General features: G+C 59.8%; 54 protein-coding genes and 1 tRNA gene (2 of these 55 only partly in view). 24 read left to right on the top strand and 31 right to left on the bottom strand.

Translation table 11 applies throughout. The annotated features are described in order from the left end of the window. Positions 1 to 1,163 carry the 3' portion of a DUF2075 domain-containing protein gene (locus IRY30_RS03505; protein WP_194555984.1) on the top strand. 652 nt of this gene lie to the left of the window's left edge, so only the last 1,163 of its 1,815 coding nucleotides appear in the window; its start codon lies beyond the left edge, outside the window; its stop codon occupies positions 1,161 to 1,163. Positions 1,164 to 1,298: 135 nt separating this feature from the next. Continuing rightward, positions 1,299 to 1,709, top strand: a complete 411-nt coding sequence (locus IRY30_RS03500; protein ID WP_194555983.1) for a thioesterase family protein — start codon at positions 1,299 to 1,301, stop codon at positions 1,707 to 1,709. A 3-nt stretch (positions 1,710 to 1,712) separates the two neighbouring features. Here the strand turns inward: IRY30_RS03500 and IRY30_RS03495 are convergent, their stop codons facing one another. After that, entirely contained in the window at positions 1,713 to 2,390 is a 678-nt protein-coding gene (locus IRY30_RS03495; protein ID WP_374708552.1) for a DUF6928 family protein, read from the bottom strand. 74 nt (positions 2,391 to 2,464) lie between these two features. Then, positions 2,465 to 3,427, bottom strand: coding sequence for a Sir2 family NAD-dependent protein deacetylase (locus tag IRY30_RS03490; protein WP_194555981.1), 963 nt, complete (start codon positions 3,425 to 3,427; stop codon positions 2,465 to 2,467). Between the two features lie 26 nt (positions 3,428 to 3,453). Here IRY30_RS03490 and IRY30_RS03485 point away from each other — a divergent pair, with 26 nt between their 5' ends. Together IRY30_RS03485 and IRY30_RS03480 are read left to right on the top strand one after the other, a co-directional pair. Then, a complete protein-coding gene (locus tag IRY30_RS03485; protein WP_194555980.1) occupies positions 3,454 to 4,047 on the top strand; it encodes a GNAT family N-acetyltransferase in 594 nt (197 codons plus the stop codon). 157 nt (positions 4,048 to 4,204) lie between these two features. Continuing rightward, positions 4,205 to 5,239, top strand: coding sequence for an Abi family protein (locus IRY30_RS03480; protein ID WP_194555979.1), 1,035 nt, complete (start codon positions 4,205 to 4,207; stop codon positions 5,237 to 5,239). Between the two features lie 18 nt (positions 5,240 to 5,257). Here the strand turns inward: IRY30_RS03480 and IRY30_RS03475 are convergent. The 7 genes from IRY30_RS03475 to IRY30_RS03445 all read right to left on the bottom strand — a co-directional run bounded on the left by IRY30_RS03475 (position 5,258) and on the right by IRY30_RS03445 (position 10,735). Continuing rightward, positions 5,258 to 5,331, bottom strand: a tRNA-Leu gene (locus IRY30_RS03475). Between the two features lie 95 nt (positions 5,332 to 5,426). Beyond that, complete coding sequence (locus tag IRY30_RS03470; protein ID WP_194555978.1) at positions 5,427 to 6,410, bottom strand: Ppx/GppA phosphatase family protein; 984 nt, start codon at positions 6,408 to 6,410, stop codon at positions 5,427 to 5,429. 3 nt (positions 6,411 to 6,413) lie between these two features. Further along, positions 6,414 to 6,959: a DUF501 domain-containing protein gene (locus tag IRY30_RS03465; protein ID WP_194555977.1), complete on the bottom strand. Its 546-nt coding sequence runs from the start codon at positions 6,957 to 6,959 to the stop codon at positions 6,414 to 6,416. 51 nt (positions 6,960 to 7,010) lie between these two features. After that, positions 7,011 to 7,601, bottom strand: a complete 591-nt coding sequence (locus IRY30_RS03460; protein ID WP_194555976.1) for an FtsB family cell division protein — start codon at positions 7,599 to 7,601, stop codon at positions 7,011 to 7,013. Positions 7,602 to 7,688: 87 nt separating this feature from the next. Further along, entirely contained in the window at positions 7,689 to 8,966 is a 1,278-nt protein-coding gene (gene eno, locus IRY30_RS03455; RefSeq protein ID WP_194555975.1) for a phosphopyruvate hydratase, read from the bottom strand. 151 nt (positions 8,967 to 9,117) lie between these two features. Further along, positions 9,118 to 10,053: a lytic transglycosylase domain-containing protein gene (locus tag IRY30_RS03450; RefSeq protein WP_194555974.1), complete on the bottom strand. Its 936-nt coding sequence runs from the start codon at positions 10,051 to 10,053 to the stop codon at positions 9,118 to 9,120. Further along, positions 10,043 to 10,735 carry a metal-dependent transcriptional regulator gene (locus tag IRY30_RS03445; protein WP_194555973.1) on the bottom strand — a complete coding sequence of 231 codons (693 nt, stop codon included), beginning with the start codon at positions 10,733 to 10,735 and terminating at the stop codon, positions 10,043 to 10,045. The genes IRY30_RS03450 and IRY30_RS03445 overlap by 11 nt, the downstream gene beginning before the upstream one ends. Positions 10,736 to 10,901: 166 nt before the next feature. On the opposite strand from IRY30_RS03445, the gene IRY30_RS03440 reads away from it, so the two are divergent. From IRY30_RS03440 to IRY30_RS03430, 3 genes are read left to right on the top strand one after another with little or no spacing between them, the layout of a single operon-like run. After that, positions 10,902 to 11,792, top strand: coding sequence for a metal ABC transporter substrate-binding protein (locus tag IRY30_RS03440; protein WP_194555972.1), 891 nt, complete (start codon positions 10,902 to 10,904; stop codon positions 11,790 to 11,792). Then, positions 11,789 to 12,526 (top strand): metal ABC transporter ATP-binding protein, encoded by a 738-nt coding sequence (locus tag IRY30_RS03435; RefSeq protein ID WP_194555971.1) that lies wholly within the window; start codon positions 11,789 to 11,791, stop codon positions 12,524 to 12,526. The genes IRY30_RS03440 and IRY30_RS03435 overlap by 4 nt, the downstream gene beginning before the upstream one ends. Further along, positions 12,523 to 13,389 (top strand): metal ABC transporter permease, encoded by an 867-nt coding sequence (locus IRY30_RS03430; RefSeq protein WP_194555970.1) that lies wholly within the window; start codon positions 12,523 to 12,525, stop codon positions 13,387 to 13,389. The genes IRY30_RS03435 and IRY30_RS03430 overlap by 4 nt, the downstream gene beginning before the upstream one ends. Before the next feature lie 4 nt (positions 13,390 to 13,393). Here IRY30_RS03430 and IRY30_RS03425 read toward each other — a convergent pair whose 3' ends face one another. Then, on the bottom strand, positions 13,394 to 14,659 hold the full coding sequence (locus IRY30_RS03425; protein ID WP_194555969.1) for a MazG nucleotide pyrophosphohydrolase domain-containing protein: 1,266 nt from the start codon (positions 14,657 to 14,659) through the stop codon (positions 13,394 to 13,396). Positions 14,660 to 14,678: 19 nt separating this feature from the next. Continuing rightward, complete coding sequence (mfd, locus tag IRY30_RS03420; protein WP_194555968.1) at positions 14,679 to 18,410, bottom strand: transcription-repair coupling factor; 3,732 nt, start codon at positions 18,408 to 18,410, stop codon at positions 14,679 to 14,681. Positions 18,411 to 18,778: 368 nt separating this feature from the next. Between mfd and IRY30_RS03415 the strand changes: the two genes are divergently transcribed. From IRY30_RS03415 to IRY30_RS03355, 13 genes are all read left to right on the top strand, one after another. After that, complete coding sequence (locus IRY30_RS03415; protein WP_194555967.1) at positions 18,779 to 19,234, top strand: excalibur calcium-binding domain-containing protein; 456 nt, start codon at positions 18,779 to 18,781, stop codon at positions 19,232 to 19,234. Positions 19,235 to 19,433: 199 nt separating this feature from the next. Further along, complete coding sequence (glmU, locus tag IRY30_RS03410) at positions 19,434 to 20,948, top strand: bifunctional UDP-N-acetylglucosamine diphosphorylase/glucosamine-1-phosphate N-acetyltransferase GlmU (RefSeq protein ID WP_194555966.1); 1,515 nt, start codon at positions 19,434 to 19,436, stop codon at positions 20,946 to 20,948. Between the two features lie 94 nt (positions 20,949 to 21,042). Continuing rightward, positions 21,043 to 22,014 carry a ribose-phosphate diphosphokinase gene (locus IRY30_RS03405; RefSeq protein ID WP_194555965.1) on the top strand — a complete coding sequence of 324 codons (972 nt, stop codon included), beginning with the start codon at positions 21,043 to 21,045 and terminating at the stop codon, positions 22,012 to 22,014. Between the two features lie 358 nt (positions 22,015 to 22,372). Next, positions 22,373 to 23,059, top strand: a complete 687-nt coding sequence (locus IRY30_RS03400) for a 50S ribosomal protein L25/general stress protein Ctc (RefSeq protein ID WP_194555964.1) — start codon at positions 22,373 to 22,375, stop codon at positions 23,057 to 23,059. A gap of 98 nt (positions 23,060 to 23,157) precedes the next feature. Further along, on the top strand, positions 23,158 to 23,724 hold the full coding sequence (pth, locus tag IRY30_RS03395) for an aminoacyl-tRNA hydrolase (RefSeq protein WP_194186842.1): 567 nt from the start codon (positions 23,158 to 23,160) through the stop codon (positions 23,722 to 23,724). A 51-nt stretch (positions 23,725 to 23,775) separates the two neighbouring features. After that, positions 23,776 to 24,447, top strand: coding sequence for an aminoacyl-tRNA hydrolase (pth, locus tag IRY30_RS03390; protein WP_234990717.1), 672 nt, complete (start codon positions 23,776 to 23,778; stop codon positions 24,445 to 24,447). A 48-nt stretch (positions 24,448 to 24,495) separates the two neighbouring features. Next, positions 24,496 to 25,920: a TrkH family potassium uptake protein gene (locus IRY30_RS03385; RefSeq protein ID WP_309825318.1), complete on the top strand. Its 1,425-nt coding sequence runs from the start codon at positions 24,496 to 24,498 to the stop codon at positions 25,918 to 25,920. After that, a complete protein-coding gene (locus tag IRY30_RS03380; RefSeq protein ID WP_228073274.1) occupies positions 25,913 to 26,608 on the top strand; it encodes a potassium channel family protein in 696 nt (231 codons plus the stop codon). The genes IRY30_RS03385 and IRY30_RS03380 overlap by 8 nt, the downstream gene beginning before the upstream one ends. A 35-nt stretch (positions 26,609 to 26,643) precedes the next feature. Next, positions 26,644 to 28,293, top strand: coding sequence for a peptide chain release factor 3 (locus IRY30_RS03375; RefSeq protein ID WP_194555963.1), 1,650 nt, complete (start codon positions 26,644 to 26,646; stop codon positions 28,291 to 28,293). A 127-nt stretch (positions 28,294 to 28,420) separates the two neighbouring features. Beyond that, on the top strand, positions 28,421 to 30,871 hold the full coding sequence (locus IRY30_RS03370) for an MMPL family transporter (RefSeq protein ID WP_194555962.1): 2,451 nt from the start codon (positions 28,421 to 28,423) through the stop codon (positions 30,869 to 30,871). Between the two features lies 1 nt (position 30,872). Beyond that, entirely contained in the window at positions 30,873 to 31,505 is a 633-nt protein-coding gene (locus tag IRY30_RS03365; protein ID WP_194555961.1) for a TetR/AcrR family transcriptional regulator, read from the top strand. Between the two features lie 172 nt (positions 31,506 to 31,677). Further along, positions 31,678 to 32,322 carry a TetR/AcrR family transcriptional regulator gene (locus IRY30_RS03360; protein WP_228502537.1) on the top strand — a complete coding sequence of 215 codons (645 nt, stop codon included), beginning with the start codon at positions 31,678 to 31,680 and terminating at the stop codon, positions 32,320 to 32,322. Between the two features lie 91 nt (positions 32,323 to 32,413). Continuing rightward, positions 32,414 to 33,124: a nicotinamide mononucleotide transporter family protein gene (locus tag IRY30_RS03355; protein WP_194555960.1), complete on the top strand. Its 711-nt coding sequence runs from the start codon at positions 32,414 to 32,416 to the stop codon at positions 33,122 to 33,124. Here IRY30_RS03355 and IRY30_RS03350 read toward each other — a convergent pair. The 11 genes from IRY30_RS03350 to metG all read right to left on the bottom strand — a co-directional run bounded on the left by IRY30_RS03350 (position 33,075) and on the right by metG (position 44,956). Continuing rightward, a complete protein-coding gene (locus tag IRY30_RS03350; protein WP_228502535.1) occupies positions 33,075 to 34,106 on the bottom strand; it encodes an enoyl-CoA hydratase/isomerase family protein in 1,032 nt (343 codons plus the stop codon). The genes IRY30_RS03355 and IRY30_RS03350 overlap by 50 nt on opposite strands. Before the next feature lie 30 nt (positions 34,107 to 34,136). Continuing rightward, entirely contained in the window at positions 34,137 to 35,168 is a 1,032-nt protein-coding gene (ppk2, locus tag IRY30_RS03345) for a polyphosphate kinase 2 (protein ID WP_194555958.1), read from the bottom strand. Positions 35,169 to 35,228: 60 nt separating this feature from the next. Continuing rightward, entirely contained in the window at positions 35,229 to 35,552 is a 324-nt protein-coding gene (locus IRY30_RS03340; protein ID WP_194555957.1) for a putative quinol monooxygenase, read from the bottom strand. 71 nt (positions 35,553 to 35,623) lie between these two features. Then, entirely contained in the window at positions 35,624 to 36,244 is a 621-nt protein-coding gene (locus tag IRY30_RS03335; RefSeq protein WP_228502533.1) for a YdhK family protein, read from the bottom strand. A gap of 54 nt (positions 36,245 to 36,298) precedes the next feature. Next, positions 36,299 to 36,511 (bottom strand): heavy-metal-associated domain-containing protein, encoded by a 213-nt coding sequence (locus tag IRY30_RS03330; protein WP_194555956.1) that lies wholly within the window; start codon positions 36,509 to 36,511, stop codon positions 36,299 to 36,301. Between the two features lie 113 nt (positions 36,512 to 36,624). After that, positions 36,625 to 38,478 (bottom strand): ABC-F family ATP-binding cassette domain-containing protein, encoded by a 1,854-nt coding sequence (locus IRY30_RS03325; protein ID WP_194555955.1) that lies wholly within the window; start codon positions 38,476 to 38,478, stop codon positions 36,625 to 36,627. Between the two features lies 1 nt (position 38,479). Then, positions 38,480 to 39,454: a 4-(cytidine 5'-diphospho)-2-C-methyl-D-erythritol kinase gene (locus tag IRY30_RS03320; RefSeq protein ID WP_194555954.1), complete on the bottom strand. Its 975-nt coding sequence runs from the start codon at positions 39,452 to 39,454 to the stop codon at positions 38,480 to 38,482. Positions 39,455 to 39,457: 3 nt separating this feature from the next. Then, complete coding sequence (gene rsmA / locus IRY30_RS03315) at positions 39,458 to 40,519, bottom strand: 16S rRNA (adenine(1518)-N(6)/adenine(1519)-N(6))-dimethyltransferase RsmA (protein ID WP_194555953.1); 1,062 nt, start codon at positions 40,517 to 40,519, stop codon at positions 39,458 to 39,460. Between the two features lie 138 nt (positions 40,520 to 40,657). Next, positions 40,658 to 41,824, bottom strand: coding sequence for a transglycosylase family protein (locus tag IRY30_RS03310; RefSeq protein WP_309825333.1), 1,167 nt, complete (start codon positions 41,822 to 41,824; stop codon positions 40,658 to 40,660). Positions 41,825 to 42,182: 358 nt separating this feature from the next. Beyond that, positions 42,183 to 43,097, bottom strand: a complete 915-nt coding sequence (locus IRY30_RS03305) for a TatD family hydrolase (protein WP_194555952.1) — start codon at positions 43,095 to 43,097, stop codon at positions 42,183 to 42,185. A 17-nt stretch (positions 43,098 to 43,114) separates the two neighbouring features. Continuing rightward, a complete protein-coding gene (gene metG / locus IRY30_RS03300; RefSeq protein WP_194555951.1) occupies positions 43,115 to 44,956 on the bottom strand; it encodes a methionine--tRNA ligase in 1,842 nt (613 codons plus the stop codon). 388 nt (positions 44,957 to 45,344) lie between these two features. On the opposite strand from metG, the gene IRY30_RS03295 reads away from it, so the two are divergent. Next, positions 45,345 to 45,800 (top strand): RrF2 family transcriptional regulator, encoded by a 456-nt coding sequence (locus tag IRY30_RS03295; protein WP_194555950.1) that lies wholly within the window; start codon positions 45,345 to 45,347, stop codon positions 45,798 to 45,800. Here IRY30_RS03295 and IRY30_RS03290 read toward each other — a convergent pair. Together IRY30_RS03290 and rsmI are read right to left on the bottom strand one after the other, a co-directional pair. Then, the gene (locus IRY30_RS03290; protein ID WP_194555949.1) at positions 45,797 to 47,671 is read right to left on the bottom strand and encodes a BCCT family transporter; all 1,875 of its coding nucleotides are present in this window, start codon (positions 47,669 to 47,671) and stop codon (positions 45,797 to 45,799) included. The two genes, IRY30_RS03295 and IRY30_RS03290, sit on opposite strands and share 4 nt — an antisense overlap. 170 nt (positions 47,672 to 47,841) lie before the next feature. Beyond that, positions 47,842 to 48,720, bottom strand: a complete 879-nt coding sequence (rsmI, locus tag IRY30_RS03285) for a 16S rRNA (cytidine(1402)-2'-O)-methyltransferase (RefSeq protein WP_194555948.1) — start codon at positions 48,718 to 48,720, stop codon at positions 47,842 to 47,844. Between the two features lie 49 nt (positions 48,721 to 48,769). Between rsmI and IRY30_RS03280 the strand changes: the two genes are divergently transcribed. Continuing rightward, positions 48,770 to 50,377, top strand: coding sequence for a dolichyl-phosphate-mannose--protein mannosyltransferase (locus IRY30_RS03280; protein WP_374708553.1), 1,608 nt, complete (start codon positions 48,770 to 48,772; stop codon positions 50,375 to 50,377). A 37-nt stretch (positions 50,378 to 50,414) separates the two neighbouring features. Here IRY30_RS03280 and IRY30_RS03275 read toward each other — a convergent pair whose 3' ends face one another. The 6 genes from IRY30_RS03275 to IRY30_RS03250 form a co-directional block, all read right to left on the bottom strand. Then, on the bottom strand, positions 50,415 to 51,194 hold the full coding sequence (locus IRY30_RS03275; RefSeq protein ID WP_194555947.1) for a zf-HC2 domain-containing protein: 780 nt from the start codon (positions 51,192 to 51,194) through the stop codon (positions 50,415 to 50,417). A gap of 21 nt (positions 51,195 to 51,215) precedes the next feature. Continuing rightward, entirely contained in the window at positions 51,216 to 51,635 is a 420-nt protein-coding gene (locus tag IRY30_RS03270) for a DoxX family protein (RefSeq protein WP_194555946.1), read from the bottom strand. A 16-nt stretch (positions 51,636 to 51,651) separates the two neighbouring features. Beyond that, positions 51,652 to 52,980, bottom strand: coding sequence for a divisome protein SepX/GlpR (gene sepX / locus IRY30_RS03265; protein WP_194555945.1), 1,329 nt, complete (start codon positions 52,978 to 52,980; stop codon positions 51,652 to 51,654). A gap of 122 nt (positions 52,981 to 53,102) precedes the next feature. Continuing rightward, complete coding sequence (locus IRY30_RS03260; protein ID WP_228502528.1) at positions 53,103 to 53,792, bottom strand: GNAT family N-acetyltransferase; 690 nt, start codon at positions 53,790 to 53,792, stop codon at positions 53,103 to 53,105. Between the two features lie 98 nt (positions 53,793 to 53,890). Continuing rightward, complete coding sequence (glp, locus tag IRY30_RS03255) at positions 53,891 to 55,195, bottom strand: molybdotransferase-like divisome protein Glp (protein ID WP_194555944.1); 1,305 nt, start codon at positions 55,193 to 55,195, stop codon at positions 53,891 to 53,893. Between the two features lie 66 nt (positions 55,196 to 55,261). Next, positions 55,262 to 56,203, bottom strand: a complete 942-nt coding sequence (locus tag IRY30_RS03250; protein ID WP_194555943.1) for a UTP--glucose-1-phosphate uridylyltransferase — start codon at positions 56,201 to 56,203, stop codon at positions 55,262 to 55,264. Positions 56,204 to 56,338: 135 nt separating this feature from the next. On the opposite strand from IRY30_RS03250, the gene IRY30_RS03245 reads away from it, so the two are divergent. Further along, positions 56,339 to 56,944: a 5-formyltetrahydrofolate cyclo-ligase gene (locus IRY30_RS03245; RefSeq protein ID WP_194555942.1), complete on the top strand. Its 606-nt coding sequence runs from the start codon at positions 56,339 to 56,341 to the stop codon at positions 56,942 to 56,944. A gap of 69 nt (positions 56,945 to 57,013) precedes the next feature. Further along, a complete protein-coding gene (gene mscL, locus IRY30_RS03240) occupies positions 57,014 to 57,502 on the top strand; it encodes a large conductance mechanosensitive channel protein MscL (RefSeq protein ID WP_194555941.1) in 489 nt (162 codons plus the stop codon). A 3-nt stretch (positions 57,503 to 57,505) separates the two neighbouring features. Here the strand turns inward: mscL and IRY30_RS03235 are convergent, their stop codons facing one another. Continuing rightward, positions 57,506 to 57,671: the 3' portion of a hypothetical protein gene (locus IRY30_RS03235; protein ID WP_194555940.1), read on the bottom strand. Its footprint extends 38 nt past the window's final position; only the last 166 of its 204 coding nucleotides appear in the window; the start codon falls outside the window, past its right edge — the gene reads right to left on this strand; its stop codon occupies positions 57,506 to 57,508.

The raw sequence follows: 57,671 nt of genomic DNA, 5'->3' as shown, positions 1-57,671 counted from the left end.
TCGTCGTCTCTGGCGATGCTGGCGCTGGCAAGACTGTCCTTCTCAGCAGCTTGTTCTTCGAGCTCTTCCAGAACGAAAACAACGAGGATGATCCATCAGCCTTCCAGGATCTGGACGCATACATGCTGATCAACCACGATGAACAAGCAACTATCTATCAGAACATCGCGAAGCGTTTGGGTGTCCTCGACAAAGGTAAAACTAGGGTCAGTAAACCCACCAAATTCATCAATGACCGGGATGTTAGCAATGATAACGACAAGCTTGCTGATGTGGTCCTGGTCGATGAAGCTCACCTTTTATGGACGCAAGGCAAGCAAAGTTACCGAGGCAAGAACCAACTAAATGACCTGTTGGATCGGGCACGCGTAGTTGTAGTGGTCTTCGATAAGAACCAAATTATGGCTGCGAACCAATATTGGGAAGAGCATGAGTTCGAGCAACTCAAGGCCAATGCTGCAGCCTCGATCCAACTGACCAATCAGATGCGAATGGACGCTGAACCCGAAACCGTTCGCTGGGTACGCTCTCTCGTCGATCTAGGCAATATCGACCCGATTCCTGTGGACGAAAAATACGACCTCCAAGTCTTTGATGACCCGACCAAGATGTGGAAATCCGTCAAACAAGCCAGCACCAAGATGGATCTCGGACTATCCCGTGTTTTGGCAACTTTCGACTGGGCATATTCCAGCACGCCAAAAGGCAACAACGGGGAAACTTGGGACGTAGAGATTGGCGATTTTAGACTTCCCTGGAATCGAGAGATTCCACTTAGCCCAGCCGAAAGACGCAGGACCAAGAACCTTTCCTGGGCTGAACAAGAACACACCATTAATGAGGTGGGTTCAACCTTCACAATCCAAGGTTCAGATCTCAACTATGCGGGAGTTATCCTAGGACCTTCGGTGAAGTGGCGAGATGGCCATGTTGTCGTTGATCCGTCAGCGAGCAAGAACAAAGCTGCAACTAACAAACGCACGTTGTTTGATGGGAGCAAAGTGACCGTTTCGGAGGATCTACTCAAGAATGAGATCAACGTTCTCCTCACCCGCGGTGTCCATGGTCTCTACATCTACGCTGTCGATGAACCGCTGCGCGCTGAATTGCTGCGCGCGCAAGAAGTACGCAACCGGAAGAAGGAAGCGCTGGAGAAGAAATAGGCGTCTATTCCGCCTAATTTTCCAAACTTCATAACACCACTACCCGGCCGGAATACACTCCAATTAGCGGCCCAGCACCCACGTTTCACCCCACCTCACCCACGCTGACCCGCCGCTCAAGCAAAGGAGAATCCCGTGAAGGACTCACTCACCACCGGCGTTGAACACACTCTGACCTATGAACTGCCAGGAAACCGCACCGTGCCGAACCTGCTCCCCGAGGCGTCGGACTTCACCACCATGCCGGAGGTTCTAGCCACCGGGTACATGGTCGGCATCATCGAATGGGCTTGCATGGAAGCGATCCGGGATCACCTCGATGAGGGTGAGATCTCGCTGGGCACCCACGTGAACTTCTCCCACCAGGCACCCACCGTCCCGGGCAATACCGTCACCGTGGACGTGAAGGTCATCGCCGTGGAAAAGCGGACCGTGACGTTTGAGATCAGTGCCCGCGATACGCACAACGTCATTAGCAATGGCACCCATCAGCGTGGCGTGATCAGCAAGGAAAAGTTCGAATCACGCTTGCCATCGATGGGTTAAGTCTTACTTCGAACCCCAGAAGCTCAACCGCTTGCGCTCAGGGGTTTTAACCAGCGCAAACTCATGCATCACGATTGGCTCACGGAAGTGTGGATCCTGCATGAGAGGATCCACCACGTCGTCGTTAGGCGGAGTCTCCGCTTCGATCCCGAAGGCCCACAGCAAAGCCGCATTACCCAGGTCGAGCGGGTGGAACGGCAGCGGGTACTGATCCTCGGGATCCTCATCCTCGTCATACATGGAGTGGTCACCTCGGAAGTAGGGCTCTTCAAACGGCAGGGATTTGCCCTTCATCGTCGATTCGAAGTCCGTTCCCGTGTCCGGATCCATCTCGAGCTCACGATCTCCCCACGGGCCGCCCTTCACGAAGTACCCAAATGCATCCACGCTGGACTCAATGATGAGCTCCCAAGTGCCAAAGCCCTCTGACAGATCCACGGGCGGTGTGGAATTACCCCAGTCACCAGCCACAATCGTGGTGCTCCCCCAATTGCCGATCCACAAACGATCCCCCGAGCGGGTCACGTCGTAGACATCACTCTCCTTGGAATAAGCGTACGTATCGCCGAAGAGATGCTGCATCATTTCTTCCGCTCGACCTCGCCCACCTTCAGGCTGCGACCACACGTCTTCACGCGGAGTCTTATCTGAGATCGCAAAGAATCTGCCACTGAAACCCATTTTTTGAGCTTAAATCAGGACGAATACTTTCGCAGCGCAAAGCTTCACCCAGTGCAGAAATCCCTCACATCCCATCACAACTCCAGCTCATCCAGCAGCGCATCAAACGCGCTAGCCACGTCGGTCCGCCACAGCACGTCCACGCGCGCATCCGCCCGGCCCGGTCCCCCGTTGATCACCACTACGGGCTTGCCGCCACGTTGGGCGTCCAGCACAAACTTGAAGCCGCTCATCACAGCCAACGAGGATCCAGCGACGATGAGGAAAGAGCTGGCGTCGAGCAAAGAACAAGCCTGCTGCCTACGCGCGGGAGGCACCGACTCACCGAAATACACCACGTCCGGCTTCAACAACGGCGAGCCGCAACGCACGCACCCGGGCATCACGAATCGAGCGACCACGGACTCGGGCAGGGTGACATCGCCATCCGGATTGACCATGGAATCATCGACCAGGATGGAGTCGATGTAACCGGGGTTGGCGGCCTCGAGTCGACGGTCGAGTTCGCGTCGGTCCTCCTTGTAGCCGCAGGTCAGGCAGGCTACGGTGGCAAGGTCGCCATGAAGGTCGACGCAACTTCTGGCGCCCGCAGCAGTATGCAGACCATCTACGTTTTGGGTGACTATGCCCGTGATGAGCCCCGCGCGCTCCAGCTCCACGAGGGCGAAATGGGTGCGATTCGGATCCGCCTCGCGCATGGTCCGCCAACCGACGAAACTACGCGCCCAGTAGCGGTGGGAGGCGGCGGGATCGTGGCGAAACTCCTGGTAGGTCATGGGGCGATGGCGTTTGAGCGAACCGTGTGGGCCGCGGTAATCGGGGATGCCGGAATCAGTGGACACGCCCGCGCCGGTGAGGACGAGGGCGGGACCCTGTTTGAACAGTTCAGTGGTGGTCTTGAGGGCCTGAGCAGGCGGCATGGGCTCAGCGGTTTCCGCGACGACGCGCTCGATGGAGCGGATGGCCGCGCGATGAGTCATCTCCACGGCTTTGGTGAAGCGAGAGTTGTGGGTGTTGCGGGGATTCGGTGTCGACATCGCCATCCATTGTGCATGATGGGGGTATGACTGCTTCTGCTTACACCACGCCGGTTCGCCTCAAAGGTGAGCGAGTGACACTGGAGCGGCTGACCCCAGAACACCACGATGAGCTGGTGGACGCGGTGAAGGACGGCGAACTGTGGAAACTGTGGTTCACGCAGGTGCCCACGCCAGAAAAGATGAGCGAGGAGATTGCGCATCGTTTGCGTCGGCAAGATGAGGGCACGATGATCCCGCTAGTGCTGCGCGCGGCTGCAGACGGCCAGGTTTTGGGGATGACTACGTATTACGATCCCGATGCGGAAAACCGAAATATTTTGATTGGCTACACCTGGATGCGCGCCTCCGTGCAGGGCACGGGCGTGAATGCCGAAGCGAAGTTGCTGATGCTCCGCCACGCTTTTGAGGTGATTGGGTGCGAGCGGGTGGAACTGCGTGCGCACCACATGAACCTGCCTTCGCGGAGGGCAATTGAGCGGCTGGGGGCGCATTTGGATGGGATTTTGCGACGCCACACTCTCATGGAAAACGGAACCTGGCGTGATTCCTGCGTGTATTCCATTCTGAAATTCGAATGGCCTGCCGTAGAGATGGGTTTGCAGGCGCGGCTTGAGTAAGAGTTGATGAAGACATCAGTTGGCAAAGGTTCAGAACTCGGTTGCGAGTGGCGTTGCTAATCTTGGCAGATCCGAGCTACAGTTACATACATAAGCCACCTCCCCCCTCTGCCACTTTGGCAAGGGGGAGGTTTTCTATTGGGATAATGTGAACCCCATGCGTCCGCCAAAACCTCATCAGACTCATGACCAACTGATCATGGGTCTCGAGGCGAATGGTCTCCGGATCAAGGACAAGGTCGCTGCTCGGCAGGCCTTGCGGAAACATGGATACCACCGACTATCTGGCTACAGATACTTGTTCCGTGAGCTTCTTCCCATACCGGATCAAAACCAAAGCCTCCGCACTTTTCGCGGCAAGAAACACATCCCAGGAACTAGTTTCGAACAAGTTATAGCCTTAGCCGAGTTTGACCGTGATCTGAGAATGATGGTTCTCCGTGCAACAGAAGATTTTGAAGTGCGATTACGTACTGCTGTCGCACATCTCCTTGCTGCCTATGATCCCTACGCATATGCGTTTGTCGACTACTTAGATAAACAAACAACCTCTAAACCCGTGAAGCGCGTGAACTGCAAAACCAGCCACGAAGCTTTCATGAAAGAGGTAGAGAAGGCTAAAAAGGCTGCTCTGAATGAGGGTGACAACTACGTCAAACACCACACGCAGAAATACGGAGATCTATTGCCCGTTTGGGCCATCGTCGAATACCTCTCCTTCGGTTCGCTCGTGTTCCTTCTCACCTATCTCAAGGCAGAAGACCAACGAACAATAGCGGCTCAGTTTGGAATGAAGCATCCGAAAATCTTCGTAACAATTGTCCGAGCAATGGCTGAATTACGGAACAAAGCTGCGCACGGTACCCGCTTGTTCAATAAGGTGTTGAAGATTGAACTCAAACCCAGGCGAACTGACTTCCCCGCGGGAAGTTATTACTTGGACACATGGGATCTCTTGGAAAAAGCCCCCGCTGGACACATCGCTGAAGGAAAACGCGTCTTCGTCCACGCTTCCCTCCTTGCATATATGTTGAAGTCGCACGAATCTCAAAGCACATGGCCATGTGAGTTTTCAGGCCTAATGTCTGAATTTCCTCCAATTTTCAAGCCCGGAGAAACTGAACCGTTCATCTCTCCAGAGCATCAAATGGGGTTTCCAACTAACTGGCAATCAGCATTGCTCTGGGCATAAAGCACTCACAAAAAAATGTGCCCCCAGTCGGACTCGAACCGACACTGAATGGATTTTAAGTCCACTGCCTCTGCCAATTGGGCTATAGGGGCGTTGATCCTGCATCACCGCAAGCAGCGAACACCGAACCAGCAGTAAATCACCGCTGACCGCAGCAACAGCTCACAAGCAGGCCAGCCACCAAAAACTAGCTGTTTCGGCGCACAACCTCAGCCAGGATCCCATCTAGAATATCCTTTTCACTCACCGTGATCTCCTTCAGCCCCTGTTCTAAGAACAGCGTGGTGAAGGCATCCACAATGACCGCGCCGCCGCCGATCACATCAGCGCGGCCCGGGTGCATCGGGCCCAGTTCCATGCGCTGCTCGGTGGTGCGGGACAGCAGGTCACGCGCGGTGGCGCGGAAGTCCTCCAGGGAATGCACGGACATGTGGTTGCGCTCGGAATCGTATTCGGAAAGCCCCAGCGCGATCGAGCTGATGGTGGTCATCGTGCCAGCCACGCCCACCACACGGTCAACTGCAGATAGATCCACCACATTCTGCACCTCGGCCAGCAGTTCCTGTACGAACACAGAAGCCGCAGCGATCTCCGTAGAAGCAGGCGGCTGCGAGTGCAGGTAGCGCTCAGTCAGCCGCACACAACCCATGTTCGCGGAATGCGCTTCGTTCACAGACCCGGAAGCAGTCCGCACCACGAACTCAGTGGATCCGCCGCCGAGGTCAATTACGCACACGCGCTCCTCGGCGCCCAGCTCACCCAGGTCGGTCACGGCGCCGTTGAAGGACAGCTCGGCCTCCCGCTCGCCAGTGATCACCTCGGCAGAAATACCATCGCGGATGCGCCCGAGGTGGCGTCGGGAAAGATCAAAGAACACCTCACGATTCTCGGCATCGCGGGTGGCTGAGGTCGCACCCATCATCACGTCCTGCACACCGAACTCAACCATGCGGTCGGCGTAGGTGGAAAGCGCGGCATCCACGCGCTCCAAGGCCTCTTCGGCGAAGCGACCGTTCGCATCCACGCCTTGACCCAGGCGCACGATGATGTTGTCGCGGTTCAGCTCGTTGAGGCTGCCATCAGGCAAAACCTCGGCGATGAGCAGGCGAATTGAATTGGTACCGCAATCAATCGCGGCGAAACGTGGCGCTGTGGCGTGCGCAGTGGTCATCGTTTATTCCTCCGTGCTGGCTTTCTCCATGGACGTTCCCAGGGTTTCCGACGCCGGCCAATCGCTCGGCAACGCAGTCCCCACCAACTTAGGGTTATTCTCCGCAGCAAGTGCCACGGCTTCCGTGCCCAGACGGAAGTGATCCGGCCCTTCGGCCAGGGCGTAGGCAATGAGCACGTGCAGGCACTTCACGCGATCCGGCATGCCGCCGCCGGAGAAGTCCGTGCCCAGATCCTCCATCGCGTTGCGCTCCCTGAGGAAGTGCTCGTGGGCGGCTTGGTAATCGGCTGCCAGCTCGGGGTCTTCGGAAAGACGCGCCTGCATGGTCTTCATCACGCCGGCCACTTCCAGGCGGGAAGCCTCGGCGGTGAGGCGAGGATCAGTCAAGTAGTACAGCGTGGGGAAAGGCGTGCCATCTTCCAAGCGCGGCACGGTCTTGACCACCGCAGGCTTGCCATCAGGGGTGCGGTAGGACACCTCCACGGCTCCGCGCGGGCGGCGACCCAATTGGGTTTCCATGATGTCCATATCGGCATCGCTGACTGCCATAAATGCTCCTCGATTAATGTGTTGCGGCGCTCTAGTTACCGCGCTGAAAAGTTACTGTGCAGGCGCGGCAGGTGCGGCGGGCTCTTCCACGGTGGGTAGATGATGTTGGTCGACTGAAGGGTCCCCCAGAGCAGCCTCATCCGGGATGGAAATGGAATCCCACAGCTGCTGGTACCACGCGCTGCGTTCCGGAGTGGTCTCATCGGCGCCCGGGGTGGATTCCGGCGCGGTAGCACTGATGTTCGGGCTGATGATGCGGAATGCAGATTCACCTGGCTCGATGAGTCCCAGACGGGTGCGCGCTTGCTCGCGCACGTAATCATCGTTCTGATAGCGGTTCAGCTCTGCTGTGAGGCGATCCCGTTCCTGCTCCTGCTGAGCAATCTTGGCGTCGAGTTCTGCCAGCTCCGCGCGCTGCTCGAAATAGTTGCGTAGCGGTTGGGCAATGGTGACTCCCAAGATGATCACCACGGCTGCAGCTACCGCCAGCACCATGGGGTTGATCTGCTGCGGGAGCTGCACAAACCGGCGCGCTGCCCGCTTCGGCGCGGCCTGGGCACGCTCGCGCAGGCGTTCCTGCCGCTCAACACTGCGAGCGCGCGGAATGCCTCCACGGTTTGGTGCGCCTTTGGTTTCAGTCATACTCCCTCAAACCATACTCGCCCGCGCTCCGGCCACAGCGCTTTGACCCGCTGCGTTCAACACAACTCAGCGGGGCCCAGAAAGCTGTTAGCCCTGGAAGCGTGGGAACGCGTCGCGACCAGCGTATTCCGCAGCATCGCCCAGGATCTGCTCGATGCGCAGCAGCTGGTTGTACTTGGCCACGCGCTCAGAGCGGGCAGGTGCGCCGGTCTTGATCTGGCCACAGTTCAGAGCCACTGCCAGGTCAGCGATGGTCACGTCCTCGGTTTCACCGGAACGGTGGGACATCATGGTGCGGTAACCATTGCGGTGTGCCAGCTCCACGGCGTCGAAAGTCTCGGTGAGGGTGCCGATCTGGTTGACCTTCACCAGCAGCGCGTTGGCTGCCTTCTTCTCGATGCCCTCGCGCAGACGCTCTGGGTTGGTGACGAAGAAGTCGTCTCCAACGATCTGCACCTTGTCGCCGATGGCAGCGGTGAGCGCGGTGTAACCCTCCCAGTCGTCTTCCTGCAGAGGATCCTCGATGGAGACGATGGGGTACTGCTCCACGAGCTTCTCGTAGACCTTGATCATCTCATCAGCGGTACGCTCGCCGCCTTCGAAGTGGTACTTGCCGTCCTTGTAGAACTCGGAGGATGCCACGTCCAGAGCCAGAGCGACGTCGTCACCCAGCTCATAACCGGAAGCCTTCACGGCCTCCACGATGAGGTCCAGGGCTGCCTCGGTGGATTCCACGGAAGGCGCGAATCCGCCCTCATCGCCCAAGCCGGTGGACAGTCCCTTGTCCTTGATGACCTTCTTCAGCGCGTGGTACACCTCGGTGCCCATGCGCAAAGCCTCGTGGAACGTCATGGCGCCGATGGGGGCGATCATGAATTCCTGCACGTCCACACCGGAATCCGCGTGCGCGCCACCGTTGAGGATGTTCATCATTGGCACGGGCAGCAGGTGTGCGTTTGGTCCGCCGATGTAGCGGAACAGTGGCAGTCCAGCGGACTGTGCAGCGGCGTGAGCCACGGCCATGGAGACACCCAGGATGGCGTTTGCACCGAGGCGGGACTTGTTTTCGGTATCGTCCAGCTCCAGCATGGCGATATCGATGGCGCGCTGATCATCGGCTTCGAATCCGGCCAGCTTGTCGTCGATCTCATCCATGATGTTGGCTACGGCCTGCTGCACGCCCTTGCCCAAGTAACGGTGGTCTTCATCGCGCAATTCGTGTGCTTCGTGGATGCCGGTAGAGGCGCCGGAGGGGACTGCTGCGCGGCCGATGATGCCGTCGTCCAAACCAACCTCAACCTCCACGGTGGGGTTACCACGGGAATCGAGAATTTCGCGGGCAATGATCTGCATAATTTCGGCCATTGTGGAAGCCTCCTCAGGCTTGGGGAACATTCAAACTGGGACAATGCCCCCTATTGTTCCATTTCTTGTGGCCTGTTCCCGCGACTTCGCCCCCGATGCGGGGTCTTTTTCTTTTTCGACGCCACCCCTGCCCCGCTTCTCCCCCGAATTTCTAGTATCCCTCCGGGGGCTGATTCAGCGCGTAATGCGCGGCCGCATCGCGCACGTTGAGTACGTATTCCTGGCTCATGTTGTACGAGCTGATGGCCTGGGTCCAGCCTTCGGGAGTCTTGAGATCACGCTCGTGATCACAGAGCAGACGCACCGCGGAGGCGGCTGCATCGTCAATGTTCTGCGGGGAGTTCTCGCCATCACCGTTGGCGTCCACCCCGTAGCGACCCCAGGATTCCGGGATGAACTGCAGGGGTCCCATGGCGCGGTCGAAGTCTGGATCGCCGTCCATCTCTCCCTTGTCCGTGTCCTTCACCACGGCGAACTGGCCGCCATTGAGCTGCGGGCCGAAGATCTCCGGATCCACAAATCCCTCGTCATTGAGCGAAGCTGCGCCGTGCTTCTTGCCGTCATAAGTGCCGTGCATGGTTTCCACATAACCCAGACCAGCCAAGGTGTTCCACGTCATCCCGCATTCCGGGCGGGATTGGCGGGCGATTACCTCTGCGTTTCCATAGGCCATGACTGCCTGCAGGGGAATCCCGGTGGCCCCGGAAATGGGGCGAGCCCAATCCATGAGCAGCAGCGCAGTGCGGCCATCCCCGTGGATGTTGATATCTGGGGCGGGCTGGGCTGCCGCCGGCGGAACATCAGCCGGGATAGGCACGCGTTCCTGCTCTGGGGCGGGGCGATTTGCCCACCCGGAAACCAGGAAACCGACCAGCGCGATGATCGTGAGCAGCGCGGCAATCACCACGATGATTCCGCAGCCTCCCAGCAACCCCTTGTTCGGTCGGGGTGAGCGCTGCGGCGGTGGTAGCGGTGAGACCTTACGCTGCGGTGCGGGGTGCCGGGTGCTGGGCTTGCGATGGCTGGTGCTTTTGCCGCTCTGATTTCGACCAGCTGGATTTCTATTGCCTGGATTTTTATTGCTCATTGGATGCCTCCCTGCACAACACAGAATCAAGGGAGGTCAGTGGCAGCTGTACCAGCGTGCCTTCCCCGGAAGAATGGAGAATGCGGAGCTCGGCGAGATCTGGGTATGGGCGTTCCAGAACCTCCACGGTGGCTTCTGGCATCGCTCCCTTGGACTGCAGATAGCGCAACAACTCGGGGTCGCGATCACTGATCCGATCGATAGTGAAGTTTTGGCCAGGGGTGGCGTCGACCAAAGAAAAAACCTGGGGAACGTGGAACTCCCCGGAGGCATCGGGGATCGGGTCGCCGTGCGGGTCGCGGGTGGGATGACCCAGGCGGGCGGCGATGCGCTCGATGAACTTGTCCGAGACGGCATGCTCGAGGATTTCGGCTTCTTCATGCAGCTCATCCAGCTGGTAACCGAGGTCCTGGAAGAGGTAGGTCTCGATGAGCCGGTGCCGGCGAACCATCTGGAGGGCGAGTTCGCGGCCGGGCTCGGTGAGGCGAATGGCTGCATACGGAGAGTGATCCACCAGGCCTTTTGCCGCCAGGCGCTTGATGGCCTCGGAGGTGGTGGAGTTGCGCTGGCCGAGGCGAGCGGCGATGCGGCCCAGGCTGATGGCGGCCTCTCCCCACTCCTGGAGATCGAAGATGGCCTTGAGATAGTCCTGCGACTTATCCGGCAAATCTGTCACATGCATGCGGGCAAGTGTACGGGAGTTCGCACGTCACGCAGATGATTGCCATGAGTGCGGAGTTTCTTCTTCACTCCGATGAGGGGCAACACGAAGGATGCTGTGTTGACATTTATCTTGGTTCTGATCTTTAGTGTTCAACGTATTGAACTCTAGCCATTGGAGAAGGACTATGGAAAGAAAACTTGCGGCGGTTCTCGCCTCTGCCGCGCTACTGTTTGGGCTCGCTGCCTGCGCTAATGAAGTATCAGCGGGAGATAAGCCGATGGTGCTGAGCACGTTCACCATCATCGAAGACATCGCGAAGAACATCGCTGGAGATGCGGTAGAGGTGCGCAGCATCACCGATCCCGGTGCGGAGATCCACGGGTACGAGCCCACTCCCTCAGACATCGCCGCGGCCTCTGATGCGGATATGATCCTGGCCAACGGTCTGAATCTGGAGCATTGGATAGACAAGCTCCTCACGCACTCGACTGCCAAGCGCGTCACGGTGACCGAGGGCATTGAACCCATCAACATCGAGCATTCTGAAACCCCCAACCCGCACGCGTGGATGAGCCCAGCTCTGGCGAAAATTTACGTGGACAACATCGTCTCTGCTCTGAGCGAGCTGGTCCCGGATGCCGCTGGCACCTTCCGCAGCAATGGGGATGCGTACAAGGCGGAGCTGGATGGGGTGGATCGCGAGCTCACCGAGGGTCTGCGATCTCTGCCGGAAAACAGGCGCACGCTGGTTTCCTGCGAGGGCGCGTTTTCCTACCTCGCCCGCGAAGCCCACATGAAAGAGGGTTACATCTGGCCCGTGAACTCCAACGGTGAAATCACCTCCGGGGAAATCAGCAAGGCAGCCAGCTTCGTGCGCGAAAACCAGGTACCCGCGGTGTTCTGCGAGTCCACCGTGGGTAAAGGACCGCACGAACAGCTCAGACAAGAAACCGGGGCGAAGAATGGCGGCACGCTCTTCGTGGACTCCCTTTCCCCCGCTGATGGGCCCGTGCCTACCTACCTGGATCTGATCTCCTATGACGTGAAAACTATCGTCTCGGGGTTGAGCCAATGAGCAAACAATCACCAACTGAAGCCATGGCCGCCGTATCCCTCAGCGTGAACTACGGCCACGTCCACGCGCTGGACAACGTGAGCATCACGCTCACCCACGGCCGGATCCGCGCCCTGATCGGCACCAACGGTTCCGGTAAATCCACGCTCTTCAAAGCGCTGATGGGCCTGGAAAAACCCAGCTCTGGAACCATCCGCTCCGCGCATTCGGAACCTGGGGCGATCGCCTATGTTCCCCAATCCGAGGCGGTTGACTGGAACTTCCCGCTCAACGTGCGTGACGTCGTATCCAGCGGGCGCAGGGCTAGCAAGCACGGGCAATTCTTTCGCCGCTTGGATAGCTCAGACAAGCGCATCGTCTCCACTGCCTTGGAGCGCACCGAACTCACGGAATTTCAACACCGCCAGATCGGGCAGCTCTCCGGAGGTCAGAAGAAGCGCGCTTTCATCGCCCGGGGGTTGGCCCAGCAGGCACGGGTGATGTTGCTGGATGAGCCGTTTGCTGGCGTCGATACGAAGAATCAGACACAGATCACCGCACTGCTGCGCGATCTCGCCGCGCACGGGACCGCCCTGTTGGTGAGCACGCATGACCTGGACCGGTTGGGGGAATTGACCGATGATGTGACGCTGCTCGGTCGTCGCGTGATCGCCGAGGGTTCAGTGGACGAGGTGCTGCGCCCGGAGAATCTACGCGCGGCCTTTGGCGGCGGATTGGAGGCAGGTGCGCGATGAGTGGCATTCTCGGCTGGGCTTTGGAGCCCTTTCATTATTCGTTTATCCAGCAAGCCCTGCTGGTGGTGTCCGTGGTGGCAATTTCTGCAGGTCTGCTGAGTTGCTGGTTGGTCTTGGTGGGATGGTCTTTGTTGGGCGACGCCGTGTCCCACGCCGTGCTTCCCGGTGTAGTTCTGGCATTCATCCTGGGTCTGCCCTTCGCAGTGGGTGCCTTAGTTGCGGCTCTGCTTGCCGTGGGGTTGGTGCACGCGGTGGGTTCCGGCTCGACGCTGAAGGAGGACACGAGCATTGGAATCGTGTTCACTACGTTGTTCGCCGTGGGTTTGGTGATGGTGTCGCTGACTCCGGCCTCGGGGCACGTGCAGGAGCTGCTGTTCGGAAACTTGCTGGGGGTCTCGCATTCCGCGCTGCTGCAGGTGCTGATCTGCGGCGCGGCTGCGGTGGTGCTGGTGGCGATTTTCGGGCGGGCGTTCACCTTGTGGGCGTTCGATCCGATTCATACCCGCACGCTGGGCTTTCCCGTGCACGTGATTCGCAGCGCATTGCTGGTGGCCATGGCCCTGGTGGTGGTGGCCGGGGTGCAGGCGGTGGGTGTGATCCTGGTGGTCTCGCTGCTGATCACCCCGGGTGCGACTGCATATCTGCTCACCACCCGGATTCAGCGGATGCTGCTGATTGCCCCCGTGGTGGCGTGGATCAGCGGGGTGGGCGGGATTTTGCTGAGCTACTACCTGGATATTTCCAGCGGTGGCACCATCGTGACGGTGCAATCCAGCATCTTTGCGTGCGCTTACCTTTTCGGGGCGCGCGAAGGACTAGTTACCCGGGTGTTGATGCGGCGTGCCGAGGGTTCGCGGGCGTGAGCTGCTACTTCTGTGGCTGCTGCTGGCGGATCTTCGTGCGGAACGCGGTGACTGCATCGCGGAGGCGACGATCCGCCTCACCGGGCTTGTCCATCTCTAGGCCGACCATGGGGTAGCGGATATCCATGGGAATCTCGCTGTCCTTGAGCCCGAGCTCCCGGGCCTCCGCGATGACCAGCTCAGCTTCATGCAAGCCGGAGGTGCTGGTCTGCTGGGCTGGAGCGGGGTTCGAGGTTGCAGCTGGGACTGAGCTTGGCGCCTGAGTCGGAGCTGGGTCGGTGACTGCAGCAGTTTGCGCGGGCTGAGAAGCAGTAGACGCAGCACGCTGTGGCTCTTCGGCAGCCTGGCCTGCGTTGTCTTTCATCGCGACGAGCTTTGCGTAGTCCTCACCCAGCGTCTTCTTCCGCTCGGCGCGCTCGCGCTCCTTACCTTCAGCCCACAGGCGATCCTGCTCGTTCTTCGGCACCACGCGCTCCACCGATTCAAAAAGGTAAGGCGCGCGGGACTGCAGTTTGACCACAAAGGCCCCAGCCACGTGCCCGATATCGAAAGAGCCGCGGCGGTTGGCGATCTCCGCGTGGAAGAGAACCTGCAGCAACACGTCTGCCAGCTCCTTGCAAAGCTCCTGCTCCATCCACTTCGGAGTATCGGAATCCGCGAGCTTCTCCATCGCGCTGACAACTTCTGCCAACTCTTCGGTTTCCTGGCGCAGGTAAGGCAGGAGGCTCTGATGAGTCATCTCCTGCTCCCACTCGCCTTGGCGCAAAGCGCGCGCCATGAGTGCCACGGCATCTTCGATTTCGTCCATCACGGACGCAGGAACCTCGGTGCGCGTGGTGCGGCGCAGGCCTGCCACGGCAACGGTGTGCTCGTCGGTACCGACAATCTCCCCGTCCACAATCTGCCCGCCGGAGATCTCTACCTTCTGCGGGTTGGAGAAATCTCCCTTGATGGCGCTTTCGCTGGGCATTCCGGATTGCCGGGGCGCTTCGCTGCTCTCCAGCTGACGCTGCGGTTCCATCTCCACCAGCAACGATGGAGCGCTGATGAGGTCATCCCCACCCTGCAACTGGGTTTGCACCTCGGGGTTTTGCAGATCCGTTGTCACCAGCACATCGGACGTATCCACCGTGTGTCCACCGAGGTCAGCGATGACCCACCGGATGCGCACGGGGACTTCCTCCGTGTAAGAGACATCACCGGAAAGCAGGGTGACGGCCTCCACGGGGATCATCGCGGGGAAACGGGGATCGAGCAAAACCACAGACATGAAACTACATTCTACCCGCTCAACCCTTGACCACTGCAGGTTCGCCCCTCATATCCCTCTCTGGCAATCCCGCAAGTTGGGTCAATACGTTTGCACACCACTGCACTAAGTCTGCATCGCGCAGCGGTACCGCACGCATTCCTGCCCCCTCCTTGGGCGAAGGAATGAGCACCACCTTGGTGGTCGCACGGTAATTCGCGGATGGGTAGAGCCGCTTGAGCCGGACCTGGCCAGAATCTGGCAGATCAATGGGGCTAAAGCTGATCCGCGTGCCCACCTGCACCACTTCTCCCACGTTCAGATCGCGGCACAGCATGCGCAATCGGGAAACCACGGCCAGGCGGGTGACTTCTACAGGTGGCTCGCCATAGCGATCCTGCAGCTCCTCCAGCACGCGCTGAATATCTTCTTCTGTGTGCACTTCCGCGAACTTGCGATAAGCCTCCAGGCGCAGGCGCTCGCTGGCCACATACTCGGGAGGGATGTGCGCATCCAACGGGAGATCCACGCGGATCTCCTTCTTTTCTTCCTCGCGTCCGCTCACCGGCTGGCCGTCCGCCATCGCGCGGAAAGCTTCCACTGCCTCGCCCACCAGACGGACGTAGAGGTCAAAGCCCACGCCCGCGATGTGACCGGATTGTTCGCCACCCAGCACGTTGCCCGCACCGCGCATTTCCAAGTCCTTCATGGCCACTGCCATGCCGGCACCCAGATCGTTGTTCGCGGCAATGGTTGTCAGGCGGTCATAAGAAGTCTCAGTCAGCACCTCTCCGCGTGGGTAGAGGAAGTAGGCATAACCGCGATCGCGGGAGCGCCCTACTCGCCCGCGCAGCTGATGCAGCTGGGAAAGACCCATGTGGTGCGCGTTTTCCACGATCAGCGTGTTGGCATTGGAGATATCCAGGCCAGTTTCCACGATGGTGGTACACACCAGCACGTCGAATTCCCGATTCCAGAATCCGCGCACGGTGGTTTCCAGCTGCTCTTCCGACATCTGTCCGTGCGCCACCACCACGCGCGCTTCCGGCACTGAGGCACGGATTTCCATCGCGGTCTTCTCGATATCCCGCACCCGGTTATGCACGTAGAACACCTGGCCATCGCGCAAAAGCTCTCGGCGGATCGCAGCCGCCACGTGCTTTTCCTCCTGCGGCCCCACGTAAGTCAACACTGGATGACGATCCTCCGGCGGGGTGAGGATCGTAGACATCTCGCGGATCCCGGCCATGGACATTTCCAAGGTACGAGGGATCGGCGTAGCACTCATGGTCAGCACATCCACGTGCGTGCGCAGTGCCTTGATGTGTTCTTTGTGTTCGACGCCAAAGCGCTGTTCCTCATCCACCACAATCAGTCCGAGGTCTTTCCACTGCACACCGGTTTGCAACAGGCGGTGGGTGCCGACGACGATGTCCACCGTGCCATCGGCCATCCCCTTCAAGGTCTGCTTGGATTCCTTGGCGCTGGTGAAGCGGGAAAGCTCAGCAATATTGGTGGGGAAATCCTGCATGCGTTCGCGGAAAGTATTGAGGTGCTGCTGCGCCAATAGCGTGGTGGGCACCAACACGGCCACCTGCTTGCCGGATTGCACGGCCTTGAACGCAGCGCGGATTGCCACTTCGGTCTTGCCGTAACCCACATCGCCAATGATCACGCGGTCCATGGGCACCGCGCTTTCCATGTCTGCCTTCACCGCTTCGATTGCGGCGTACTGATCCTCAGTCTCAGTGAAGGGGAAAGCTTCTTCCATCTCGCGCTGCCATGGGCTATCCGGGGCGAAAGCAAATCCCGGTGCTGCCTGTCGCTGGGCATAGAGTTGCACCAGCTCAGCAGCAATTTCCCGCACAGCACCGCGGGCTTTGCGCTTGGTGTTCTTCCAATCCGCGCCACCCATCTTGGAAAGAGATGGCTTTTCCCCGCCCACGTAACGGCTGAGCATATCCAGCTGATCCATCGGCACGTAGAGCTGATCGCCTGGGCCGCCGCGCTTGGACGGGGCGTATTCCAGCACCAGGTATTCCCGGCGCGATGCTTCCGCTCCGCGTCCAATGGTGCGCTCGGTCATCTTGATGAACTTGCCGATGCCGTGGGAATCGTGCACCACCAGATCGCCTTGTTCCAGCGCCAACGGATCCACGCGATTGCGCTTCTTGGCAGGTTTCCGCTTACCGGTGGCTGCCGTGTCCACGCGGTTACCCGTGAGATCCGTCTCGGTGAGGAAGAGCATTGGCTCTTGGGAATCATCCCCGGCGAACGGGAAATCCACGCCGGAATGCGCGAGCGCGTGGTAAATGCTCACGGTTCCGGCCGGAGGCTCGTCCGTGGTGCTGAACTTCGAGGCCTTGATCCGACCCAGCCCGTGCTGACCCTGCAAATTCACCCCGATCGCCTCGCCGTGAATGCCCGCTTCTTGCATGCGACGAAGCATTCTTCCGGCCACTGCTGGCGTCGGCGCCGCAAAGGCCACCCGACCACCGGCTTCCACGCGCCGACGAACCTCGGCCATCAACGAACCGATCGCGTCCAAATCTCCGTGCGGGGCGGGCGCGGCCTGGTAGGAAAGCTCCAGCATATCGGCCGAAAAGCCCTCATCTGCATCCGCGATTCCCAAAGGAGAAATGGTCCACCACGGGCGTTCGCCCTGGGCGGTGCGGACATCATCGATCTCCAGGTAGGCCACGCCCTGCATGGGAGCAGATCCGCCCATCGCTGCGGTATCCCAGCTGGCATCCATGAACTGCTGACCGGTCTCGATGAGGTCCTGCGCGCGGCGATACACCGTGGCCGGCGCGGTGATCAGCGTGTGGGTGTTGGCTGGCATGAGCTCTGGGAGGGTCTTGAGGGGACTCTCGTGGAGCACCGGGATGAGCGATTCCATGCCAGGGGCCGCGATTTTCTGACTCAGCTTGTCCAACAGATCCGCCAGCTCCGGGTTCCCGGCGCGTTCCACGGAAAGGCTGCCGGCCTTCTTGGCCACGCCATCCGTCAGCAGCAGCTCCCGGCACGGGTAAACCTCCACCGCACGCTCAATCTGCCCGGAAATGGTGCGCTGGTCGCCCACGGAGAACGCACGAACCTCGCTAATCTCATCGCCCCAGAATTCCACGCGCACGGGCAATTCTTCGGTGGCCGGGAAGATATCCACGATTCCGCCACGCACCGCGAAATGCCCGCGCTTGCCCACCACATCAACATGGGAATAACCCAGCAACACCAGGCGCTGCTGCAGCTGCTCAAAGTCCAGCTCCACGCCCTCCTGCAAACGGATGGGTTCCACCTCACCCAGTTGAGATTGGATGGGCTGTACCAAGGCGCGCGTGGGTGCCACAACCAACTTCAGCGGAGGCTGAGTGCTCTCTGTTTTCTTCTCCAGCAGGGACAATCGGTGCAGCACGCGCATGCGCTGCGAGACCGTTTCCACACCTGGCGAAAGCTTTTCATGCGGCAAGGTTTCCCAAGCGGGGAACACCTCCACCACATCCCCCAGCATGTGCTTCAGCACTGCGCCCATATCCTGCGCCTGCCTGCCCGAGGCAGTCACCAACAACACGGGCACCTGCTGCGCCATCGTCCCCGCCACGAACGGCCACACTGCATCCAAAGCCTGCATGTGCAGAGACTTCTCCCCCAGATGCGTGACTACACCGCGCAGTTTCGAATCGCGCGAAGCCGCACGCAACACCCCGGCCAAGCTGGGCTGGGAGTTGATTGTGCGCGCGGAATCGGTGGCAGTTGATGCGTTGGAACTCATAACCTCACAGTGTAACGAGCGCCAAGACAACACTTCCCGCGCCAGCGCCTACTTCCCTGCCGAGACCGTTCGGGGGTCACAGTTTCTTATGCACAACCCGGCTGCTGTATTGTGACCCGTGCACGTCAAAGCGCGCATTCTCCCATGGTGTAATCGGCAACACTACGGTTTTTGGTACCGTCATTCTAGGTTCGAGTCCTGGTGGGAGAGCATTTTTTTGCCCTTTTTTTCGACGCCCACTCTCCGTGTTTCCGCGAGATTTTCGATTTACACTGCCCCTGCATAGCGCAGTCGTTAGACTCACTCTGGTCAATAACCTGCACTCGCAGTGAAACGCGCTTAGGGCGCTCGAAGAAAGTCTCACACACATGAACCCCCGCAAATCCCTGTTAGTTCTCGCTGCCGTTTCGGTGTGTGGAATTTCCGCCTGTAGCGCCCCTGCTGAAGAAGAAACCTCAGTGACGCAGACTGTCACCGCCACCACTACGGCAACGAGCACTTCCTCGACCCCGACCTCTTCTTCCGCAACTCCAACCTCTTCCAGCCCAGAGCCAGCGCCCTCCACTCCTCCTCCCGCCGAAGAACCAGCACCTGTAGAAAACGCGCCGCAGAACTTCTTCGCTCCCGCGCCCGCACCAGAGCCTGCGCCAGCGCCTGCTCCCGCTTATGAGCCCGCTCCAGCGCCTGCGGCCCCAGACATGAAATTTTCCAGCTGTAAGGAAGCTCTAGCTGCCGGTTATTCACACATGACCACTGGTTCCCCTGGCTACAGCACTAATTTGGATCGCGATGGCGATGGAGTGGCCTGTGACAAGGTCGGTTAATTAGGTCACGCAATACAAAACTGAGATCAAGCTAGGCGTTTGATGAGTGCCAGTTGCGGGGTCAAGAGCCGGAAACAAAGGGACAGCTGAGAACCCAGCAGCATCCCCAACCTGTCCCGCCCACCCGTTAGAGTGGTGGCAATACATTTGCCCCAACCACGGATCGCGTCTCTCGGCGATCACAAAGGACTTGCTCTCCATGACTACTTCCCCCGTAGCCGTCGTTGTCCTGGCCGCCGGTGCCGGAACCCGCATGAAGTCAGCCACGCAGAAGACCCTGCATGCGATCGGCGGGCGCACGCTTTTGTCGCACTCTCTCCACGCCGCGGCTGGTATCAACCCGGAACGGATCGTCGCTGTGGTGGGTCATGGGCGCGAACAGGTAGCACCAGCAGTTGATGAGGTGGCTAAGGAGCTGGGTCGCGATATCGATAAGGCCGTGCAGGCCGAGCAGAACGGCACCGGACATGCCGTGCAGTGTGCGCTCCCCGCACTCGAAGGCTTCGAGGGCACGGTCATCGTCACCAATGCAGACGTTCCCCTCCTGCAGGCAGAAACGCTAGCCAACCTGCACAAAGCTCACACCGAGGTACCCACCGCGGTCACCGTGCTCTCCGTCCGCCAGGAAAACCCCACCGGTTACGGTCGCATCATTCGCGCGGTAGATGGGGACGTCACGGGCATCGTCGAGGAGAAGGACGCGACCGCCGAGCAGCGCCTCATCACCGAAGTGAACTCTGGTGTTTTTGCTTTCGACGCCCACAATCTCCGTTCCGCTCTCAGCCAGCTGAACACCGATAATGCGCAAGGTGAGCTGTACCTCACGGATGTATTGGGAATCGCGCGTACCGAAGGCCACCCAGTGCGTGCCTTCATCGCCTCTGATGCCAACGAACTAGCTGGTGTGAATGACCGCGTACAACTCGCCGCCGCGGGTGCTGCGTTGAACCACCGCAATCTGGAGGCGGCAATGCGAGGGGGCGCAACCATCGTGGATCCGCACACCACGATGATCGATTCTGATGTGACCATCGGCCAGGATGTCACCATCCTGCCTGGCGTGCAGCTCAAGGGCCATACCCGGATTGCCGATCGTGCTTGCGTCGGGCCGGATAGCACCCTGGAAAACGTCACTGTTGGCGAAGGTGCCACGGTGGTTCGCACGCACGGCATCGATTCTTTTATCGGTAAGAACGCCAGCGTCGGGCCTTTCACTTACCTCCGCCCAGGCACGCACCTGGCTGAAGATGGCAAGCTCGGAGGATTCGTGGAGACCAAGAACGCCACCATCGGCCGCGGATCTAAGGTGCCACATCTGACCTATGTGGGAGATGCCACCATCGGCGAGTGCTCCAACATCGGCGCCTCCTCAGTGTTCGTGAACTACGACGGGGTGAACAAGCACCACACCACCATCGGTTCCCACGTGCGCACGGGTTCAGACACCATGTTCATTGCCCCAGTGACCGTCGGCGATGGCGCATACTCGGGAGCGGGCACTGTGATCAAGGACGATGTCGCCCCCGGTGCACTGGCCATTCGTGAAGGTCACCAGCGCAATATCGAGGGTTGGGTTGCGCGCAAGCGCCCCGGCACAGCCGCCGCTGAAGCTGCCGAAGCTGCAAGCCAGCGGATCGCTAATGGTGGCTCCCCCACCTCCGCACCAGTGGCCGGGGAAGAGCGCACCGCGGATCAGAACATTAACAAGGGCTAAGAACCACCGGGCGAGTATTTGTCCATCGTTTCCAACACAACTATCGTTGGGGGCGCTAAGAGGTATTCATCGCAAAGTCTGGAAGGGCTGACACTTGTCCACCACCAATTGGATCGACAATCAAAAAAACTTGATGCTCTTTAGTGGTCGCGCTCATCCAGAACTGGGTGAAGCAGTGGCTCGCGAGCTGGGAGTTGAACTGACCCCCACCACCGCCCGAGATTTCGCCAACGGTGAGATCTTCATCCGCTTCGATGAATCCGTCCGCGGCTCCGATGCCTTCGTGCTCCAGGCCCACCCATTGCCACTGAACAACTGGCTCATGGAACAGCTCATCATGATTGATGCGCTCAAGCGCGGATCCGCCAAGCGCATCACCGCAATCCTGCCTTTCTACCCTTATGCACGTCAGGACAAGAAGCACCGCGGACGCGAGCCCATCTCCGCTCGCTTGATCGCTGACCTGCTGAAGACCGCTGGTGCGGATCGCATCGTCTCCGTGGACCTGCACACCGATCAGATCCAGGGCTTCTTCGACGGCCCAGTTGATCACATGCACGCGATGCCGATCCTCACCGATTACATCCAGAAGAACTACAACCTGGACAACATCTGCGTGGTCTCCCCTGACTCCGGTCGAGTCAAGGTAGCCGAGAAGTGGGCAAACGTGCTGGGCGATGCCCCATTGGCGTTCATCCACAAGACCCGCGATATTGATGTGGCCAACAAGGTCACCGCTAACCGCGTGGTTGGCGATGTCAAGGGTCGCACTTGTGTGCTGCTGGACGACATGATCGATACCGGTGGAACCATCGCCGGTGCTGTGGGCGTGCTGCGCGAAGCTGGCGCTGGTGACGTGATCATTGCCACCACCCATGGTGTGTTCTCCGGACCTGCCCGTGAGCGCTTGAGCTCCTGTGGTGCGCGCGAGATCATCACCACGGACACTCTGCCGCAGAACACCGAGGGCTGGGAAAACCTCACGGTGCTCTCCATTGCTCCACTGGTTGCCAAGACCATTCACGAGATCTTCGAGAACGGCTCAGTCACCACCCTGTTCGAGTAGTTCCTGTTCGAGTAGTCCTTCTTCAGACAGTCGCAGCTCGAGCAATCGCAGCTCGCTCATCTGAGCCAGCGCCATAGCCCCGCCAAACAGCCCAGAAGTGGCTGCAGGCGGGGCATTTTTCGAATAGCCACCGCGATGCTAAGGTAAGGGACTGAATCTCTCGGCGAGGGCTGGAACCGTGTCTCACATGGAACTGGCCGTTATCGGCGCGAACCCCACTCCCAGCCACTGCTTGTGTGCTGCGGGAGGTTTTACGCCGCGAGGAGTCGCGGCGTTTTTTATGCCGCGATTCACGCGATTCTTAAAACACGATCCGCAGCTGGAATCCCAGCTCACACAATATTTCTAGGAGTGACACATGGCTAACAAGCAAACTGTTCTCGCAGCACAGCCACGTAACGAGTTCGGCAAGGGCGCTGCCCGCCGTCTGCGTCGCGATTTCCGCGTTCCCGTGGTTGTCTACGGCTTGGACTTGGCCCCACTGCACGCACACGTGGACATCCTCGAGTTCCACGCAATCCTGCGTAACGAGGGCACCAACGCCGTTATCGAGCTGGATCTCGAAGGCGAGCGCCACCTGGTCATGGTTAAGGCCGTGGATCAGAACATCCTGACCCTGGACGTTGACCACGCTGACCTGCAGAACGTGAAGCGCGGCGAAAAGGTTGAGGTTGACATCCCAGTCGTCAACACCGGTGAGGCCGCTCCTGGCGCCCTGATCACCCAGGACGCTGACGTTCTGACCGTCCTGGCTGACGTTCTGAACATCCCAGAAGAGATCTCCATCGACGTTGAAGGCCTGGAGATCGGCACCCAGGTCACCGCTGCAGACATCCAGATGCCTGCAAACTGTGAGCTGGTTTCCGAGCCAGAGACCTTGGTCATCAACATCGTTGAGCCTGAGGAAGAAGAGCTTCCTGAGCCAGGCGAAGAGGGCGAGGATGACACCACCGAACCTGAGGCTGAGAACGACGGCGACGCTGCCGACGGCTCCGCTGACGAGCCTGAGAACTCCCCACGTGGCAACGCCGAGGGCGACGAGTAAGTCTCTCTCCGTCGTCACGGCGGGTAAGTTGAGGACAAAGATCCTGGCTTGCCCGCCGTTTTTCTGTATCTACGGTTCTGTCCCCACCGTGTGGGACAATGGCAGGCGTGGATACAGTACAGCGTTCCCCGTGGCTCGTCGTGGGACTCGGCAACCCCGGCCCGAAGTACGCCTTTACCCGCCACAACCTGGGCGTGATGGTGATTGAAGAGCTCGCCAGCCGTCAGGTACCCACGCCGAACCTCAGCGCGCACAAGCGTTCAAACGCCAACATCGCCGAGTTCTCACTGGGTGGTGCCAAGGTCATCCTCGCCACCCCGCGCACGTATATGAATGTCTCTGGCGGCCCGGTTAGGGCACTCGCGGATTTCTTCAAGGTTCCAGCCGAGCACATTATCGTTGCCCACGATGAGCTCGAGCTAGACCCCGGCCAGGTGCGACTGAAAAGTGGTGGCGGGGACAAGGGACACAACGGCCTGAAGTCCATCACCAAGGCCCTGGGCACCAAGGACTACTACCGTTTGTCCTGCGGAATCGGCCGCCCACCTGGCCGCATGGATCCGGCCGCCTACGTCCTCAAGCCGTTTGCCTCCTCGGCCGCCGCGGATGTTGCGATTCTTTGTGCCGACGCAAGCGACGCCGCAGAACAGCTCATCCAGTCCTAAAACACGCTTGCCTTTTCCTGGGCGAAGCAGGCCTGTGCCACACTAGAGCTCGTGGCTACACTCAAGGATTTCATCTCCCGCATTTTCGGCGCTGGTTCTACTTCTACTCCGGCTTCCGAGTCTGCGAATGCCATGCCTACTTTCCCCGCAGGAGTGACTCCATGGCTGGTCATCGGCTTAGGTAATCCCGGCGCGGAGTACGAGGCCACGCCACACAACGTGGGCTACATGGCTATCGATGCACTGCTGGTTCGCACGGGTTCCCACCTGGCTCCGCTTAAGGGTTTGCACGCCCACGCGGCGGCAACGGAGCTCGCGGGAAAGCCGGTTCTGCTGGTGCGCTCCACCACGTTCATGAATGAGTCTGGCATCGCGGTCAAAGACATCGCGGAGCACTACAGCATTAGCTTGGATCAAGTGATCGTGGTGCATGACGAGCTCGACCTCCCTCTAGGCAAGGTGCGTGTCAAACAGGGCGGCAATGAAAACGGACACAACGGACTGAAATCCACCACCGAGTACATGGGATCTCGGGACTATGTGCGTGTGCGCATGGGTATCTCCCGTCCTCCGCAAGGCGTGACTGTCATTGATCACGTTCTCGGCCCCATCGAGGCAGGTCCAGAGCTGGATTCCATGATCGATGTAGCAGCGGATGCAGTCACGGAGATCGTGAACAACGGCCTAGCCGCGGCCCAGCAGAAGATCCACTCCCGCAAATAGGAGCGCGAACACTTCCCCCTTGTCCCCAGAGGGAGTAATATTTCGTGGGTGATTGAAGAGAAAGACTCTCAACAAGCGCCGTCGACAGCCTCCAAGGGGCGAAAACGCACGGCCTCCCCCAGCTTGCAGGCAGCTCGATTAACTGCAGGCTCGTTTTTGCTATTGATCGTTATAGGTGCGGTTCTTCTCTCCCTGCCCATTTCCACTCGCGGCGAGGGCTCGGTTCCTCCCCTCGAAGGAATCTTCACCGCCACCTCCGCGGTATGCCTGACCGGACTGGTGGTGGTGGACACCGCCACCTTCTGGACTCCTTTTGGGCAGGCCGTGATCCTGGGACTCATCCAGGTCGGCGGTCTGGGCATCATGACCCTAGCCTCCCTGACGGGCATGCTCCTGGTGCGCAAGGTTTCCATCCGCTCTCGCCGCTTAGCTCAAGCAGAGAGTCGCCCGTTCAGCATGGGTGGCGCCAAGCGCACAATTCTGGCCACCGTTTTGCTGACCGTGGTCACCGAAGCGGTCATGGCTCTCATCCTGGCTTGGCGGTTCATCACGGAATACCAATTACCCGTGGCATATTCCCTGTGGTCTGGCACGTTCCACTCCATTTCCGCGTTCAACAACGCAGGTTTCGCACTTCGCTCGGCAAACATGATCGACTTCCAGGACGATTGGTTCATCCTCTCGCCAATCATGATCGCCGTGGTGCTGGGCGGCCTGGGCTACTCCGTGCTGGCGGAAATTGTCCGCCGAGCACGGCACCGCTGGCGGATGCGGCACTCGCGCAGCACCACCGCAGTCGGTCATTTGTCTGTCACTTCGCGCATCACGCTGATTGGCACGGCCGTGCTCCTCATCGCCGGCTTCGCCATCTACTTGGCGGTGGAATGGCACGGGGCTTTTGAAGAGTTTGGCGTCGGGAAAAAGATCCTCAACGCACTTTTCGCCACGGTCACCGCGCGCACCGCCGGCTTCAATGCAATCGACTACTCGCAGCTATCAGACACCAGCCTCCTGGCCACCGAGGGTTTGATGTTCGTCGGCGGCGGCAGCGCGGGCACGGCCGGTGGCATCAAGATCACCACGATCGTGGTGCTGCTGTACGCCATGTGGACGGAGTTCAGCGGCGAGAAAGAAGTCATCGTCAGCAAGCGCCACGTGCCAGACAGCGTCATCCGCCAGGCCATGACCGTGGCCGCCGCCGGAGCCCTGGTGGTGTGGCTGTCCATCGTGGTGTTGCGGGTGCTCAATCCGCATCTCGACGCAGACCACGTGACCTTCGAGGTGGTCTCCGCGTTCGGCACCGTGGGCCTGTCCACGGGAATCACGGCCGCGCTGACGGGGCCATCGCAAGTCATCCTGTGCGTGTTGATGTACTTGGGACGCATTGGACCTATCACCATGGTCGCCGCGCTGGCGGCGCGTAAAACCACTCGACATTTCCACTATCCAGAAGAAAGGCCCCTCATTGGCTAAGTTATTTGGACTGTCCAGGGACAACCAACCGTTTTCCCTGCGTCCCGTCACTGTTATCGGTTTGGGCCGCTTCGGCTTGGCGCTGTCCAAGGAGCTGACCAGCTACGGCGTGGAGGTGTTTGGCATCGATGACGATGAGAAGCTGATCAGCGAGCACACCACGGAGTGCACGGACTTTGCAGTGGCGGACACCACGGACCCGCACGCGCTGAAACAGCTGGGCGTGGACGAGGCCGAGTGCGTGGTCATTGGCATCGGCTCGGACTTGGAAGCCAGCATCCTGACTGCCTCCAACATCGTGGAATTTGGCGTGCCCGATATTTGGGCCAAAGCGGATTCCGATGCCCACGCCCGCATCCTCAAGCAGGTGGGCGTGCATCACGTGCTGCGCCCGGAGCGCGATACGGGCCGCCGCGTGGCGCACCTGTTGGGCGGGCGCTTTGACGAGTTCGCCGAGGTGGATTCAGACTACGGCATGATCAAGCTCTCCGTGCCGCGGGAGCTGGTGGGCAAAGCAATCGATTCCGAGGCGCTGTGGAAGAAAAAGAAGGTGCACATCGTGGCGGTGAAGTCTCCCGGATGCGAATGGCGGCCGTATTTTGAGACCACTCCGTTGAACGCCAATGACCTGATGGTGGTGGCGGGAAGCCCGTTGCATCTGGAGACGTTCTCACTGCGACCTCACTAGGTCTTCAGCTAGGGCGCCCAGTAGGGTTATGTTCTATGAATTCCCCTGCTGTTGCCCAAGAATCGCGCCGTCGCCGTACCTTTGCTGTCATCGCTCACCCCGATGCCGGTAAGTCCACGCTGACGGAGGCTCTTGCGCTGCACGCGCACGTGATAAACGAGGCCGGCGCGGTCCACGGCAAGGCGGGACGCAAGGCCACGGTGTCTGACTGGATGGAGATGGAAAAGGACCGCGGTATCTCCATTGCTTCGTCCGCGCTGCAGTTCGAGTACGCGCCCGAGGGGCACGAGGGCGAGCCGTACATGATCAACCTGGTGGATACCCCGGGTCACGCGGACTTCTCGGAAGATACCTACCGTGTGCTGTCCGCGGTGGATGCTGCGGTGATGCTCATCGACGGTGCGAAGGGCTTGGAGCCGCAGACGCTCAAGCTGTTCCGCGTGTGTAAGGCGCGTGGTTTGCCCATCGTCACGGTGGTCAACAAGTGGGACCGTCCGGGCCGTACTCCGCTGGAGCTGGTGGATGAGATTGTCAACGAGATCCAGTTGCAGCCCACTCCCCTGTTCTGGCCGGTTGGTGAGGCGGGAGACTTCCGCGGACTCGCCCGCATCAACGATGAGGGCGAGGCTGAAGAGTACATCCACTTCACCCGCACGGCCGGTGGCTCCACCATCGCGCCGGAGGAAAACTACTCCCCAGAGGAGGCAGAAGAGCGTGAAGGTGACACCTGGGCAACCGCCGCCGAGGAGGTAGAGCTGCTCACCATGGATGGCGCGCAGCACGATCAAGAGCTCTTCGAGCAGTGCATCACCTCCCCCATGATCTTCGCCTCGGCGATGCTGAACTTCGGCGTGCACCAGATCCTGGACACCCTGGTGGCATTGGCGCCGAGCCCCGCGGGTCGCTCATCCGATCCCAAAGTCTTGGAAGCAGCCGGTGGCGCAAGTGCCGCCATCCAGGAATTCCGCGATACGGAAGATGATTTCTCCGGCATCGTGTTCAAGGTTCAGGCGGGCATGGACACCAAGCACCGCGATCACCTGGCATTCATGCGCGTGGTCTCCGGTGAGTTCGGCCGTGGCATGCAGGTCACGCACGCCCAGTCCGGCCGCACCTTCTCCACCAAGTACGCGCTGACGGTGTTCGGCCGCACCCGTTCTACCGTTGAGGCCGCCTACCCCGGCGATATCGTGGGCCTGGTGAACGCTGGCTCTCTGGCTCCCGGCGACACCATTTACGCTGGTAAAAAGGTGCAATTCCCGCCCATGCCGCAGTTCGCCCCCGAGCACTTCCGCACCCTGCGCGCGAAATCCCTGGGCAAGTACAAGCAGTTCCGCAAGGCGCTGGAGCAGCTGGATTCCGAGGGCGTGGTGCAGATTCTCCGCAACGATATCCGTGGCGATGCCTCCCCCGTCATGGCAGCGGTCGGCCCCATGCAGTTCGAGGTCATGCAGGCCCGCATGGAGGTGGAATACAACGTGGAGACCATCATCGACCCGATCCCGTATTCCGTCGCCCGCAAGACGGACGCGGAATCGGCCGTGCAGCTGGGCCGCCAGCGTGGCGTGGAAGTGTTCACCCGCACCGATGGAGAGCTCATCGCCCTGTTCGGTGACAAGTGGAAGCTCGCGTTCGTGGAGAAGGAACATCCCGAGCTCACGCTGGAGCCGATGGTCGCTGACTAGCCCATCTTCTTTTTTCGACGCCAGCGCTCGCCTTGTCAGCGAGTGACGGGAACCCGCAAATTTGCATATATATTCAGACGTTGCGTAAAACTTGAAAACTTTCGAACCCTATGCAATGATTTCCCTCATGGCTACTTTCCTATATCGCGTGGGCCACTCCGCCTACGCTCATCGCTGGCGATTTATCGCCGTTTGGCTGCTGCTCATCATCGGCATGGGCACCGCAGCAGCTACCTTGCAGACATCGACCACAATGAACTTCAGCATTCCAGGTCTGGAATCTATCGAGACTCAAGAAAAAATCAAGGAACGCTTCCCCGCCGGTGGCGAGGATCAGATGGAAGCCCCCAAGGGTGACCTCATCATTCAAGCTCCTGAAGGCTCCGACCTGACAGACCCAGGCGTCGACAAGCAAGTCAACGACCTGCTCACCGCCGTCAAGGAAGTGCCATCGCTGACTGATACGGACGCGATCGTACCTCCTGTACAGGCTGCCGAGGGCCTGAAGATGCAGATGACTGAGGCCATGAAGGCCCAGCAGATGCCACAGGAACAGATCGATGCGAACCTCGCCGCAATCTCTCCGCTGAGCCCAGACAAGACCACCGGCCAGGTGGGTGTGACGTTCGATGCCGAGACGAGCATGGACATCACTCCTGAGCAGGTCGATGAGTTCACCAAGGCCGTTGAAGAGAACAAGGGTGACCTGAAGGTCGCGTGGAACGGCAACGCATTCCAGGCCAGCGCGCCAGGCGGCAGTGCTGAGCTGATCGGTATGGCAGTGGCTGCTCTCGTGCTGATCCTCACGTTCGGTAGCTTCGTAGCCGCCGGCCTGCCACTGCTGACAGCAGTGACCGGACTGGGCATCGGCATCGCGGGCATCTTCGCCATGACCCACTTCACGGACACCATCTCCGACATGACCCCCACCCTGGCCTCCATGATCGGCCTGGCAGTGGGTATCGACTACGCGCTGTTCATCCTGGCGCGTTTCCGCAATGAGCTGATCCGCCACGTGGGCGCCCACAACCTCTCGCCGAAGGAACTGGCGAATGAACTGAAGTCCATCAGCCGGGAAGATCGCGCCCACCTGGCTGGTCTAGCAGTGGGTAAGGCTGGCTCCGCAGTGGTGTTCGCTGGCCTGACCGTGCTCATCGCACTGGCCGCGCTCTCCATCATCAACATCCCATTCCTCACCGCCATGGCACTGTCCGCAGCCGCCACCGTTGCCGTAGCCGTCTTGGTGGCAATCACCCTGCTGCCTGCCATCCTCGGCTTGTTCGGCACCAAGGTATTCGCCGGTCGCGTGCCGTTCGTGAACGCTCCGGACCCAGAAAATGACACCCCAACCATGGGCCTCAAATGGGTGCGCATGGTCCGCAAGCGCCCAGCTATCTTCGCCATCGCCACCGGTCTGCTGCTGCTTCTGCTGGCCATCCCTGCCGCGAACCTGCGCTTGGCCATGCCATCCGATGGTTCTATGGCTCCGGACTCCCCGAACCGTATTGCTTATGAAATGGTCAACGAGGGCTTCGGTCCCGGCCGCAACGCTCCGATGATTGCCATGGTTGATTACAAGGACCTCAGCGATGAGGAAAAGGCAGCCGCCACCAAGAAGGCAATCGAGGATCTGCAGGGCACCGATGGCGTGGTAAACGCTCAGGTCATGGCCACCAACGGTGACCCGAAGAACCCTGCTGACCTGGGAGATGCAGCCCAGGTTCTGGTTACGCCAGAGTACGGCGCAACCGATGAGCACGCCGCTGATGTTCTGGAATCCGTGCGCTCTAACGAGTCCACATTCGAGGAAGAAACTGGCGCTACTTACGCGGTCACCGGCACCACCCCGATCTACGAAGATATTTCCAAGCGCCTGACCGAAGCACTGATTCCGTACATCGCGATTGTTCTTGCACTCGCATTCGTGCTGCTCATGCTGGTCTTCCGCTCCCTGTGGGTCCCACTGATCGCCGCGCTGGGCTTCGCCCTTTCCGTGGCAGCCACCTTCGGCGTGACCGTGGCACTCTGGCAGATGGGCTTCGCGGGAATCATCAGCGATCCTCAGCCGATCATCTCCTTCCTGCCAATCATGCTCATTGGCATTGTGTTCGGCCTGGCGATGGATTACCAGGTGTTCCTGGTGACCCGTATGCGCGAGGGCTGGGCACACGGCAAGGCCGCCAACGATGCAGTATCCAACGGCTTCAAGCACGGCGCCCGCGTGGTCACCGCCGCGGCACTGATCATGATGTCCGTGTTCGCAGCGTTCATCCTGATGGACGAGCAGTTCATCAAGGTGATGGGCTTTGCGCTTGCAACCGCCGTTTTGTTCGACGCCTTCATCATCCGCATGACGTTCATCCCAGCAGTGATGTTCTTGCTCGGTGAGCGCGCGTGGAAGATTCCGAAGTGGCTGGATCGCCTGCTGCCCGTCGTGGACGTGGAAGGCGAAGCGCTCCAGGGCAAGGAGCCCAAGGCTGCCAAGAACAAGGATGCCAAGAACGGCGCCACCAAGAACGCTGCTCAAGAAAACCAGGTAGCTGCAGTTCCAGCTTCCGAAAAGTTCGAAGAGAACTAGCATGACCAGTGCCTATGTTCCCGGCATCCGCGAACGGAAGAAGAAAGAAACGCGCAACCGCCTGGCTCGCGCGGCGGTGGAGTTGACGTCCCTGCACGGTTTGGAGACCGCGACAATCGCGGCTATCTCCGAGCGGGCAGACGTCTCCTCCCGCACGTTTCACAACTACTTTCCGCACCGGGATGCCGCGATCATGCACTACTTGGAGTACATCGTTGAGCGGGATATCGAATACCTCCAAAGCCTGCCCAAGGGCATGCACCCGGTAGATGTAATGCGCAGCGTGCGGGAGAACTGCCATGAGAAGTTGTTCCCAGAGCAGGCGTGCGATCACTTTTCCGAGCTGGAATCCCTGTTTCTGGATATCCGAAGCTCCGCGCAGGTAGACGTGCAAAAGGAATGCTTCCGGCTGCTCATGCGTTATGCGCAAGCCCTCAGCCAATACACCGAGGGTCGCTTGAGCCCCTTTAATTCGTACATGTTCATCAATGCGAGCATCGCCACCATCAAGAGTGCGCAAGTGCTGAATTATTTCGGGCGGGAGGAATCCCTGCTGGAGGAATTCGGGATGAAAGTGGACGACCCGCAAGAGCGGGCACTGGATATTCTGCGGGAGGGCTTCCCAAATTACTGATTAATCAGTTAAAGTAAGGCACACTTTTGTACTGTATCCACACTGTCACGGCGTGACAGTCTGTTGCGTGGTGCTCAGCACATTCGTTTGACTATGCCCCTGCACCCTCCGATAGGGTGTTGGGTAGAAGTAGCTGAATTTCCACACTGAAGAATCGAAAGAACTTCTCCTCATGGCTGTGATGCACCTCCCCCCAGATCGCAATGATCCATCGGCACTGACCCAACCGGTGTCTCTTCGTGACCGCAAAAAAGCGGAGACCAGGGATCGTCTTGCGCGCGCATCTGTGGAGTTGTTGCTGGACTTCGGTGTGGAGCAAACCACCGTTTCCGAAATCGCTGCCCGTGCCGGTGTATCCACCCGCACCTTTCATAATTACTTTGCCCACCGCGATGATGCATTCCTCCACTACATCGAGGATTTCTTCACCCAGCTCGGCGATGAAATTAAGAACTATGAAAACCCCGCCCCAGTGGTGGAAATGCTCAAGAACATCCTGTGGAGCTTCATCGAAAGCCCTGCAGAAGGGCTAGATTCCGCCCGGCAGATCATCGCCGTGGCAGAGCAGCTGAGCCTCTCGCTGCCACAGGCAGAGAAGAACCGCACCAACGAGATCTTTGATGAGCTCAGCGATACCCTGTTCCAGAAAACAGACGGTGCACTCTCCCGCTACCAGTCCCACCTAGCCGTGCACTTTGTGCTGGCCGCAGCCACCACCGCGATTGAAGCGCACATCACGCAATCCATCACGGGTGGCCGAGACCTCAAGAGTCTCTTCGATGAAGCCTTCGATCTCCTGCACCGCGGCCTAGGCTAATCAGCCCCCTCGTGAGTACTGAGAAAATAGTCCGCACCAGCCCCGCGCCTAGGCTTTCCATACTCACTAGGTGACGTGTCATAATGGACTCATGAACGAACTAACCGCCGGGTTTCTAAACGCAAGTTTGGACATCAGCGGAATTGAGATCTTGTGGCTGGAACTGATCAGGAATTTATACATCATCCTGTTTGCCATCGGTATCCTGTTCCGCAAATCCTGGGCTTGGCCAGTGGACATCATGGGAAACTTCTTCCTCATCTTGGTCAGCTCCCTAGAAGTCCTCCTCCACCCGGCAGCCGCCCAGTTTTATTTCCGAGTGTTTCAGCACATCGCTTTCCTGGGTTTCGCCCTTTACGGATGGAAGCACTGGTCGCTTGGCCGTTGGGATTTCGGCAAAGCGCATGTCAGCCCTCAATGGGCTAGCCCGGGTCAACGCCGGAAGGGTCTCCTCATCTCCGGGGCCGCGGTATTCGGCGTGGCTACCGTGCTTCACCTGGTAGGTTCAAGCGTGGCCATCCCTCAAGCCTTCATTTTGGTCTCCGCGATGCTGGTCTATTACTGCGTAACCCGCGGATACACAGAGTTCTGGATAGTCTGGCTCGCCGCACACCTCGTGACGATCCCCCTGTTGCTCGCCAGCGGTCTGTACATCTCTGTACTGTTCTACCTGGTTTTCCTCATGGTTCTGCTCTGGGGTTTCGTGGTGTGGATCGGAATCCAACGAGCCTCAGCGCAGCTCAAGTTTGAGCCTATTCCAGCAGATCGCGGTACTTCTCCGCTGCCACCTGCGCGGAGCTAGCCGGGTTGAACTTGGCGTCGTGACTCTTATCCACCAGCACGGCCCGCACGCCTTCTTGGAAGTTTTCTTCTCGACGCAAGCAGTCCGCCAGCGCCAGCTCATTTCGCAGAGCCGTCGCCAGATCCGTTTCCGCACTCCGACGGAATAGTTCCACCACGGCCACCAAGCTGGTGGGGTTGGCGTTCTTGAGGGATTTACGAATCTTCTCGAGGAACTCTGCATCCACGTCCTCACCTGGAGTGGCGGCATTAATCCGCTGCTCGATCTCCACCCAGCTGCCGGTAGAGAAGGTCTTCGTGATCCATTCCTGGTGTTTCTCGAGCGCGGAATCCTCATCCAGCTCGGCAGAGAATTCCTGCAAAACCTCGTCCAGCTCTGCATTCGCGAGCCTTTCGCGCAGCGTGGAGATGTCATCCACCACGTTCGTACCTAGGCCGGTGAACACCAGGTCTGCCGGGGAAAGCCTCCAACCGGTGCAACCGGTGAAAATACCCAGAGCTTTGTCCACATCGAGGTGTGTGAGAACGTGTGACATGCCCACATCTGGCACGAAGCCGATGGCAGTTTCTGGCATGGCGCCGAGGGTGCGCGGGGTGATCACCCGGTGAGAACCGTGAGCGGAGATGCCGAAGCCACCTCCCATCACTACCCCGTCCATGAGCGCTGCGATGGGCTTGGGGTATTTAGCAAGGCGCAGGTTGAGGTCATATTCCTGGCGGAAAAACTCATCACCTGAATCGAGGTCGCCCTTGGCGTCGGCCTCCGCAACGGCGCGCACGTCTCCACCAGCACAATAAGCGCGATCGGTGGTGGAATAGATGACCACGAATTTCACCGCGTCATCCTCGCGCCATTGCTCGATAGCGTCGGAAATCCCCTGCACCATCTCCGGGGTGAGGGAATTCAGCGCGCGCGGGCGGTTCAGCTCAATGAAACCGGCATGGCCTTCGATGCGGTAGGTAACCTGCTTTTCTTCAGACATACCTCCCACCATGCCAGAAACTCGGCAGGGCTACTTGTTCTTGGCAGCCTTGGTTTTCTTGTCTGCCTTTTTGTCCGACTTTTTGGCGGAGGTCTTCTTGGTTGAAGACTTCTTTGCAGCAGTCTTCTTGGCAGTTTTCTTGTCTGCCTTTTTGGCGGATTTCTTGTCCGACTTAGCAGCGGACTTCTTCTTATCGGATTTCTTGCCCGATTTCTCCTCGGGTTCTTCCTCCAAAGCGCGGGCTACATCTGGCACGTAACGGAACTGCGTGCGTGGGGGCCGCTCGTAGGTGGAATCAGATTCCGGACGCTCGGGGATCTCCGGGATGTTCTTTTCCACGTGCTCCCAAGGAATAGTGTTCAGCAGGTGGCTGATCACGTTGATGCGCGAGCGCTTCTTGTCCTCGGATTCCACGGTGTACCAGGGAGCGGAAGGGATGTCCGTGTGCACGAACATCTCGTCCTTGGCCCGGGAGTAATCCTCCCAGCGGGTGATGGACTGCAAATCCATGGGGGAAAGCTTCCACTGACGCAGGGGATCCTCGCGTCGAGAAGTAAAACGACGCACCTGCTCGTCATCAGAAACAGAGAACCAGTACTTGCGCAGCAGGATTCCATCTTCCACCAGCAGGCGCTCGAAAATGGGTGCCTGGTGGAGGAAACGACGGTATTCCTGCGTGGTGCAGAATCCCATCACGCGCTCCACACCAGCACGGTTGTACCAGGAGCGGTCGAAGATGACGATCTCGCCGGCGGTGGGCAGCTTCTCCACGTAACGCTGGAAGTACCACTGACCCTTTTCGCGGGAGCTCGGAGCGGGCAATGCCTCAATGCGACAGGTACGCGGGTTGAGGTACTGGGTGATGCGTTTGATCGCGGAGCCCTTACCCGCGGCATCGCGGCCCTCCATGATAATCACCACGCGGGCGCCGCTCTCCACGACCCATTGCTGCAGCTCTACGAGCTCGGCTTGGAGCCGCTCCAGTTCCTTCTCATAGGCCTTTTTGTCCAGCGGAGCTGGATTTGTGGGGGATTCGGTGTGGGTGTCCGCCTCTTTAGTCATGAGACTAAATATTACCGGGGCATCCCGTGGAATCTAGAATTCCGCAACTTTTCCGGGGAACTACTTGACCTGAAACTCGGCCATGCGATCCCACTCGTCCTGGCCCTCGATCTGGGTATTGATGATCTGCGGCGTTTCCTTGAGCACGGTGGGGAAAAGCTCGGTGGCCTTCTGGAAGTGATCGGAATTGACGTGCGCCTCAGCGGCATCGTCCTGAAAGCCCTCCACCAGGATGTATTCACCGGGGTTGTCCTCGTTGCGGTACCAATCGAAGAAAAGGTTGCCCTCTTCGGCACGGGTTGCCTCGGTGAATTCGGCGACAACTTCGCGGAAGTTATCCACGTACTCCGGCAGCGGTTTGAAGCGAACGTTGATGAGAATCATGAGTCTGCATCCTCCTGCGTATTGGGATAATTGCTCCGGCCATTCTACGCGGAGGATGCGACTGCAGATTCTTAGTTGAGAGCCTCCAGCTCGCTCTCAGTGACCCACTTGTGGTTGGTCATCTTCATTCCATCGGATTCATAATCCACCATGTACACGGTCTCATCCGTGGAGTAGGCGATCTCACCTTTGGCACCCTTCATGCCGGACATGTGGTCGGCCAAGATGGTCACGGGAGTTCCGTCTGCCAGTCGCTCCTCCCCCACACCCTGCAGCTCTTCCTGGACGACCCACCGGTGATCTACTACTCGTTCCCCGCCATCTACGGGATCGTAATTAACCGAGTAAGTGAAGGTTTTGAATGCCCCGGAGATGGTGGCCGTAGCGCCCTCCATGCCTTCCATGTGGTCAGCGGTCAGGCGAGCTTGGCTGCCCACTGGGAACTTCGGAGACTCAGCGACCTCAATTCCGGCTGAAGCAGGCCCGCCGTCCATGGGGTGTTCCATCCCCTCGTGATCGTGCACTGGAGCCTTGCTTTCAGCGGAGTTTTCCGAGCTCGCGGTCTGCTCAGAGTGCTGCGAGTGCTCGGAATGAGAAGCCTGGTCCGCGGAGTCTTCGGCCTGCGAACACCCGGTAAGGGTGGCAGCAAAGAGGAGGCTGGCGGAGATTCCGGCGATGGTGCGATTCTTCAAGAGACGTGTCCTTTCGGTTGCTCTGAGTTTTTCAGTTCATTACCTACCGGGAATTTAGTGGCCCAGCACGTTGTAACCGGCCTCTTCAACAGCCGAGACAACCACATTGTCATCGAGCTCATCCTGGGAGCTGATCACGAGCTTGCCGGTATCTGCGCTGACCTCAATGCCGGTGACACCCGGGATCTCAGAGACTTCCTCGTGCACCGCGTTCTCGCAGTGCCCGCAAGACATTCCCGTAACTTCGTATTCGGTGGTGATAGCCATGGTGGATTCTCCTTCTGTCCGGTCTGGCGCATCCCTCTGAATGCGCCGCGCTTACCCATCCACCATATACCCTAGGGGGGTATATTTCAAGGGTTTGACCGAACCGGAATACCCTATCCTTCGCGCTTTTCTGCGGTCTCCAGCCAGTTCATTTCCAGCTCCTCATGTTGCTCCCGAGCAGCCGTGATCTTCCGATCCAGCTCAGTCATCTCATCGGCAGCCTTGGGGTCAGTGGACATGCGCTCAGCCACCGCAGCCATCTTGACCTGCAGGGAATCCAACTCCTTGTTCACCTTGTCCATCTTGCGCTCCAAGGCGCTCATTTCCTTGCTCAGCTCCCGGTCCTCCTGCGCGCTCAGCGCAGGCGCGGTGGTCTCTTCCTTCTTTTTCGACGCCTCGCCCTCAGCCGCCGAGCCCAAAGTTTTGTTGTTGAAGATTCCCGCGCCCTGCTGCTTGCGCTTCTCCAAGTACTGCTCGATTCCTCCCGGCAGGTTGGTCAGCTTCGCATTCCCGAACAGCGCCCAAGTGGTGTCACACACGCGCTCGATCAGATAGCGATCGTGGGAGATCACCACCATCGTGCCCGGCCAGGAGTCCAGCAGGGATTCCAACTCCTGCAGGGTATCGATATCCAGGTCATTGGTGGGCTCATCCAGCAGCAAGACGTTAGGTTCCGCCATGAGCACGCGGGTCAGCTGGAGGCGGCGTCGTTCGCCACCGGAGAGATCGCCCACCGGAGTCCGCTGGCGCTTGGCACTGAATCCCAGCCGCTCAGCCAGCTGAGAGGCGGACATTTCTTTATCGCCGATGGTCACGTAGCTGGCCACGTCCTGGACGGCATCGAGGAGGCGTCGAGAAGGATCAAGATCATCCAGCTCCTGCCGCAACCAGCCCAGCTTCACGGTCTTGCCCTCCACACGGCGGCCCTCAACCAACGGGTACTCGCCGGCCAGGGTACGCAGCAAGGTGGTCTTGCCGGAGCCGTTCACGCCCACCAGGCCGATGCGCTCGCCGGGGCCAAGGCGCCAGGTGAGATCCTCGACCAACGTGCGGCCGTCCGGGGTGGCGACGGTGGAATCCACCAAGTCAATGACCTTCTTGCCCTGTCGGCGGATGGAGAACTTCTGCAGCTCCACGGCATCGCGGGTGGGAGGCACATCGGCGATGAGGGATTCGGCAGCTTCGATCCGATAACGCGGCTTGGACGTGCGGGCAGGGGCTCCACGCCGCAGCCATGCCAATTCCTTGCGCGCGAGGTTCTGCCGGCGCTGTTCGGCGGCATCGGCCTGCCGGGTGCGCTCGGCGCGGGCGAAGGTCCAGTCGTTGTAACCGCCCTCATAGACGTCAACCTGCCCGTCGTGAACCTCCCACGTGGTGGTGGCCACGGAATCGAGGAACCAACGATCGTGGGTCACCACAACCAACGCTGAATTTCGGCTCAACAGGTGGCGCGCCAGCCACTCCACGCCTTCCACGTCCAGGTGGTTGGTGGGCTCATCCAGAATCAGCAGGTCCAGGTCCTGCACCAGTGCTGCGGCCAGGCCAGTGCGCCTACGCTCGCCACCCGAAAGCCGGCGCACAGGAGTGTCCAGACCCAGTTCAGCCACGCCCAGCCCATGCAGCACCGCACGGATTTTTGCGTTCGACGCCCACTCATAGGACTCCATGCCCAGTGGCTTGAGAACAGCATCAGCCACGGTGGTGTCCGCGAGCGCATCATCGGTCAGCACGTCTCGCAACACGTCCTGGGTGACCATGGCCATCCGCAAGTCATTGTTGCGGGATACGCGACCGGAATCTGGAGTATCGGAGCCGTACAGGATGCGCAGCAAGGTGGACTTACCACCACCGTTGAGACCCACCACGCCCACTCGATCACCACTATTGATGCCGAGGCTCGCGGAGTCCAAGAGGGTTTTCAGTCCATAGGATTTGGAAACGTTCTCCAGGTTAATCAGGTTTGTCAATCTATTCGCCTTCTGTGTGTGCGGTGATGATTCGTGCTGGTCCTGCGGGTGAGAACGTGGTCATGGTGCTGCTGGCCTTGCCGGCCACGGACACCGCGGTGGCGACATCCACGGCATGCTCTGCATCGCGGCAGAGCATAGCGATGGTGGGGCCGGATCCGGAAACGATGCTGGCCAGGGCTTCTGCCTCCTGGGCTGCCGCGAGGGTTTCCCGCAGCGAGGGCAACAAGCTGATGGCCGGAGCTTGCAGGTCATTGACCAGCAGCGGCGCCAACTCCTCCGGGTCGCCGCTGTGGAGCACGCGGATCAACTCATCCGAGCTTCCTGCCTTACTCAGCGAACGGCCACTCTCCCGCATCTTATCCAGCTGCGCAAAAACCTTGGGCGTGGAGAGCCCGCGCTTATCCGTGGCGATGGCCCAGTGATAGTGACCCCTGGCCATCACGCTGACCAGCTCATCGCCGCGACCCGTGCCCAGCGCGGTTCCGCCCAAGACGCAAAAGGGCACGTCCGCGCCCAAGGCTGCAGCCATGCGGTGGACCTCTTCCCGCTCCGGCGCGGGTAGCTGGCTAGTTTCTGGGTGCTGGTTACCGTAGAACTCGATGGCCGCGACCAGAGCTGCCGCGGCATCCGCAGATCCACCGGCCATGCCCCCGGCCACGGGGACTCCCTTGTGCATGTGGATTGATACCTGGGGAACCGCGGAAACAGTCTGCCGCGCATACCACTGCTGAACTGCGGCGACCGCGCGCACCGCGAGGTTACTGGGATCCGTGGGAACCAGGTGGGAATCGCGGCCGGAGACCGTGACTTTCACCTGCTCACCCGGCGGAACTTCCTGCAGATCCACGCGCTCTTCCAGCGCCACGGACTGGAAGATGGTTTCCAGATCGTGATAGCCATCCTCGCGCGCGGCGGAGACTCCCAGATGCAGGTTGATTTTGCCGTGGGCCACGGCGGAAACGCGCATAGTCATGGCTCAGCTCTCAATCTCTGGAGCATCGGCCACTAATCCACCGGCGCGCTCCCCCGCCACATAGCCACGCTGCATCGCCACTTTTGCCAGAGCCACAAACGAGTCAACAGCCAGCTTTTCCCCGCGCTCCTTGGGGTCAATACCAGCATCTACCAGCACTTCTTCGGCAGCCACTCCGGAGCCGAACCAGCCAGATAGCGCAGCTCGGAGGGTTTTTCTGCGCTGGAGGAAGGCGGCGTCGGTCAAAGAAAAAACGGTACGACGCAAATCAACCTCGGTGCTGCCCGCGGGCAGATCATCCACGGACCATGGGCGGTTTTCGTCTGTCCACCGCTCAATACGGACCAAACCTGAATCGATTTTCGGGGCGGGCCAGAACACGTTCTTGCCGATGGTGGCTGCGCGGGCGACGTTGCCGTAGTAGCGGGCCTTGACGCTCGGCACGCCGTAGATTTTGGAGCCGGGTGAGGCGGCCAGGCGATCAGCCACCTCCAGCTGCACCATGACCAGCACCTTGTCCACGGAGGGGAACTGGCGCAGGATGTGCAGCAGCACGGGCACGGAGACGTTGTACGGCAGGTTGGCCACCAACGCGGTGGGGAGTTCCCGATCAGCAGCCAGGAAATCCCGCTGTTCCACCTTCAGGGCGTCCTTGAGGATCACGTGGAAGCGCGGGAGGAAGGGCGCGGCATACTTTTCGATGGTCTCAGGCAGCTTGCGAGCCAAGCGGGGATCGATCTCCACCGCGGTCACGCTGCGCACGGAATCCACCAGCGCGAGGGTCAGCGAGCCCAGGCCGGGCCCCACTTCCACCACCACGTCTTGGCTGCCCACGCCCGCGGAGCTGACGATCTTGCGCACGGTATTGGGGTCATGCACAAAGTTCTGGCCCAGCTTCTTGGTGGGCACAATGTCCAGCTCTTGGGCCAACTCTCGCACCTGAATCGGCCCTAGGAGCTGGGCTGTCGCTGGCTGAGTCTCGGTTGCATGCGCTGCCTCGTGTGCCGCGTCCTGAGCCGTGTCTTGAGTCGTGTCACGGGCCGTGGCGGAGTTCGGGTCAGTCATGGAAAAATCCTCCCGAAAGGGTTGGCGTGGTACGTCAGACCGTGCTGCATCACACGAGGTGAACTATCCCAATGAGAATAGCCCAGCCAAGTGGCTGGGCTATATTCCTCACTGGAATGAGCGAGGGTACTGCGGGGATTAAGACAGACCCATCTTGGAGGTACATGCAGGCCAAGCGCCCCAACCCTGGGCAGCCTGCACCTTCTCGGCTACCGCGATCTGCTGCTCGCGGGAAGCCAGGTCAGCGCGCGGTGCGTACTGGGTGCCGCCGAAGCCTTCCCAGGTCTGCTGGGTGAACTGCAGGCCACCGTAGAATCCGTTGCCGGTGTTGATGGCCCAGTTGCCGGTGGCCTCACACTGCACCAGTTGATCCCACACAGATCCGTTGGATACGGAAGGAGCGGCTGCACCTGCTGGAGCGGCAGGGGCTGCAGCAGCCTTGGTGCCCACGCGGATGACGCGCTCCTTAGGAGCCTGGAGCTCCTCGCGGTGGGTGATATCGCGGGCCACTTCTTGGCCGTTTTCCTGGCGGATCTTGAAGGTCACGCGCTCGCGACCGGCAGCGCCTGGCTCGACAACGGTGGTTTCGCCTTCTGGAGCCTCAGGATCCTGGACGATCTTTTCTGGAGCAGCAATCTCCTGCTCCTTGATGTCATCCTTGGTGGTCACGCGGAAAACATCCACATGCATGCCCTCGGTGAGTGGAGTCTCGGCGGAAGGAACCACGCGGTCATCCTTGCCCAGCGGGGTACCGCGGAGCTTGAAGATGTCACCCACGGTGGCGGCTGGGAGGCTCATGCGGCCATCCTTGCCACCGTCGTTGATGGTGAAGTTCTTATTGGTGGCGATCTCCAGATCCATGCCGTCCAGTGGGATGGACTGGTTCACACCGGTGGAGATGGAATCTTTCGCGCCACCGCGACCCAGCTGATCCAGCAGGTCGCCCACGGTCAGGGCAGTGGTGTCTACGTCGCTGGGCTTGCCATCGATGATGACGTTGACCTGGCGGGTGGAGCGCACGGTGATGGTGTCGCTATCGCCCACGGTCTCGCCGAGCGCTGGGGTGATGAGGTCGGAATCGCCCACGTTCACACCGGCAGAATCCAGCACGCCTTCTACGTCGGAGGACATGGAGGAGGTCTGGATGATCTTGCCGTTGACGTCAAGGGTGACGTCCTTTTGCGTGGCCACAGCTGCACCGCCGCCGACGACCAGAGTCGCCAGCATGCCACCGGTCGCCAAACGCAGCGGGGTGGAGTTGGTGTGGTTGATGCGGTGCAGGCTGGACTTTTTCTTTGGTGACACGCGGATTTTGCCTCTCAGTTGCACTCGGCCGTGGATTAGCCGGGTACCCAGATTTGTTTGTCTTCTATTTCGACGCCCACCTCATCCAGACCGAAGTTTCAGCCTGAAGTACTGGTGGTCATCTTAAACCGTTTATCACAATACGATAACGAAACGGTTACGTCCAAAATCTTCGGGTTTTTGTTGTGCGAATCACAAAACTTGCCCCCATCTGCGTCGATACTTCGCCACAACAGATAACTGCTGCACACTCCAGCGCACAACAGTCACAGTGAACCGCGTTTCATAACAGTTGCATCACGGATCACATGCGTGTGCTACTCCCCCACGCCAGTTAATCCACCCGAGCTCGGCCAATTCACCCGAGCTCGGCCAATTCACCCAAGCCAAAGATGCGCAGCGCGTTATCCGTAACTTGCTGCCCGAAAGCTGCAGCGTTCATATCGCGCACGTCTGCCAAGACCCGCGCGGTGTAGCCCACGTAGCTGGGCTCATTACGCTGACCGCGGAAGGGCTCTGGGGTCATAAACGGAGCATCGGTTTCGATGAGAATCTGCTCCGCAGGGGCGATCCGCGCTGCCTCGCGCAATTCCACATTGGTTTTGAACGTGGAGTTACCCGCGAAGGAAAGAATCCACCCGCGGTCCAGCGCTTCCTTGGCCACATCCAGTGGGGAGGAAAAACAGTGCAGGATCACATTGCTGGGTTGCGGGGCATCCGCCAGGATGCGCAGCAAATCCGCATCTGCTTCGCGGTTGTGGATCATCAGTGGCTTGCCCGAGCTTACGGCCAGGTCGATGTGCCAGCGCAGAGCCTCTTCCTGCACCTCCATGGACGGGGTGGATTCATCCTTATCCAGCCAGTAGGCATCCAGGCCGGTCTCCCCGATTGCCACGCATCGCGGGTCCTGGGCCATCTCCTGCAGGCGATCCCGGGCTGCGCTATCCAGTTCATGCGCGCGGGTGGGGTGAATGGCACACGCTGCCCACACGCGAGGGTGAAAGTACGCAGCCTCCAGGGCGCGTTCGGTTTCGTCCATGCCATCGCCAATGGTGCACACGCCCGCCAAGCCGGAACCTGCAGCCCGCTCCATCAGGTTGCGCACTGCCTGCTCATAGGTGAGCTCGGCAGCTTCTTGGGCAGCATCATCACTCGCACCAGTTTCACCAGTGCCAGCACCTTTGCGGTATGCCGCGTAGAGGTGCGTGTGCGAATCGAAAAGCGGGTAGAGCTTTTCTGGTGGGGTTGCTTTGGGGCGGGATTTCTTAGCCATTCCCCCAACCTAGCGGATCAGCTCTCGGGTACCGGTGCCCACTCCGGGCCAGTGACTGCCAGCTCAGGATCCAGCTTGGGGAACAATGGCTGTGGCTTGGACAGCGGAGTTCCGGGAACCAGGTCGAAGCGCTGCCATGCAGCCTTTTGGTTCACATAATCGCCCATGATCACGGGGTAAGTGCGTCCTGCCTCGGGCAGGCCAGCACCCACCGGCTCCAGTGGGGAATCATCGGTGACGTCCACGATCTTCGGCTGTGCTGCCCAAATGCCCTCTCCACCGAGGGTCTCAAAGATCTTCTGCGCGCTGAACGGCAGGTAAGGGGTGAGCAGGGTGTTCACATCGGAGACGATCTGCAGAGCCACGTAAAGCACCGTGGCAAGGCGCTCGCGCTGGGACTCATCCTTGGCCAGCTTCCATGGCTCCATTGCCGCGATGTACTGGTTCGCCCGTCCAGCGATGCGCATCGCCTCGGTGATGCCCGCCTTGAAGCGTGACTTCTCCAGAGATGCCCCCACCAGATCAAATGCCTTGGCAGCTTCGTCCAGCAGCGCCTTGTCCTCCGCAGTGAATTCTCCCGGGGTGGGCACCTCTCCAAAGTTCTTGTGCGCCATCGACACGGTGCGGTTCACCAGGTTGCCCCACTCATTGGCCAGTTCACCGTTGATGCGGCGCACGAACTCATCCCACGTGAAGTCCGTATCGGTGTTCTCTGGGCCAGCCATCGCAATGAAGTAGCGCAGGGAATCCGGTCCGAATTCCCGGAGGAAATCGCGCACATAAATCACCACGCCCTTGGAAGAGCTGAACTTGGAACCGGACATGGTGAGGAATTCCGAGGACACCACTTCGGTGGGCAGATTCAGCGCGGGATCGGCCAGCTCACCAGGCTTGCCACCCTTGATTCCTACACCGGCATAACCCAGCAGTTCCGCTGGCCAGATCTGGGAGTGGAAGGTGATGTTGTCCTTGCCCATGAAGTAGTAGCTCAGGGCCTCTGGGTCATTCCACCACTTCCGCCACGCCTCTGGGTCGCCGGTGCGCCAGGCCCATTCGATAGACGCAGAAAGATAGCCGACCACGGCGTCGAACCACACATAGAGCTTTTTCGCGTTGTTGTCCTGCCAGCCCTCCATGGGAACGGGGATGCCCCAGTCGATATCGCGGGTCATCGCGCGCGGGCGCACGTCCTTGAGCAGGTTGAGGGAGAATTTGAGCACGTTGGGGCGCCAATCATCCACCTGGTGCAGCCATTCCTGCAGCGCGCCCGCGAGGGCTGGCAGATCCAGCATGATGTGCTCGGTGTCCACGAACTCGGGGGTCTCACCGTTGATCTTGGAGCGGGGGTTGATCAGGTCCGCTGGGTCCAGCTGGTTGCCGCAGGTATCGCACTGGTCACCGCGGGCGTCGGTGGCTCCACAGATTGGGCAGGTGCCCTCGATGTAGCGATCCGGCAGCGTGCGGCCGGTGGATGGGCTGATGGCGCCGCGGGTGGTTTCCTTGACCATGTAGCCGTTGTCATTGAGACCCCGGAACAGCTCCTGCACCACTGCATAGTGGTTGCGCGTGGTGGTTCGCGTGAACAGATCATAGGACAAGCCCAGACCGGCGAGATCTTCCACGATGATGCGGTTGTAGCGATCCGCGAGCTCCTGGACGCTCACCCCTTCCTTCTCCGCTTGCACCAGCAACGGGGTGCCGTGCTCATCGGTACCGGAGACCATGAGAACCTCGCTGCCCACCATGCGCTGGTAGCGCGCGAAGACATCAGAGGGGACTCCGAAGCCAGCCACGTGACCGATATGGCGGGGGCCGTTTGCATAAGGCCAAGCGACAGAGGTGAGAACGCGTTTTGTCATGCACTACACAGTATTAGATGAGCAGGACAGAAGTGGAACCTGGGCACCTTCGGCAGCGGCAACGCCCATGAATAAGTAATTTTGCTCACATTCCGCGTAATTGCGTGGAAATGGAAAAACAAAAATCCCCACTTTTGCCCCAATACGGGGGTTACACCGCAGTGCATTTTAGGGTCGCTAGCATTCACCTGCGCATTCTATTTTCGACGCCGAGGAAATACGCACCCCAGTGCAGAAACCACCCGGTATGAGTTTTCCGGAGTCTGCACGAATTTTTTCCAAGAAATGAAACCTTAGTGTAAAGTTTGCATTTGTCTGCTGCTCCCAGCACACGTGACCGCGGGTCACTTATGCGCTGGACATCCACCCTTTTTCCATGAAGGAAACCGTGCATTTCTCACGTTCGACAAATCTTGGACTGCAAATCGTTGCAGAGCTTTCCCGCCAGCAGGCGGAGGCCTCAGATTCCACTCGGCTCACCGCGGCAGGAATTTCTGAAGCCCTGGATGCTTCCCCCACGCATGTGGCCAAGCTGATTTCGCGCCTGGTGGATATCGGGATTGTGAAGTCCGCTCGTGGTCGCTCCGGCGGAATCCATATCGTCAACGGAGGATTGCGCTGCCCCCTAGGTCAGCTCATCCGTCATCTCGAAGGCCAGGACTTTCAGGTCACTCGTTATATCGAGCCCCTGACACCAAAAGGATCTGCACAGAAGAAAGACCACTTCCGCAGCATCCTCACGGATGCCGAGGAGAAGTTCTATGCAGATCTCGATAGGTTCACCATCGCAGATGTCCTGGAACTCAACATCTCCGGCCAGCACCGGATGATGAAGACCCCTTAGGAATCTTCAGCAGCCGGCTTGGCGGTGCCGCGAGCACTGTTGCGATCATTGCCGCGAGCGTTCTCGCGAGTTACCCCAGTCGCGTCATCGTGGGTTTGGTCCATGATGTCCTGAATATCGGACACTTCAATCACGCCGATGACTGAATCTTCGGCGTCGATATCGTGAATCGGAACCGCAGGCGCACCGGAGGCAGTGGTCATGGAGCTGTTCAGAGTGCCCGCGCGGAATTGCTTCCGTCGCGCGCCGCCTCGAGAATCCCCATGGCCTCCAACGCGGCGCTCGTGCGCCTCCTTGAGGGATGCCTGACGCGCCAGCTTCTCATCGATGAGCGCTGGATCATTGCCTAGTGCCTTCACGATCGAGAAGCACAGGCCGATGATGATCAACACGAATGGGCTGGCGGCGATGATGGTGAGGTTCTGCAGATTGCTCAGAGAATCCTCTCCACCGGTGGTGAGCATCACGATGGCAATCAGCGCGGTGAGCAGTCCCCACAGCACGGTGACCATGCGGGATGCGGTGAGTCGGCCGTTCTGGGACATGGATCCCATCACGGTGGATGCGGAGTCCGCGGAGGTGATGAAGAAGGTTGCCAGCAAAGCCATGGCCACGACGCTCATCACGGTTCCCGCTGGGAACTGGTGCAGCAGGGTGAACAGCTGCGCGGTGGAGTCACCATCGCCCCAGATGGACTGGCCGATCTTTTCCAGGTGAATGGCAGAGCCACCGAAGATGGAGAACCACACCACGGACACCAGGGTGGGAACCAGCAGCACCACGATCACGAACTCGCGGATGGTACGGCCACGGGAGATGCGGGCGACGAACATGCCCACGAATGGGGACCAGGAGGTCCACCATGCCCAGTAGAAGATGGTCCAGGAATTCAGCCAGGTGGCGGTTTCCTCACCGGAGTTAGAGGTGCGGGATGCCATCTCGAAGAACTCGTCGAGGTAGCTGCCCAGGGACGCGGGGATGTAGTTCAGGATCACGACGGTGGGGCCAACGATGAACACGAAGATCGCGAGGATCAGCGCCAGCACCATGTTGGCGTTTGAGAGGTACTGAATTCCCTTGCCCACGCCGGAGAATGCGGAGAGGATGAAGCACACGCCCAGCACCACGATGATGGCGATGACGATGCCCATTCCACTGCCACTGCTGATGAAGTCATTGACCTCCAGGCCAGAGCGAATCTGCAGGGCACCGATACCCAGAGAAGCTGCGGTACCGAACACGGTGGCGAAGATTGCCAGCACGTCGATGATGGTGCCCAGAATTCCCTCGGCGCGCTTGCGGCCGATCAGCGGAATGAACGCAGCGCTCAGGAGCTGCTTGTTGCCCAAGCGGTAGGAGGAGTACGCAATGGCCAGAGCCACGATTGCGTACAGCGCCCATGGGTGCAATCCCCAGTGGAAGATGGTGGAGGCGAATGCCGCTCCAGCGTCTTCAGCTTCCCGTCCCGGCACGCCGTCGCGGAAGAAGGTCAGCGGCTCGGTGGTGCCGTAGAACATCAGGCCAATGCCCATGCCCGCAGCGAACATCATGGAGATCCAGCTGATGGTGGAGAATTCCGGGCGTTCATCGGCCTTGCCCAGGCGGATGTGTCCGTACTTGCTGAAAGCCACGAAGAGGATGAAGCCCACGAACACGGTTCCCGCGATCATGAACAACCATCCGAAGTCGTCTCTCACGAAGGAAAGGGCAGCATTGGATACGCTCGCGAAGGAATCCTTAGCGAGCAGTCCCCAGAGCACCACGATGAGCACCAAGGCGCCGGCGGAGATGGTGACGGGCCAATTCATTGGCGCGTCGTCCCGCTCTGCCTCGCTTTCGTACTGGTCAGTATTCACTTGAAGGTCTGTCATTGTGTCTACATTGCGCGCTGCTCCGAGCCTTTACAAACGGGCTACCAGCGTTTTCACATGTTTCACGCAGTTAATTTCATAACCATCTAGGGATTCCCACTGGTCAGATGGTGGAAACGTCCAAACATAAAGTTTTTATAAAGTTTTCATATCGACGGCGTTTTTCGCGCTTATGAATTGCGAGATTCCAATACCGCTTCATAGAGCTCCCGCTTGCTGGCACCCGTGCGCGCCGCGATTTCCCCACAGACATCTTTGAGCCTGTGCCCTGCGGAAACCTTTTCTTCGGCTTCTTCCACCAGCTTTTCGACGTCAACCTCTCCCGCCCCGGAGCTCCCCTCGATCACCACGCTGATTTCTCCCTTCACACCACCCGCAGCCCACTCAGCGAGCTCGGGCAGGCTCCCCCGGCGAACCTCTTCGTAGCGCTTGGTGAGTTCGCGACACACGGCGGCTTGGCGCTGCGGGCCCAATACTTCAGCGGCGATCGCCAAGGTATCGGCCAGCCGGTGCGGAGATTCAAAGAATGAGGTGGCGTGGGTGGCGTCGAGAAAAGAAGAGAAGAACGCGCGGCGCGCGCCGTCCTTGCGCGGGGCGAATCCCAGGAACGCAAACTTACCCACGCCCAGACCGGAGAGGGCGAGGCTGGTGGGCACGGCCGATGGGCCCGGCAAGCACGTCACCGGTACTCCTGCTGCGTACGCGGCCTGCACCACGGGGAAGCCGGGGTCGGAGACCGACGGCATGCCAGCATCGGTGACCACGAGCACCCGCTTGCCGTTGCGTGCGAACTCCACCAGCTGCCCGGCGCGATCCGATTCATTGTGATCAAAGTTGCTGACTACCTGGCCTTGGATCTGCACACCGAGGGCATCGGCCAGCGCGCGGGTTCGCCGGGTGTCCTCGGCGGCGATGACATCCGCGCTGCTGAGGGCATCGATGAGCCGGATGGACGCATCGTGCGGGTCTCCCAGCGGAGTGGCCGCCAGGATGATTCCGCCATCCGGGAGTGGGCGACGAGCAGCTGCAGCGGCAAACAAACTTTCCATGAACTCTAAAGTACGTCACAGCCCGGGCAGTCAATTAAAGTAAGGCACCGTGCCTATCGCCACGAAGACTCCACCCCACCCAGCATCCGCCTCTCCCTCCCGCGGGGAAGTCCCGGTGCGTGCGCGGGGAAAGATGCACTCGGCCTTGAGCTGGACCCGGTGGCGAGTGATCCTCGTGGCTTTGGCGATCATGAGCGCGGCGCTGCGCTTGCCCGGTTTGAATGCTCCCACTGATGCGGGCACGCCGGTCTTCGATGAGAAGCATTACGTGCCGCAGGCCTGGCAGATCCTGCGGGGTTACAGCGGGTTGCTGATCGGCGGCATTGAGGACAACCCGGGATTCGGTCTGGTGGTTCACCCACCGCTGGCCAAGCAATTGCAGTCCCTGGGCATGGCGGTCTTCGGCTACTCCCCTTTTGGTTGGCGCGTGAGTACTGCGCTGCTTTCGATCCTCACCATCGTGCTGATTGCCGCAATCGCGCGACGGATTTCCCGGAGCGATTGGGTGGGACTGCTCGCCGGGATCCTGGCGCTTTCGGAAGGCATCCTCTTTGTCACTGGCCGCTCCGGAATGCTGGATCACACCCAAACCCTGTTCGTGGTGGCCGCGGCCTATTGCGCGGTGCGGGATCACGAGCAGATGGAAACGCGTTTCACCACGGTGCTGCGCGAACGTCGGATGTTCCTCTTCCCCCTGGGGCCACGGATGGGCTTTCGCTGGTGGCGTTTCGCCATGGGCATCGCCCTGGGGCTGAGCCTGGCGGTGAAGTGGTCTGGGCTGTACTACCTGGCCTTCGCTGGGGTGGCTCTGGTGGTTTCGGATTTTGCTCGACGCCGACGCTTCGGCGTATTCCAGCCGTTCAAGGGCACGTTGCTGCTGGATAGCGTGTCTGCCTTCGCCTCCGTGGTGATCCTGCCCGTGAGCATTTACTTTGCTACCTTCCGCGCGTGGTTCGCGAATGATTCCTCGGTGTATCGCCATGCTCTGGAATCCGGGCAGGCCAAGGACTTCGCGATCGGCCCACTGGTGAACTTTCTGCCGCAATCCGTGGAGAATTTCATCTACTACCACTATTCCGTGCTGAAGTTCCACACAGAACTGACCAATTCCGCAGGCCACATTCACCCGTGGGAATCCAAACCGTGGTCGTGGCTGGTGAGCTCCCGCGGGCTCATGTACTACAACCCGGGAGCTAATTCTGAAGGCATCCGCCACGTGGTGCTGCTCCTCGGCACTCCAGCAATTTGGTGGCCTTGCGTGCCCGTTCTGCTGTGGGGTTTGTGGTGCCTCATCATCAGGCGCGATGGCCGATGGGCCATCCCCGTGGTGGGTTTTGCCACCGGATTCCTGCCCTGGTTGCTGGCCATGGATCGGCAGATGTACCTCTTCTACGCAGTGAACCTGGCACCCTTCTTGGTCATCGCGCTGGCATTGGCTCTGGGTCAGCTGAGCACGTGGCGGTTAGCCAGCGCGGAAGAACCCGCTTCGCAGTACCAAGCTGTCACGCTACTGCGCCAGCACACCGGGCAGCTTCTGGTGATCGCGTATGTGGTGTTCTGCGTGTGGAACTTCCTGTTCTTCCTGCCGATGTATTCCGGCATGCCCATGTCGAATAACGACTGGCTTTCCCGCATGTGGTTGCCCAGCTGGGCCTAACTGCTGGGCTTAAACTCTGGGCCTAACCCCCGGTGTTTTAGTCACCCGGCCGGAACGTGGAATGACGCTCCACGTCAGAGACAGAGAAGCTCATCGGCTGGGCAGTAAGCAGGCGCCAATACTGCTTGAGCGGGGTCACCGCATGCAGGCGAGCCAGCCAACACGTGATGAGTGCAACCACTGCGATCAAGTGCAGCACCAGGCTTCCCACCACCGCTGGCAGTTCCACAGTGGGACCCACCAAGCCCATCACCACATCTCGGGTGGCAATACCCGCGCCGAAGGCCCAGGTGGCCAGATACACCGGCAACAGAGCGGCAGCAGTCTTGGGGCGGAATGCGGCCCATCCCAGTCCCACGCCCAGTGCGAAGCGGGTGGTGGCAGCATCCATGATCAAGCGGTTGACGAATGCATCTTCCGCGCTGCTAACGGACTCCGCCTCGCCCGGCAAACCCACGCCCAGCGCGGGGCCAAAGAGCAGGACACCCGCCCACACCAGGAACACAATCGCCAGTGCTGCCAAAGCTAGGCGGGCGAAAACCAGGGGCAAAGAACGAGCCCGCAGCTGACCCGTGACCTGTGGGAAATCCTGGGAGGCTCCGAGCAGCCGAGCAGCCGCGTCCTCCCCCGAGGTGGATGAGGCTGCTTCTGGTGCAAGATTGAATTTCAGCTGCCGCCCCAGCGTGGAGACGGTAGCGAACCATCGTTGGCATTCCGGGCAACCGGCAACGTGGGCTTCCACTACATCTTCGGGGAGTTCGGAGGATTCGCCGTCCAAACGTGCGGACATCGCCACGCGCACTGCATCACAATCCATACCCTTTTATGTCCTCCCTGCTCAGGCGAAGCGGGAAAGGGCTCTATCCAAGCTGGCCCGTCCGGCGCCAAACACCACAATAGTCAGGCAGCACACGATGATTAGCAGCGGGAGCTCCATGCCGTTATTCACCGCGAAGAATCCATTGCTCATGTGGAAAAAGTAGAAGCTCACCGCGGTAACCAGCGCCAGTGCGCCAGCCGCTGCTGTGGTCAACAAACCTGCCACCACCATGGCTCCACCGAGCATCTCCACTCCGGCGGTCAGCCACGCCAGCACGCCAGGCGCTGGAGCACCCGCGGCGCGGAAGAGTTCAATAGTCCCCGTGCCCCCATCCATGCCCTGCTGGAATACGCGGTTCCATCCGTGAGCAATGGCAATGACCCCCAGTGCCAGCCGCAGAAGCAGCAACACGCCATCGCGTAATACTTGGTGATTCATCACTCGTGCTTAGGTGCTAGACGGCGTAGATACGCTGCCGGGAATCATGCTCCACCAGGTCCTCAAAGTCACCGAAGTAATCGGCGGCGTCGAGATAATCGAGGTGTTCGAAATCAGGGTCAGAATCATCCGCCTCCACGATCACCGCACCGGGGCGGCGAAGGCGATCAGGCACACCCAATTCCCCATCTTCGGTATTACGCACACCCAACCGTGCACGACGCATGCGGGCGATCCGGCGGCGCCTAGTCTTCGCCTCTTCGATCGCACTGCGGCGCAAGGAGTACAGATAGAACACGGTGAAGCCCACTGCCGCTACGGTGGCGATCCAGCTCAAGCCACCCCAGATCACGCCAGCGATGCCCGTGAGCACGCACAGCACCAGCAATGCCAGCAGCACCTGCTTGCGCCTGCGCAGACGACGCATCGCCGCCTGCTGAGAAGCTACCGGGTCATACACGCCACGGCCCTTGCGGGAGGCCAGGTAGCGCATGTCCTCTTCGTCCAGCTCTACGCTGCCCTGTTCTTGTTCTTCGCGGATCTGCTCCGCTACTGCGGTGGCATGTGCGGCGGCTTCCTTTTCGCCCTTTTCGACGCTCACCTCGTCCTCTTCCACCTTGACCTGTGGGTCGAGGTCAGAGCCGCGGAAGTATGCGGTGGAAATCTCTACCACCTGTGGGCGGGCAGTGACTGCTTCTTCAGCTTCCGCTGAGTTGTCCGCTGAGTCTTCCACCAGACGGACGGGGCGGAAGGATCCGGTATCCGTGTCATCGTAGGATTCCGCGCGGCTAACCGGGGAAGCGTGAGCTACGGCTGGAGCAGGTTCTTCGGCCTCTGCTCCAGCGGCCACTTCGCTCGGGGTTGCGTCTGCGGTTTCCACGACCTCGCCGTCGATGGTTTCCGCAATCGCATCCAGCTGGGTATCGGCGGTCTCGTCTGTTGCAGTCTCAGCTTCAGCCGCGTCCACAACCTCTGCGTCCACGATCTCCGCCTCGGCGGTACTCTCAGAGGCCACAGATTCAACCGCGTCAGTGGACTTCTTCCGTCCGGACTTCGCGGCACGATCCTTGAGGGTCAGCGGGCGGGAATCATCGGCGTCGTCAATCAAGAAGAACTCTGGCTCGGCTTCCACCAGCTCCAATTCCTCATCGATGTCGGCGGATTGAAAGCTCTCCACCGCAGGGGTGAGGCGCTTTTTGCGCTGCAAGGACTCGCCGCCCTTGTGCAGGACGCGCGTTTCGGTCAGCGCCTTGGCAGTGCGACGCACGGGCGACTGGTTACGGAGCAGAAGCGGTGCGAGCAGCACAATCCAAACGACAGCAATGAGCAACAAAGAACCGGCCACGACGAGGTGCCCTCCCAAAGATTATGAACTGCAAAATGAATTGATACCCAAGGTATCCCTGATAGGCAGTGACACGCCCCTGCCACGCCGAAGGAATTGCAGTGGGCGCAAGAAAAGCCAGGCTAGCTCTCAGTTTTCCGCTCGGAAGGGGCCACGTAGACCAGCTTGCCGTCCTTCACCATGCGATCCACCAGGCCTCGAGTTTCCTCGTCATAAAGCTCCTCCCGCGTCACCGCGGTCAGGAGGTGATCGGTCCATTCGCCGTTGATGTGCAGGTTTCGCTTCAGCTCGCCTTCAGTGCGGAAACCCGCTTTTTTCAACACGGCGCGGGAGGATTCGTTGTCCTCCATCACGGTGGCTTCCACGCGGTGCAATCCCAGGACGCGCATGGCGTGATCCACGCCCAAGGCCAGCGCAGCCGTGGCCACACCCTTGCCCGTCTGCTCCGAGGACACCCAGTAGCCCACCCAGCAACTGGACACAATGCCGTGCTGGATGTTTCCCAAGGTCAGCTGACCAGCGAACTTGCCGTCAACTTCGATGGCAGCCGGCACCACCGTGCCCTGCTTGGCCACGCCCTTGAGGTTGCCCCACGTCTTGCGCCACTGCGCCTGCGAATGTGCTTCCGCCCAATCCGAATCTACGGTCGGCTCCACCTTGCGCAGCGCGTCCTCGTCCTTAATCCGAAGCCGACGCCACTCCGCGCCGTCCTTACGTGACAAAGAGCGCAAGCGGACCTGTGGCCCCTCGCCGCCCTTGGTAAGCACGGCGGCTGTACCAAATGGCCAGCCAGACCTAGTCTGTCTGATCAACGTTTCATTTCCATTCGATCCGGGAAGTCTTTCCCACTGGGTTAATCCTACAAAGGCATCAATTCAAGAAAACCATTAATCAGCCGCATTTTTCACCCTTATGAGCGGTGCGAGAGAAACATCACATCGACCACCTGACCAGGCGCCACATGCACCACATCGGCGGGAATAATGATCAGGCAATTCGCCTGGCCGTGGCTCCCCAAAAGGTGCAGCGGTTCGCCACTACCGGCACTGGCGCCGAGGGGATCCACCAGAAATTCACGGGTGTCTCGTGCGCGCATCAGCTGACCGCGCACAAAGCCACGACGGTAGGCAGCAGACTCGATGCTGGCGATGCTGCGGGCCTGAATGATTCGACGCCCGGATTGACGCTGCCCACGGATGAGCTGAATCAATGGGCGGACCATCACCTCGAAGGCCACCAACGCCGCTGATGGGTTGGCGGGGAGCAGGAAGGTGGGTACCTTATCCGGCCCCAGCTGTCCAAAGCCCAAAACTGAACCCGGGTGCATGGCCACGCGGGAGATCTCCATCTCACCGAGCTCGCTGAGCACCTCCCGCAAGCGATCGGAAGACTCGCCACCGACGGCACCGCTGATCACCACGATTTCCGAGCGCAGCAGTTGTCCTTCGATGGTGTCTTGCAGACGCCGCGGCTCGCCGCTGATGATGCCGATGCGGTGCACCTCTGCACCCGCTTCGCGGCCAGCTGCAGCCAGCGCATAGGAGTTCACATCATAAACCTGACCCAAGCCGGGCTCGCGGTCGATATCCAGCAGCTCCGGACCAAAGCTAAGAATGGACAGGCGCGGGCGCGGGTAGACCAGCACCTTGGATCGACCCACCGCGGCCAGCAGGCCCACCTGAGCAGCACCGATGACAGCACCTTGCTCCACCACCACGTCGCCGGGCTGCACGTCAGAGCCCTTGCGGTGCACAAACTGGCCCGGCTGAACGAGCTCGAGCGGTTCCATTCGACGCCCTTGCACGTCCGCCCAATCCAGTGGAACTACTGCATCTGCGAGCGTGGGCAGCGGCGCGCCGGTATGCACCCGCACGGCCTGTCGTGGCTGCAATCGCACCGGCCGGTGAGAACCAGCAGTGACCTCACCGACGATGGGCAACACCGGGCGCGCACTCTGGGCTTCGCGCGGTGGTTCTTCTTCGGTATCAGAGGGGGCGGCGGGTTGGCGTCGAGAAGATTCCAGAGCCTGCCGGATATCCACCGAGCGCACGGCGAAGCCATCGATCGCAGCCTGATCGAAACCGGGGATGGGCTCTGCACCCTCCACCTGCTCAGCACAGCGCAAACCGAGCGCCTCAGAAATAGCGATGCGTACGGGCTCCGGGGTCACGGCCGCAGCAGTGATCAGAGCGAGTTGCTCCTCAACTGATCTCACGGTGCCACTTACCTTTCTGAAACTATCGCTAGGTGTGCTTTAACTGAGCGCTGTTATTGCGAGCGGTTATTTGGGGAGCTTGAGGCCGCTGACCACGGCTTTGTCATCGGATTCTTCAATGCGGTTTTCCAACCACCGACGCAAAGACGGGCCGTAGGTGTCATCACGCAGGGCAAAATCCACGCACGCGCGGATGTAACCGCCGGGATTGCCCAGGTCGTGGCGAGATCCATCGTGCACCACGATGTGCACGGGGTGGCCTTCCTTGATCATCAGCTCGATGGCATCGGTGATCTGAATTTCACCGCCCTTGCCAGGCTCGGTCCGACGCAAGGCGTCGAAGACCTTCCGATCCAGAAGATAACGACCAGTTGCCACCAGGTTGCTGGGGGCATCCGCCACATCTGGCTTTTCCACCATGCCGGTGACCCGACGAACATCCTCGCGGCCAACTTCTTCCACGTCGAAAACGCCGTAATTGCTGACATCTTCCTCGGGAACTTCGAAAGCACACAGGATGGATCCGCCGAATTCCGCGCGGGCTGCCTGCATCTTCTCCATCACGCCGAAGGGCAAGACCAGGTCATCCGGGAGCATGACACCGAAGCAATCCTCGTCATCATCCAGAACCTGTTCTGCCAGGCCGATCGCGTGGCCGAGGCCCAGGGGCTTTTCCTGCTCCACAGCCTGAGCGCGGATCATTCCCTTCACGCCCTGCACCCGGCGCAGCTGCAGATCCTTGCCGCGGGCTTCCAAGGTGGCTTCGAGCTCTTCATCGGTGGCGAAGTGGCCCATCACCCCTTGCTTCTTCGGGGCGGTGATCACTGCGAGCCGTTCAGCTCCAGCAGCTACTGCCTCACGAGCGATGAGTTCAATTCCCGGGGTTTCCACCACGGGGAGCAATTCCTTGGGCACCGTCTTTGTGGCGGGGAGGAATCTAGTGCCTAGACCGGCTGCGGGTACAACTACTGTGCGCAGTCCGGCGATCGGTTGTTGGTCGGAAGTCATGCGGAGATACTACCGCTAATATTGCACCGATAGTTGGATCCCGGATCTACTGCGTGCCGTAGTAGTCCCCCGGCTTTCTCCCGCTCATCGGGAGGCTCAGCGATATGTGAAGGGCGATATGTGAAGGATGCACAAGTGAAAGATTTTCCGGCAGATCCTCCCCCTTCTGATCCCGCGGAAAGCAAGCGGGAATTGCGGGCGCGCATCCGCGCTGAGCGCGCCCGCCTCCCCCAGGCCACGCGCGAGCAGTGGGACTCGCAAATTCTGGAGCACGTTCTTAAGCACCTCGCTACCCGGCAGGCTCGAGTGGTCGCGGCATATTGGCCGCTTCCGGGAGAGCCCGGTGGCCCGGAATTGATCCCCCGATTACACGAAGCAGGAATACAGTTTTTGCTTCCACGCGTGGTTCCCGGCACCCGCAACTTGGAATTTTGTCTCTACGATGGCCACGTTTCCACAGGCACCTACGGTATCACTGAACCCATGGGGCCTGCCGACCCACGGTTCCCCGAAGAAGTGGAACAATTCCTCATTCCTGCGCTCGCCGTTGATGAGCAGGGATTTCGCCTCGGCCAAGGGGGCGGGTTCTATGACCGTAACATCGGGGAGTTATCCACCGATACAGAGGTTTGTGCGATCTTAGACCATCGCGAGTACCTCACCAGAGTGCCCACTGAGCCGTGGGACCTACGCGTTCCCGCAGTGATCACTCAAAATGGCTACAGTGCAATTCTGAAATAGTTTAATACGTTTGTTTCGGATGGTAGATTCCAATCTCATCCAAAAACACTTCACAGAAGGATAATTTCCATGCTCAAGGGCTTTAAAGATTTCATCATGCGCGGCAACGTCATCGAGTTGGCTGTCGCAGTGGTCATCGGTGCTGCATTCACCGCCATCATCACCGCCTTCACCTCCGGCATCGTTGAGCCTCTGCTCGCCGCTCTCGGTGGCAGCCCAGATGTGGGACTCGGCTTCCACCTCCGCGAAGGCAACTCAGCGACCTTCGTCGACCTGGGCAGCATCATCTCCGCAATCATCAACTTCCTCATCGTGGCTGCAGTCATCTACTTCCTGATGGTTGCCCCAATGAACAAGTTCGCTGAAGCTCAGGCTCGCCGCAAGGGCATCCAGCCTGAAGAAGCCGGCCAGACCGATCTGGAACTGCTGGCTGAGATCCGCGACCTGCTCAAGACCCAGGGCGCTGGCAACTCTAACTTCGGCACCAACTCCGCTGCTGACCAGGCACTCAACAACACCGTTGATCCCCTGGCACCAGGCAAGCACACCGCTAACTAATACTTAGTAGTGCGGAGGACGCTGTTCCTCCCAAAAATCATCCCGGTTTCGGCCTTCTTCATCGGCCGATTCCGGGATATTTTTATCTTCCGGCTCAACCGGAAAAGAGGAAAGCTTCGCATCCTCGTTGGCCGCCCCCAGCGAGCCAAAGGTTCGACGCGGAACTCGG

The organism is Corynebacterium suicordis DSM 45110 (assembly GCF_015351405.1).
Taxonomy (GTDB): domain Bacteria; phylum Actinomycetota; class Actinomycetes; order Mycobacteriales; family Mycobacteriaceae; genus Corynebacterium; species Corynebacterium suicordis.
This window is presented reverse-complemented; position numbering and strand designations above follow the sequence as displayed.

What these genes read in the sequence shown, in the direction of transcription:
- IRY30_RS03495 (WP_374708552.1), bottom strand. Translation starts at nt 2,390, where the DNA reads ATGGGTTTCAGTGGCAGATTCTTTGCGATCTCAGATAAGACTCCGCGT.
- IRY30_RS03490 (WP_194555981.1), bottom strand. Translation starts at nt 3,427, where the DNA reads ATGTCGACACCGAATCCCCGCAACACCCACAACTCTCGCTTCACCAAA.
- IRY30_RS03485 (WP_194555980.1), top strand. Translation starts at nt 3,454, where the DNA reads ATGACTGCTTCTGCTTACACCACGCCGGTTCGCCTCAAAGGTGAGCGA.
- IRY30_RS03480 (WP_194555979.1), top strand. Translation starts at nt 4,205, where the DNA reads ATGCGTCCGCCAAAACCTCATCAGACTCATGACCAACTGATCATGGGT.
- IRY30_RS03470 (WP_194555978.1), bottom strand. Translation starts at nt 6,410, where the DNA reads ATGACCACTGCGCACGCCACAGCGCCACGTTTCGCCGCGATTGATTGC.
- IRY30_RS03465 (WP_194555977.1), bottom strand. Translation starts at nt 6,959, where the DNA reads ATGGCAGTCAGCGATGCCGATATGGACATCATGGAAACCCAATTGGGT.
- IRY30_RS03460 (WP_194555976.1), bottom strand. Translation starts at nt 7,601, where the DNA reads ATGACTGAAACCAAAGGCGCACCAAACCGTGGAGGCATTCCGCGCGCT.
- eno (WP_194555975.1), bottom strand. Translation starts at nt 8,966, where the DNA reads ATGGCCGAAATTATGCAGATCATTGCCCGCGAAATTCTCGATTCCCGT.
- IRY30_RS03450 (WP_194555974.1), bottom strand. Translation starts at nt 10,053, where the DNA reads ATGAGCAATAAAAATCCAGGCAATAGAAATCCAGCTGGTCGAAATCAG.
- IRY30_RS03445 (WP_194555973.1), bottom strand. Translation starts at nt 10,735, where the DNA reads ATGCATGTGACAGATTTGCCGGATAAGTCGCAGGACTATCTCAAGGCC.
- IRY30_RS03440 (WP_194555972.1), top strand. Translation starts at nt 10,902, where the DNA reads ATGGAAAGAAAACTTGCGGCGGTTCTCGCCTCTGCCGCGCTACTGTTT.
- IRY30_RS03435 (WP_194555971.1), top strand. Translation starts at nt 11,789, where the DNA reads ATGAGCAAACAATCACCAACTGAAGCCATGGCCGCCGTATCCCTCAGC.
- IRY30_RS03430 (WP_194555970.1), top strand. Translation starts at nt 12,523, where the DNA reads ATGAGTGGCATTCTCGGCTGGGCTTTGGAGCCCTTTCATTATTCGTTT.
- IRY30_RS03425 (WP_194555969.1), bottom strand. Translation starts at nt 14,659, where the DNA reads ATGTCTGTGGTTTTGCTCGATCCCCGTTTCCCCGCGATGATCCCCGTG.
- mfd (WP_194555968.1), bottom strand. Translation starts at nt 18,410, where the DNA reads ATGAGTTCCAACGCATCAACTGCCACCGATTCCGCGCGCACAATCAAC.
- IRY30_RS03415 (WP_194555967.1), top strand. Translation starts at nt 18,779, where the DNA reads ATGAACCCCCGCAAATCCCTGTTAGTTCTCGCTGCCGTTTCGGTGTGT.
- glmU (WP_194555966.1), top strand. Translation starts at nt 19,434, where the DNA reads ATGACTACTTCCCCCGTAGCCGTCGTTGTCCTGGCCGCCGGTGCCGGA.
- IRY30_RS03400 (WP_194555964.1), top strand. Translation starts at nt 22,373, where the DNA reads ATGGCTAACAAGCAAACTGTTCTCGCAGCACAGCCACGTAACGAGTTC.
- pth (WP_194186842.1), top strand. Translation starts at nt 23,158, where the DNA reads ATGGCAGGCGTGGATACAGTACAGCGTTCCCCGTGGCTCGTCGTGGGA.
- IRY30_RS03375 (WP_194555963.1), top strand. Translation starts at nt 26,644, where the DNA reads ATGAATTCCCCTGCTGTTGCCCAAGAATCGCGCCGTCGCCGTACCTTT.
- IRY30_RS03370 (WP_194555962.1), top strand. Translation starts at nt 28,421, where the DNA reads ATGGCTACTTTCCTATATCGCGTGGGCCACTCCGCCTACGCTCATCGC.
- IRY30_RS03365 (WP_194555961.1), top strand. Translation starts at nt 30,873, where the DNA reads ATGACCAGTGCCTATGTTCCCGGCATCCGCGAACGGAAGAAGAAAGAA.
- IRY30_RS03360 (WP_228502537.1), top strand. Translation starts at nt 31,678, where the DNA reads ATGGCTGTGATGCACCTCCCCCCAGATCGCAATGATCCATCGGCACTG.
- IRY30_RS03355 (WP_194555960.1), top strand. Translation starts at nt 32,414, where the DNA reads ATGAACGAACTAACCGCCGGGTTTCTAAACGCAAGTTTGGACATCAGC.
- IRY30_RS03350 (WP_228502535.1), bottom strand. Translation starts at nt 34,106, where the DNA reads ATGTCTGAAGAAAAGCAGGTTACCTACCGCATCGAAGGCCATGCCGGT.
- ppk2 (WP_194555958.1), bottom strand. Translation starts at nt 35,168, where the DNA reads ATGACTAAAGAGGCGGACACCCACACCGAATCCCCCACAAATCCAGCT.
- IRY30_RS03340 (WP_194555957.1), bottom strand. Translation starts at nt 35,552, where the DNA reads ATGATTCTCATCAACGTTCGCTTCAAACCGCTGCCGGAGTACGTGGAT.
- IRY30_RS03330 (WP_194555956.1), bottom strand. Translation starts at nt 36,511, where the DNA reads ATGGCTATCACCACCGAATACGAAGTTACGGGAATGTCTTGCGGGCAC.
- IRY30_RS03320 (WP_194555954.1), bottom strand. Translation starts at nt 39,454, where the DNA reads ATGACTATGCGCGTTTCCGCCGTGGCCCACGGCAAAATCAACCTGCAT.
- rsmA (WP_194555953.1), bottom strand. Translation starts at nt 40,519, where the DNA reads ATGACTGACCCGAACTCCGCCACGGCCCGTGACACGACTCAAGACACG.
- IRY30_RS03305 (WP_194555952.1), bottom strand. Translation starts at nt 43,097, where the DNA reads ATGGCTAAGAAATCCCGCCCCAAAGCAACCCCACCAGAAAAGCTCTAC.
- metG (WP_194555951.1), bottom strand. Translation starts at nt 44,956, where the DNA reads ATGACAAAACGCGTTCTCACCTCTGTCGCTTGGCCTTATGCAAACGGC.
- IRY30_RS03290 (WP_194555949.1), bottom strand. Translation starts at nt 47,671, where the DNA reads ATGACAGACCTTCAAGTGAATACTGACCAGTACGAAAGCGAGGCAGAG.
- rsmI (WP_194555948.1), bottom strand. Translation starts at nt 48,720, where the DNA reads ATGGAAAGTTTGTTTGCCGCTGCAGCTGCTCGTCGCCCACTCCCGGAT.
- IRY30_RS03275 (WP_194555947.1), bottom strand. Translation starts at nt 51,194, where the DNA reads ATGGATTGTGATGCAGTGCGCGTGGCGATGTCCGCACGTTTGGACGGC.
- IRY30_RS03270 (WP_194555946.1), bottom strand. Translation starts at nt 51,635, where the DNA reads ATGAATCACCAAGTATTACGCGATGGCGTGTTGCTGCTTCTGCGGCTG.
- IRY30_RS03250 (WP_194555943.1), bottom strand. Translation starts at nt 56,203, where the DNA reads ATGACTTCCGACCAACAACCGATCGCCGGACTGCGCACAGTAGTTGTA.
- mscL (WP_194555941.1), top strand. Translation starts at nt 57,014, where the DNA reads ATGCTCAAGGGCTTTAAAGATTTCATCATGCGCGGCAACGTCATCGAG.